Raw genomic sequence first — 54300 nt, 5'->3', positions numbered from 1 at the left:
CCATACGCTGCGAATCAAAATCTAGTACCTGCGTAAGAAGGTCACCCACGACGAAAGCGGAGTTGCCCGTAGGCTTTTCAGGTGCGACGAATCACTTAAGCTTCGGGCCCTTTCTTTGGTTACTTTCTTTGGGCCAACAAAGAAAGTGACCCGCGCGCAGCGCGGAAGCCTTTGTCCATGGCGCGAGTCGCAGCGAGGCCCACAAGAACGCGGGCCTGGATGACATGCCGCGCCTGCGGCATGCCCTTCGGGCCATCCGCTGCGCGGATGTTCGCTCCGGCATCCTGCCTGCGCAGTCCGGCCTTCGCCGGGATGACGGCTTAAGGGGCGAGAGCAAAAGCAACATGGGTCCCAGCGTTCGCTGGGATGACGGGTTTAAGGACAAGAGCAGTGGAGCGAGCTGCGCTCTACAGCGCGGAAGCGAAGGGGGAAGGGCCGTAGAAGCGCGTCAAGTGCGCGGCTACCTGCGGCATCGATTCGCGCAGCAACGCAGGCGCAGAAAAATGGTATTCGCTGGCGACGGCGAAGAATTCCTCCGGCGCCTCGGCGGCATAATCGTCGATCGCAGTTTCGCGTCCCGACAGGACCTGCGCGCACAACGCGTCGTAAGCGGCCTGGAAGTCGTGCGCCCATTGCCGCTGCCAATCGCGCGGCAACGGCGGCGTGCCGTCGAGCAGGCCGTCCAGCGCGTCGAGCTTGTGCGCGATCTCGTGCGCAGCGACGCAGAAGCCCGCGTCGGGCTTGGCCAGATCGGCCTGCACGTCCGCCCAGGACAGGATCACCGGCCCCGATTCCCAGGCTTCGCCGATCAGCTCGTCGTCCCATTCGTGCATCACGCCAGCGGCATCGACATGGGTGCGGTTGACGCGGAACGCATCCGGATACACCAACAGCTGCGACCAGCCGCGCAGGCCCTGGATGCCGAATTCGAGCAGAGGCAGGCAGCACAGCGCCGCGAGCAGCGCGCGCTGCGCCGGATCGAGCGCGAGCCCGGCCAGCGGCGTAATGGTTTTCTGGTGCAGGAAACGCGCGGTCAATGCGCGCAGGCGCGCGGCGCGGTCTTCATCCAGCGCGGCTATCCAAGGCGCGTCGAGGCGTACGGCCGCCCAAAGCGCAGGATCGAGTTCGGGCGGCGAAGGCCGCAGGCGTTGCAGGAGTTTGCGCATGCGGCGGCCGCGGGGCCGCCGGTCAGCGGAACATGCCCGGCAGGAAGCTGTGCCAGCGCGGACCCTGGCTGCGTACGGCGGCTTCGCCGCCACCGCCTTGGGTGGTGTTGGCAGCCGAGGCCGGCTTGCTGGCGGGCTTGGCGCCGCGTGCGGGGGTCGACGCCGGGGCCGTCTTGGGAGCGGCCGCCACCGAGGTTTCAGGCTCGGGGCAGGTACCGGTTTCGCCGTTGGGGGTCTGCATGCGGACATCGCGCGCGGAGACGGCTGCGCAAGCGCAGATCAGCAGCAGGGCGAGGCAGAGTCGGACCATGACGGCGGTTTCCAGAGGAGGCGCTGACCGGCCGCCGAAGCGGCCCGATCGCATCGCGGACTATACCTTGGATGCGACCGGACTGCAGAAGGTTGCATGTTGCGGCGCAGCATACGAGTTTGGCGCTTTCGGCCAGACTGCCGGACCGCGTCGAATCCGCCTTTTCGCATGTCCAAATCCCTAGATCTTCGCTGTGCGGCGGTTTGCCGCGGTCATCGACGATGCGCGATCGGCGCCGTGCACGGAGGCGGCGGATGAACGAGCGCGACTTGCTGGCGCACCTGATCGCCGGGCCGCTATCGGGCGATGCGCTCGCCGAAGCGTCGGGCCTCACCCGCGCGGCGATCTGGAAAAAGGTGCAGGCGCTGCGCGAAGCCGGCGTCGCGATAGACGCGCAGGCAGGGCGCGGCTATGCCCTGGCGCAACCGCTGCAGTTGCTCGATGCGACGGCGATCCTGGCAAGCATCGCGCCCGCGCAACGCGCGCGAATCGCCTCGCTGGACGTGGCCTGGAGCATCGACTCCAGCAATTCCGAACTGCTTCGCCGCGACACGCCCGCGCAAGGCAGCGCCGTGCTGCTGGCCGAACGCCAGACCGGCGGCCGCGGTCGTCGCGGCCGCGCCTGGGCGTCGCCGTTGGCCGCGAACCTGTACTTGTCGCTGTCGCGCCATTTCGGCGGCGGCTTGGCGCGCCTGGGCGGCCTGAGCCTGGTGGCGGGCGTGGCGGCCGCCGACGCGCTGCATGCGCTCGGTTACCGCGAAGCGCGCCTGAAATGGCCCAACGACCTCTTGATCGGAGCGCGCAAGCTCGGGGGCATTCTGGTCGAAGGCGGCGGCGAAAATGCCGGACCGGTGCGCGCCGTGATCGGATTGGGCTTGAATGTGCGCATGCCCGCAGCGGGCGCGGACAACATCGACCAGCCCTGGATCGACCTGGCGGCAATCGACGGCGACCAGATCCGCGCCTCGCGCAACGACCTGGCCGCCGCCTTGCTGACGCAACTGCTGCCTGCATTCGACCTTTTCGATGCGGAAGGCCTGGCGCCGTTCCTGCCACGCTACGCCGCCTACGATGCGTTGGCCGGAAACGAGGTGTCGGTGTCGATCGGCGACGCCTCGCATCGCGGCACCGCGCTCGGGATCGCGCAGGACGGCGCGCTGCGGGTAGGCTTGCGCGATGGCGAACGTCTCTTCCATTCCGGCGAGGTCAGCGTGAGGGCGCTCACGCCGGCGCGCGCCGGCGGGTCCGCGCCATGAACCGGCGCTGGCTGTTCGATCTGGGCAACACGCGGCTGAAATTCGCGCCCCTGCTCGATGGCGGCGTACTGGGCGACGTGGTCGCCGTGGCGCACGACAACGGCGACTTCGCCGTGGAAGTCGCGCAGGCCCTTCCGCGCGAAGGCGCGGTGGCGTACCTGGCCAGCGTCGCGTCGCCCGCCATGACCGCGGTGTTGCGCGACGCGTTGTCCGCCCGTTTCGGACACATCGTGGTCGCGCGCACGGCTTCGCAATTCGCCGGTCTGCGCATCGCCTATGCCGATCCGGACAAACTTGGCGTCGACCGCTTCCTGGCCTTGCTCGCGGCGCATGCGCGCGTCGCCGGCGCATCGCTGGTGGTCGGCGTCGGCACGGCGTTGACGATCGATTTGCTCGACGGCGCGGGGCTGCACCACGGCGGCCGCATCGCGCCGTCGCCGGCATTGATGCGCGCGGCCTTGCACCAGCGCGCTCGGCAGTTGCCGGAAAGCGGCGGCGCCTACGCCGAGTTCGCCGACGATACGCAGTCCGCGCTGGCCTCGGGTTGCGAAGGCGCGGCGATCGCCCTGATCGAACGCAGTCACGCGGCCGCGGCGCGGCAGTTGGGCGCACCGCCCGGCATGTTGCTGCATGGCGGCGGCGCGCCCGCTCTCGCCGCGCATCTGCCGCGGGCCGAGCTGGCGTCGCACCTGGTGCTGCGCGGTCTCGCGCACTGGGCGGCCCGTGCAGAGGCCGAATAAAATGCCGGCCTCTGCCGCTCCAGGACTGCCATGTTCGCGCGCGCCCTGATCGTCCTGTTGATCGCCATCAACGTCGGCGTCGCCATGTGGTGGCTGCTGCGCGGCGAACCGCCCGCGCCACCGGCTTTCGCGCAGCCTGCAGGCGTGCCGCGGTTGCAACTGCTCTCGGAAGCCAAGCCATTGGCCGCCGCACCGGCTCCGACAGCGCCAGTACCCGTCGTGGCTGCCCCAGCGCCGGTCGCTCCGAACCAATGCTTCAGCCTGGGTCCTTTCGCCACGTCCACCACGCTGCGCGAAGCCAGCGCGAAGCTGCGGCCCCAGGTCGTGCGCCTGAGCGCGCGCGAGACCACGCCCGCGAATGCGCGCGGCTACACCGTGCTGATGCCGTCGCTGGCCACGCGCGAGTTGGCCCAGGCCGCTGCGGAGAGAATCAAGGCGGCGGGTTTCGACGACTACCTGCTGATCAACGAGGGCGCCGACGCCAACGGCATTGCGCTCGGCCGCTACGGGTCGCAGGAATCCGCGCAGCGCCGGCAGGCGGCGCTGCAGGCGGCCGGGTTCGCCGCGGAAATAAGGCCGATCGGCGACGCCGGGCCGGCCTGGCTCGATATCGAAGCGCGCGCAGGCCTGGACCTGGCCAAACTGCGCACCGATGCGGGCGCCGCGCAGGCGCAGCCGCTGGATTGCGCCAGCTTGCGCTGACGCCACGCGCTAGAATGCGCCGGTCCGCCGCGACGCCGGCCCCTGGCCGGATTTCCAAGATGTGCCGGCATAGCTCAGTCGGTAGAGCAACCGCCTTGTAAGCGGTAGGTCCCCAGTTCGAATCCGGGTGCCGGCACCAATATGAAATTGCTGGCGGGGCCGCTGTCCCTGCAGCCCCCGTGCGATCGGATGACGGCCCCTGGGGAGTAGGCCGTAGCGCACGCTGCCAGCGGTCTTCAGAGTGTCCGCCTTCATGCCGCGCCGCAGTCGGCTATTCGCCTGGAACGAAGTAGGAAAATTCCTACGTTCGCAGCTGTTTTTTGCCGATGCCCGGCATGGCGCCTATGATGACGACGCTATTTTCCCAGGATCTCGCCGCAATGAGCCGCACCTATCCACCGGTATCCCTGATCGGCGCCCCGACCGACATCGGCGCCGGGCACCGCGGCGCGAGCATGGGCCCGGAAGCGATGCGCATCGCCGGCCTGGGCGAGGCGCTGATCGCGCGCGGCATCGACGTGGTCGACCGCGGCGACGTGACCGGACCGCGCAATCCCTGGCTGCCGCCGGTGGACGGGTATCGCCATCTCAACGAAGTGGTGGCCTGGAACCGCGCCGTGATGGAGGCGCTGAGCGCCGAATTCCGCGCCGGACGCATGCCGATCCTGCTGGGCGGCGACCATTGCCTGGCGATCGGATCGCTGAGCGCGGTGGCGCGCCATTGCCGCGAAACCGGGAAGAAATTGCGCGTGCTCTGGCTGGATGCGCATTCGGATTTCAATACGCACGAAGTTACGCCGTCCGGAAATATCCACGGCATGCCGGTGGCCTGCGCCTGCGGGCTCGGCCCGGACGCGCTGACCGGCCTGGGCGGACACGTGCCGGCGATGCGGCCCGACCAGATCCGCCAGATCGGCATCCGTTCGGTCGATCCGCCGGAGAAGAAACTGATCCAGCAGTACGGGTTGGATGTGTACGACATGCGCTACATCGACGAAGTCGGCATGAAGCGCACGATGGAAGCCGCGCTCGACGGCGTCGGTGCCGATACGCACTTGCACGTCAGCTTCGACGTCGACTTCCTCGATCCGAGCATCGCGCCGGGCGTAGGCACCACGGTGCCCGGCGGTCCGAATTACCGCGAGGCGCAGTTGGTCATGGAGATGATCGCCGACAGCGGACGCATGGGTTCGCTCGACATCATGGAACTCAATCCGGCGCTGGACAGCCATAACCGCACCGCCGAACTGGCGGTGGATCTGGTCGAGAGCCTGTTCGGAAAATCGACGCTGATGCGCGACTGACGGCGTTTGCCCGCGCCATTCATTCCGGGTTTCGCTCCGGCTCATCGGTGCCGGCCCAATGCACATGGGCTTCACACCGGAATGCGGTTCCATAGCCGGGCGGCGCGCCGGGGCAGGCGTGCCGGCCAACCATCACCACCGAGGAGATATCCATGAAGCGTTTGATTGCCCTGATGTTGCTGGCCATGTTCTCGCTCGGCACGCTGAGCGCCTGCAATACCGTCAAGGGCGCAGGCCAGGACGTGCAGAAGGCGGGCGAGAAAGTGGAAGAGGCCGCCGACAAGACCGGCGGCACCGAAAACCCGTAGCGTCGATATCGCAAAATTGCGATTGAGCGACAAAGAACGGGCCGGAGCGATCCGGCCCGTTCTTTTTTGTGCATTCAGATTCGATATCGCGCATCGCGACGCGCGATGAACGCTTCAGTCGTCGCAACCCCAATGCAACGCAATCTTGACCTTGTCTAAAGGCGCCGGGGCGCAAGCTTTGCACGCGGCAGGATATCCCTGCCGTCAGCAAAATAAGGAAGCGCCATGAACAAAGACATCATTGCCGGCAAGTGGACCCAGATCAAAGGCCAAGCCCAGGCCAAATGGGGCGATCTGACCGACGACGTGTTCGATGTCGCCAGCGGCGATAGCAAATATCTGGCCGGAAAACTGCAGGAGCAGTACGGCTGGGATCGCGATCGCGCCGAACGCGAAGTGCAGGATTTCGAGAAGACCCTCAATTCCTGATCGGCGGCAGTTCGTTCTCTCCCCCTTGATCTGATCGTGAGAAGGCCGGCTTGCGCCGGCTTTCTCTTGTGCGTTGCGCACCGCGTTCATCCGTTCGGCGGATCGGGCACGAACGCGCCCGGAAACGCGCGCGGTTCGTCGCGCCCCCAGTACCGGTACAGCTGCGGCAGGATGCCCATCGCGGCCAAGTTGTCGCGATCGTCGTAACGCAGTTGCACGACCTGCGCCGGCCGCGAACTGGCGCGCACGAAGTTCGTGCTGCTGACCGGCGCCCATTCGCGCGCACCGTGGCCGGTGCCGATCCGCTGCTGGGCGATTTCGCGCGCCGGCGCCGATGCGTCGGCGTGGCCGGAAGACCCGCGTTCGGCGGTGGCGGGCGCATTCGTGCTTTTGGCGCGCGCTTCGTCGCGGGCATAGGGCGGATACGGAGGCGGGTAGGGCGGCTCGTAATAGCGCGGCTGCGATTCGCGGAACACGGCGATGCCGATCACGCCGACGTTTTCCGGCCGGCCGGTGCGCGCGGCATAGCTGTCGGGCAGGTCGGTGAAATAGAACTGGGCGACGTCGTCCATCGACTTGCGCCAACCGGCAATCTCGGTGCTCTGCCAGGGCGCGAGCACATAACCGGCCTGCGACGGATGCGCGGTGCGGCCGTCGACGGCGTTGACGCCGTCCACCGACAGCACCACCAGTACGCGCTCGCCGCTGGTGTTGGTCAGGCGCACGGCGTAGCGGTGGCCGGGCTCGCCAGGCACGTAGATGCGGCCGCGATGCGGGTATTCGGGCAGCCATTGGCCGGTGTCGCGGTCGACCAGGTCGATGTCGACCAGCGAGCGCGCCGATGCCGGCTGGCAGGCGGTGGCGGCGGCCGCGAGCACGGCGGCGGCCAGCAATAGCGATTTGCGGATCATGTGTCGTCTCCGGGGTGGGCACGACTGCTAACGGGCCTGGGCCAGGATCGGGGTTGTTCTTTGTGGGAGCGGCTTCAGCCGCGAGCTCTTGATCTGTTTTTCGAGGGCCACCCAACCCATGGCATCAAAAGCTCGCGGCTGAAGCCGCTCCCACAAGAGCGAGCGTGGGCCAACGGTTAAACTGGCGGCCATGAACGATTCGAAACCCAGCTCCCCCGGCCGCAAAACCCGCGTCCTGACCGGCATCACCACCTCCGGCACGCCGCACCTGGGCAATTACGTGGGCGCCATCCGGCCCGCGATCGCTGCCAGCCATCAGTCCGACGTCGAGAGCTTCTATTTCCTGGCCGACCTGCACAGCCTGATCAAGCTGCAGCCGCCCGAGCGCGTCCAGCGTTCGACGCTGGAAATCGCGGCGGCGTGGCTAGCCGCGGGGCTGGATCCGTCGAAGGTCTGGTTCTACCGACAGTCCGACATCCCCGAAATCACCGAGTTGACCTGGTTGCTGACCTGCGTCGCCGGCAAGGGCATCCTCAACCGCGCCCATGCCTACAAGGCCGCGGTCGACAAGAACCGCGGCGAGGGCGAGGACGACGATGCCGCGATCAACGCGGGGTTGTTCATGTACCCGGTGCTGATGGCCGCCGACATCCTGCTGTTCAATGCCGAGCGGGTGCCGGTGGGCCGCGACCAGATCCAGCACATCGAGATGGCGCGCGATTTCGGCCAGCGCTTCAACCACATCTACGGCGATCACTTCGCGTTGCCGGAAGCGGCGATCGAGGAGCACGTGGCCACGTTGCCGGGTCTGGACGGACGCAAGATGTCCAAGAGCTACGACAACGTGATCCCGCTGTCGTCTTCGCGCGAGCAGCTGAAGAAATTGATCTTTTCGATCGTCACCGATTCCAGGGCGCCGGGCGAGGCCAAAGAGGCCGATGGCTCCAACGTCTTCCAGCTCTATCAGGCTTTCGCCACGGCCGACGAAACCGCGGCCATGCGCCAGGCCTTCGCCGATGGCATCGGCTGGGGCGACGCCAAGCAGAAGCTTTTCGAGCGAATCGATGCTGAGATCGCCCCGCTGCGCGAGCGCTACCAGGCATTGGTGGCCAACCCGCAGCGCATCGAAGAGCAACTGCGCGACGGTGCGCAGCGCGTGCGCGCGGCCTACGCCACGCCGCTGCTGGGGCGGTTGCGCGAAGCGGTCGGCCTGCGCGACCTGTCAAGCGTGCCGCAGTCGACGGGAAAGGCGCAAACCAAGAGCGCCGTGACGCCGCAATTCAAGCAATACCGCGAGAATGACGGCCGCTTCTACTTCAAGCTGGTGCAGGGCGAGCGCGTGCTGCTGCAGAGCATCGGCTTCGATTCGCCGAAAGAAGCGGGCGCGCGCATCGGCCACCTGAAGCGCGAAGGCGCAGCCGTGCTGCACCACGTCGCTGGCGAGGGCGTGCACCTGGGCAAGGAGCTGATCGGCAAACTGGCCGAAGATGCGGCCTTCGAGGAGATCATCGGCGCGGTGGCCGCGCTCGTCGAGGCCGATGCCTGATGAGTCCGCTGGTTTCGTTGAACCTGGCCCTGATCCTGTTCCTGCCGTGGCTGCTGATCCTGGGCGTGCTGTATTGGCTGTACCCGCGCCAGCCGCGCCATGGCCGGCGGCGGCTGTTCGACGCCGGAGCGCTGGCGGCATCGCTGGCGGCCTTCGTGCTGACCATGCAATGGGCTTACGGCTACGCCGACCCCCGCTGGGGCGGGATGTGGAAGCAGATCCTGGCCACCTCGGTGGCTTATGGCGCCTTTCTGCTGGTCCTGGGCCTGGCGTTCGCCTTCCGTCGGCGATGGATGGCCCGAAGCTGAATCGTTGGCGGCCGGCGGCGGCCGGAAATCGGGAAATCGCGCATTCCTCCACAGATTGCTGAAGCCACATCTGCGAGTTTGAAGCCGAACGACCCGGCAGGAGGCCGGTTTCAGGACGCATGAACTCGCTGGCCAGGCAATTCGCGGTGGATCTCGAGGTGGACGTTCGCGAAAGCGAGCGCCTGGCGATCCTCGACAGCTACGCCATTCTCGACAGCGAAGGCGAGCAGGCCTTCGACGACATCGTGCAATTGGCCTGCGCCATTTGCGAAACGCCGGTAGCCAGCATCACCCTGATCGATCACGACCGGCAGTGGTTCAAGGCCAGCGTCGGCTTCGGCGTGCGCGAGACGCCGCGCGAGGAAGCCGTATGCGACGTCGCGATCCGCACCCCGGAGCGATTGCTGGAAATTCCCGACCTGCAAGACGACGCGCGCACGCCGATGCGTCCTACGGACGCCGCCGGCATCGCGCTACGGTTCTATGCGGGCATGCCCTTGGTGAGCCCCGAAGGCCATGCGCTCGGTACGGTATGCGTGCTCGACCACGCGCCGCGTTCGCTGACGGAAGCGCAAAGGCGGGCGCTGGGCGCATTGGGACGCCAAGTGCAGCACCTGCTCGAGTTGCGCCGTTACGTGCTGCAGCAGGGCAGCATCCTGCAGCAGCGGCTGGCCGAAGCCGAGCGGCTGGAAAGCGCGCGCGCCGACCTGCAGCGCCGCCACGACGACATGAAGCGCGCGGCCACCTACGACGCGCTCACCGGCCTGCTCAACCGCACGGCCCTGGAGCAGCTGCGGCAGCGGCCCGATGCGATGCTCAGGCTGGAGGCGGCGACCTATTCGCTGGCGGTGGTGGACATCGACCACTTCAAGCAGGTCAACGACCGCTACGGACACCTGATCGGAGACGAGGTGTTGCGTGCGGTCGCGGAAGTGATCGCCGCGTCGATCCGCCAGGACGACATCGCGGTCCGCTACGGCGGCGAAGAATTCCTGCTGGTGCTGCTGGCCACGCCCCTGGCCAGCGCCTACGAAGTGGCCGAGCGCATCCGCCAGAGCGTGATGGAGGCGCCGCTGCCGTTCCCGGTGACCGTTTCGGTGGGCATCGCTGCCGCCACGCCACCGCGGGATACGCCGGAGAAAGTGTTCGAACTTGCGGACCAGGCGCTGTATCGGGCCAAGGCGGGCGGGCGCAATCGGGTGGTCGCGGACGATACGCAGCGGTTTTGAGCTCGGCCCGCACGGCTTTTTTGTGGGAGCGGCTTTAGCCGCGATCTTTTGACGCTTAATTCCAGGATAGGAAGAGCTCGCGGCTAAAGCCGCTCCCACAAAAAAGCCGCTCCGCAAAAAAAAGCGATGGCAGCTCAACCTTCCCATGTATTCAGATGCGGCCCGAACGGATCGCGCTGCTTGCGCACCACGCAAAAACGGTGGCCGCTGGGCGCTTCCAGCACCCACCAGGTGCGGATCTTCTCGATTTTGCGTGCGCCTAGCTTTTCGAGGCGCTCGGCTTCGGCATCCACGTCGTCGCTTTCGATGTCCAGGTGGACACGCGACGGATGGTCGACCTTCTGCAACAGCAGCATCGGCTCGTCCGCGTCGACCTTCAGTTCGGCGTACTTGCCGTCGCCGTCCGAGTCGGCATTGGCGACCGGCTTGCCGAGCGCCTTGCTCCAGAATTCGACGGATGCTTTCAGGTCGTCCACTTGGCAATCCAGCACGAAAGTGGACAAGCGGCTGTGGTGGGTCATGAAAACCTCCCGGTCCCGATCGATGTTTTCAACCGTCATCCCGAGGCGAGGACCTGTTTTTCTCATGCACAAATAAGCAGGTCCCTCACTTCGTTCGGGATGACATCCTCTGCTATTGCGACAATGCCAGATCGTCCAACATCGCCTTGAGGAAGCGAGCGGCTTCGCCGCCGGTGCAGGCGCGATGGTCGAAAGTCAGCGACAGCGGTATCACCTTGTGCGATTCGAAGCCGCCGATCACCGGCGTGATCTGGTGGCGGCCGCGGCCGGCGGCGACGATCGCCACGGTCGGCGGCACGATCACAGGCGTGGCGTAGCGGCCGGCGAACATGCCGAAATTGGACAGCGAGATCGTGTAGCCGCTGAGTTCCGAAGCGGGAATGCTGCGGTCCTCGACTTGCGTGCGCAGCCGGTTCACCGCCTGGCGCACGCCGCGCGCGTCGAGCACGTCCGCGTTGCGCAGCGCCGGCACGAACAGGCCGTCGTCGGTATCCACCGCGATGCCGATGTCGACGTGCGGATGCAGGGTGCGGGTCAACTTGTCGCCGTCGAACCATGCGTTGAGCGCCGGCACCGCCTTGCATGCGGCGACGATCGCGCGCACCAGGCGGCCGGTGACGTCGTTGCCCGGCGCCCAGGCGTGGATGTCGGCGTCGTCGCTGAGCGTGGTCGGCACGACCTTGGCGTGCGCGTCGGCCATCACCCGCGCCATGTTGCGGCGTACGCCCTTGAGTTGTTCCGGCTGGCCGCTGGCGCTGACCGACGGCGGTTGCGTGCGCATCGGCTTGCCGCTGACGGATAAGGCGGTGCGTTGGTCTTCCCTTCTCCCTGCGGGAGAAGGTGCCCGTAGGGCGGATGAGGGTTCGTTGTGTGGCTGACCTCCACGGTGCTCGGTACCCTCACCCTCAGCCCCTCTCCCGTTGGGAGAGGGGAGCGAACGCGCGCTGCCATCGGCTGCGGCACGCTTCACATCGTCCATCGTCACCACGCCGTCCGTGCCGCTGCCGCGCACGCGCGACAGGTCCACGCCCAGCTTGCGCGCCTGCGCGCGCACGGCCGGCATCGCTTTGACGCCGCCGACTGCGACCGCTTGCTCGCTGCGCACCGCGTCGGAACTCTGCATGGCGCCGACCACGGTGCCGCTGTCCTGACGTTTGCCTTCGGCCTGCGCTTTCGGCGCGGCCTTGTCGGTTTCGGCGATCTCGCCGCCTTCATCGGAGGCGACAACCTTGTCGCCGTCGCTCGGCGCCTGACTGCCGGCACCTTTGGCTGGACCGTGGTGATGGCCGGTGTCCTGGCCTTCGGCGCGCTGCGGCAGCTTGGGATCGATCTCGAATTCGGCCAGCACGCTGCCGGTCACGATCACGTCGCCTTCGCCGCCGGCGAGCTTGAGCACCTTGCCCGATACCGGCGACGGCACTTCGACGACGGCTTTCGCGGTCTCCATCGAGACCAACGGTTCGTCCAGCTTGATCGTGTCGCCGACCTTGACGAACCACTCGACGATGGTCGCGTCGGGCAGGCCTTCGCCGAGATCCGGCAGCAGGAAGGGTTTCTTGTCGGCCATGTTTTCCTCTTGGAGACTCTATTCGATGATTTCGACGGCGCGCGCGGGGATCCATCCGCTCGCGCCTTGTGCGTTCTCGGCCCACCACCAGTCGGCCAGTTCGTAATGCAAGGTCACGATCTCGCCGACGTCCGCGTTCAACTCGCGGGTGTCGTATTCCTTTTGCGCGGTCGCATTGCCGTGTTCGGCGTCGAACAACGCCGACGGGATCCAGCCGCCGAGTCCGCTGGCCAGCGTGGCCCAGACGAACTGCGGCCAATCGCTGTCGCGTTCGCCCAGCGTCACCGCATCGCCCGGCGCGACCTGGATCGCGGGACGATCCGGCGCGCGGTGCTCGGCGATGACGCGGGCGCGTCGCATCAGCCCGCCGCCAGCGCCCGCTTCGCAGCGGCCACGATCTTGTCCACGCTCGGCAGGTATTTCATTTCCAGGCGGAACAGCGGGATGTGCGTGTCGTAGCCGGTCACGCGCTGCACCGGCGCGACCAGGTCGAACATCGACTCTTCGGCCAGGCGCGCGGCGATCTCGGCGCCGAAGCCCGCCGTCTTGGCCGCTTCGTGCACGATCACGCAGCGGCCGGTCTTGGCGACCGACTCGGCGATGGTGGCGAAATCCAGCGGCTTGAGCGTGGCCACGTCGATCACTTCGGCGCTGATGCCTTCGCCGGCGAGCTTGTCGGCCGCTTCCAATGTTTCCTTGACCTGCGCGCCCCACGTCACCAGGGTGACGTCGCCGCCGTCGCGCAATACGTAGCACACGTCCAGCGGCAGCGCTTCGCCGTCGTCGGCGACGATTTCCTTGTACTGGCGGTAGATGCGCTTGGGTTCCATGAAGATCACCGGATCCGGATCGCGGATCGCGGCCAAGAGCAAACCGTAAGCGCGCGCCGGCGACGACGGCAGCACCACGCGCAAACCCGGCACGTTGGTGAAGATCGCTTCGTTGGCTTCGGAATGGTGTTCCGGCGCGCGGATGCCGCCGCCCCACGGCACGCGCAACACCATCGGGCAGCTCAGCCGGCCGCGGGTGCGGTAGCGCATGCGCGCGGCGTGGCAGACGATGAAGTCGACCATCGGGTACATGAAGCCGTCGAACTGCGCTTCGGCCACCGGCTTCATGCCTTGCGAGGCCATGCCGACGGTGAGGCCGGCGATGGTGGTTTCGTCCAGCGGCGTGTCGAGCACGCGCTCGGTGCCGAAAGTCTGCGACAGCCCGGCGGTGGCGCGGAACACGCCGCCGTTGACGCCGACGTCTTCGCCCAGCACCACCACGCTGTCGTCGTGGCGCATTTCGTAGGCCAGCGCCTGGGTGATTGCTTCGATCAGCGTGATCGCGGTCGTTGCCGCTTTCGCGGGAGCGGCTTCAGCCTCGACGGAGGGAGCCGACGAACCGGCCGAGTTTTTGATGGCGGTCTCGCTCATGCGCGCTTCTCCAAAGCGATCGCCGCGGCACGCTGCTCGAGCAGGTCCGGCGGCGGATCGGCGTACAGATAATCGAACATCGCTTCCACGGGCTGCACGGCGGTTTCGAGGTAGGCGTTGATCTCGATATCGACCAGGCGGCCGCATTCTTCGATCCAGGCCTTTTCCTGCGCTTCGTCCCACACTTTCTCCGCGGTCAGCCAAGTGCGCAGGCGGGCGATCGGCTCGCGCGTCCAGGCGGCCTTGACCTCGTCGTCGCTGCGGTAGCGGCGCGCGTCGTCGGCGGTGGTGTGGTCGTGCAGACGGTAGGTCATGAATTCGATCACGCTGCCGCCTTCGCCCTTGCGCGCGCGCTCGTATGCGCGGCGCATGGCTTCGAGCACGGCGATCAGATCGTTGCCGTCGACCTGCAGGCAGTGCAGTCCGCCGGCGATGCCTTTCTGCGCCAGCGTCTTGGCGCCCGTCTGGGCCGAACGAGGCACCGAAATCGCCCAGCCGTTGTTGATCACGCACAGCACCAGCGGCAGCTTGTAGGCGCCGGCCGAATTCAACGCGGCGTAGAAATCGGTCTTCGAGGAACCCCCGTCGCCGCAGCACGACACGGCGACGCGATCCTGCTTGCGCAACTTGAACGACAGCGCCGCGCCGGCGGCCATCAGGCATTGCGTGGCGATGGGCACGCACCAGGGATAATCGTTCTTGGGGCCCTCGAAATCGTTGCCGCGTTCGTCGCCGCCCCAGTACATCAGCACTTCGCGCGGCTTCACGCCGCGCATGAACTGGGCGCCGTACTCGCGGTAGCTGGGCGCGAATACGTCTTCCGGCCGCATCGACGCGCCGATGCCCACATGCGTGGCTTCGTGGCCCAGGCAGGCGGCATAGGTGCCGAGCTTGCCGGTGCGCTGCAGCGCGATCGACTTGCTGTCGAAGGTGCGCACGAACAGCATCTGCTTGAACAGCGGCAGCAGCGCCTTGGCGTCGGCGACGGCCGGCGGCAGCTTGCCGGTCAGCTTGCCGTCCGGGGAAAGGTATTGCAGGTATTCGATTTCGAATTGCGCGGCGAGGGTCATCGCGGACTCGTGAGGCGGTGAAACCCAGAATGATACCCGCAGCGGCGTTAAGGGCCGTTGCGCGGTGCGGGAGGGCGAGCCGGGCAGCTGGAGCGCTTGCTTTTTCCTCCCCCCGTGCGGGGGAGGATGCCCGAAGGGCAGGAGAGGGGGCGCGAGCGGAGCGAAGCGTGCTTTTTACTTTTTTGCTATGAGATGGCGCGAAAAGCCGACCCCTCTCCCTGGCCTTCGGCCTGTCCCTCTCCCGCAGAGGGGAGAGGGCAAAGCAAAAAAAGCGCGGCCTAAGCCGCGCTTTTCTATGCATCCGCGATCGTATGGTTTCAATTCACGGGAATGCTCTTGACGGCGATGTTGTCGGCCGGCGTGCGATCCGGCACCGCCGACGACGCTTCCGCTTCCACGTCCAGCGATGCCGGCGCATTGCGCGGCGTGACGATGGCGGTCAAGCGGAAGTTTTCGGTGCGCCCGACCGGCATCGCCGCCGTGCGCGTGCACTGCGCTTCGTAGGTGGCCGCGGCGTTGTCGCGCACGCATTGCCAGCCCGCGGGCGCCTGCAGCAGGCCGTTGCGCGGCGGGAGGTTGGCGCGTACGACCAATTTGGCTTGCGCGGCGGCCGCCAAGCCCTTGCTGACCACCGGGATCTGGAAGTTGACCGTGCCGCCCGGCCGCGTCGAGCTCGATGCGGTATTCAGCGCAACGCCCAGGTCGACCTGCGACAACACCGCGACGACCGCCGTCGCGCCGTTGTTGCCCGTGTCCGGATCCTCGGTTTGCGACGCGGCCTGCGCCGCCATTTGCACCGTACCGCCGACCCGATCCGCAGGAGCCACCGCAGTCAGTTGGAAGCTGGCGCTGTCGGAGGCAGCCAGCGTCTGCGCGCTGCAGGCCAGCGATGTCTGCGCCGTTTCGATCACCGGTGCATCGCAGCTCCAATCGTTCGGTGCGACCACGGCCAGATCCGGCAGCGCCGCATCGAACGCGAAGCCGATCGCCGGGAAGGCCGCCGCGCTGGGCCCGGCGTTGGCGATGCCGGCGTCGAAGGTCATGACCGCGCCGGCGTCGACATCGCCGGGGGTGGCCGAAGCGGTCGCCGACAGGTCGGCGAACGACACCGGCGGCGCCTTGAAGTAGGCGATCGCAGGGTCGTGGTCGGCCAACCGCGACGGCGAATCGGCATCGTTGCGGTTGATCTCCGGGAAGTCGGCGTTGATGCGCGCATGATCCAGCGCGTAGCCGTCGGTCGCCAGCAGCAGCGTCTGGTTGGCCAGCACATGATCGAGCGATTGCGCGTTGCCGCCGAAGACGAACGAGTAGCGCTGATCGGCCGGTTCCAGCGAGAACAGGTTGAGCAAGTCGGGATTCACCAGGTCGACGCCGTCGCCGGGCACCGCGGTCTGCTCGTCCGGCGTCGGCGTGCCGGTGACCACGTTCATCGAATCGCCCAGGCCGTCGTTGAAATCGAAGGCGTTGAAATCGCCGAGCACCACGATGCGGCGATCGGGATCGGCGGTCTGCATGTCCTGCACCACGCCGGCCAGGTATTCGGCCTGTTTCTGGCGCTTCTGCCGCACGCGGTCGCCCAGCGTGGTCGGGCCTGCGGGTTCTTCGCTGTCCGAATCGTTGAGCGAGCGCTGGTGCACGGCGATCACGCTGACCGGGAACTCGCGGCCGTCCCCGTAATGCACCACGGCGTCGAGCTGCAGCGGCGGGCGGTCGTTGAGCAGCGACGGCGCGCCGGTGCTCGGATCGATCCAGGTCGTGTCCTTGCCGTGCTGGGTCACGCCCAGCACTTCGACGCGCTCGGCATCCGGCGGAACGTTCGCATTCTTGGTGAGGAAGCCGACATCGATGCCGCCGACGTCGTTGCCTTCGAACAGATAGGCCTCGTAGGCAGGGTCGGGCTGGCCCGCGGCAACGGCGTCGGCGTTGATCTTGTCGGCCAATGCCTGCAGCGTGCCGTAGTTCTCGATTTCGACGATGGCGACGATGTCGGGCGTGTTCAGATAGTTGCGGATCGCCAGCGAGGCCTTGTTGAGCCGCTTGGCGAAGGCCGCCGCGGTCAGCACCGGTTCGCCGGTCGACGGGTCGTTGACCGTGTCGAAGAAACGCTCGAGGTTGTAGGCGGCGATGGTGAACTCGTCGTCGGTCGGCAAACGCGCTGCGCTCGGTGCGGCGGCGGCGACGGGCGCCGTCGCTTCCGGCAGCAGCGTGTAGCGGCGGAAACCGTAATCGAGCGGGCCGGTCAGGCCGGCGATCATGGTGCCGGTGCTCACGTCGAGCTTGGCGGCGCCGATCGCGTCGCTGTCGATCGCGATCAACTCCGGATTGGCGTCCCAACGCGGCAGCGGCGGAATGCTGCTGCCCGACGGCGCCGGATTCGGCGCTTCGATGCCCGGCTCACGGAACGGACGCGGCGTGCCGGTCACCACGCCGTGGAAGACGCCATTGCTGCTGCCGGTGGCGTTGGGCTCGTCGGTGAAGCCGCCCGTCGGTGCCGCCACGGTCAGGCTGGCCACGGTAACGCGCATGCCTTCGAGGCGTTCGAGTTGATCGATCGGACCCTCGGGCGAGGGCAGGGCCGGCGTCAATGCGACCGCTGCCGGCAACGCATGGCCGGCCGACAGTTGCGCGATGTTGGTGACGCTGCCGATCTCGGTCAGCGGCGGTTGTCCCGGATCGGCGGCCGGCACGAATTCGACCACCGTGCCGCTGACCCGCACGCGTGCGCCGATCGCGGCGGTGGCCGGCGGCGCGCTGCTGGTGAATACGAACACGCCTTCGGACGTGGCCGGGTTCGCATCCGTTTCGTCGTCCGCAGCCTGCAGGAAGAAGCCGTTGTTCTTGCGGCCGGTGACGATGCCGCTGGTGTTGACCTGCTGGCCGGCCAGCGGCGAGCTGGCGCCCGCGCCCTGGATGTCGTGGATCGCCACCAGCGAAATATCGTCGTTGACGATGGTGCCGATGCCCTGCGCATCGCCGCTGTTGGCGCCGACGATGTTGCCGACGTTCACGGCGAACGTTTCGTCCGGCTCGGTCGTCGTGTCGCCATTGACCGTGACCGTGAATGCGTAGCTCGTCGAACCCTCCGGAATGGCCTGCGCGGTGAGGCTCGCGCCGACGTAATCGTCGCCGGCCGTGGCGGTGCCGTCGGCGGTGGCGATGTCGAACGCGACGCCGCCCGCTGGCGCAGGCGCGCTCAGCGTGACGAAGAAGGTGAACTGCGTGGTGCCGGCGTCGCCTTCGGCCTGGCTGGCATCGCCGACGTTCAGCGTCGGCACGCCGCCGCCGCCTTCGCCGCGCGCGGTCAGCGAGAAATCGTCGACCGACAGGCCATCGTCGGCGCCGCTGGCGTCGCTGTCGTTCCAGCGCACCCAGAATGTGGCGCCGTTGGCGATCGACAGGCTGCCGATATTGGCCGCGAGCGCGGCCTGGTTGGCCGGATCGTTGCCGTCTTTCGCGCCGGTAGTCGCGGTGTTCGGCGTGGCGAAGTCGAGCGTGTCGACGTCGGTCCAGCTGCCGGTCGCCAGGTCGGTGGCGTCGAGGCTGTATTGGAAATCGATGCGGTCGCTGCGCGAAGCCGTGCCCAGGCGCCATTGCTCGCCGCGGTAGGCGACGTCGAGCGCTTCGATCGCCGCGCCGGTGTTGTTGGTGAAGCAGGCGCCGAAAGTCGGGATCAGCGTACCGCTGCGCAGCGTGCCGAGCGCGCGTTCGGCCGCGCCGGACGCGCCATAGCTGTAGGTATCGCCGGTGTTGCTGCCGCCGGTATCGGCGGCGTAAAGCTCGTTGTCGCGTCCGCCGCCGCCGGCTTCCAGCAATTGCCAGCCCGGCAGCGAGAGCGCGTTGCCGGTGCCGCTGCTGGCGAGCGCGTCGAAATTCTGGGTTTGCGCGGCATCGACGGCGTTGATATCGATGCATTGCGCGTGCGCGGCGCTCAGGCCGCAGGACAAGACCAGTGCCAGCGCCATCCGGCGCGAGAATCCGTTCATCGTTTATTCCCCGGGAACAGGTCGCGGCGGGGGCCGCGAGCCAGGCGATTGTGCCGCAAGTTTCGGGGGGCCGCATGACACGGCAGTGACGCAATCGGGTACCCTGAATGCCGCATTGCAGCAGTCCGCGAAAGTCCCGGCATGAGCATCGAAGACAACCAGCGTCCCCTGGAAGAAGGCATCCACACCGAGCTGTCCGGCCGGATGACGTACGGCGGCTACCTGCACCTGGACCGGCTCTTGTCGGCGCAGCAGCCGCTGACCGATCCGCCGCACCACGACGAACTGCTGTTCATCGTCCAGCACCAGGTCGCCGAGTTGTGGATCAAGCTGATGGTGCACGAGCTGCGCGCGGCGATCGCGCATCTGCGCGAAGACCGGTTGGACCGCTGCCAGAAGATCTTCGCGCGCTGCAAGCAGGTGCTGCGCCAGCTGACCGAGATGTGGGCGGTGCTGGAGACGCTGACGCCGTCCGAATACATGGAATTCCGCGAATTGCTCGGCCCTTCTTCCGGATTCCAGTCGGTGCAGTACCGCACCATGGAATTCCTGCTCGGCAACAAGAACGCGGCCATGCTGAAAGTATTCGCGCACGATCCGCAAGGCACGCAGGTGCTGCGCGAAGCGCTGGAATCGCCCAGCCTGTACGACGAAGCGCTGCGTTTCCTCGCCCGCCGCGGCCACGCGGTGCCGGCCGAGCTCCTGCAGCGCGACTGGTCCCGGCCGCACGTCTCCGATCCGCAGCTGCTGCCGGTATTCGAACGCATCTACGAAGACACCAAGTCCTATTGGGACGAGTACCACTTGTGCGAAGACTTGGTCGATCTGGAAACGCAATTCCAATTGTGGCGTTTCCGCCACATGCGCACGGTGATGCGGATCATCGGCTTCAAGCGCGGCACCGGCGGTTCTTCCGGCGTGGGTTTCCTGAAGCAGGCGCTGGAGCTGACCTTCTTTCCGGAACTGTTCGAAGTGCGCACCCGCATCGGCGATAGCGCGGGCGAACTGTCGCCGCGGTGAGCGCGGCCACGCATGAATGCGTCGGCGCATTGCTGGTGCGCGGCGAGGAATTGCTGCTCGGGCGCCGCACGGCGGATCGCGAATGGCTGCCCGGCGCCTGGGACGTGTTCGGCGGCCACATCGAATCGGGCGAGAGTGCGGACGCTGCGTTGCGGCGTGAACTCCGCGAAGAACTCGGCATCGTCCCGCTGCGGATGCATGCGTTGGGCGAACTTTCGGCCGTCAAGCCCGATTCGTGGCGTCTACGGCTGTATGCGATCACGGCCTGGTCGGGCGAGCCGCGCAACCTGCAGCCGGACGAGCACGACGCGTTGTGCTGGTGCTCGCTCGCCGATGCCGAAGAAAAGCTCGGCGCCGCGCATCCGGCGTTTTCGCGGTTGCTGCGTGCGGCGATCGCGAGCGGATAGGTCGGCAACCGCACACCTAGGCGATCTGGCTTGCCCTCACCCAACCTCTCCCGCAGGCGGGAGAGGGCTCGACCGCAGCGATCTGAAGCCCTCTCCCGCCTGCGGGAGAGGTTGGCTGAGGGCGCGCGACCTGTCCGATCGCGTCAAGCCCAAAAAAGCGGAGACACACGCCACTGCTGCACCGCAGCACGAACCATGCGCCGCCGCACAGGTTTGACGCAGGCCCCCCGCGACGGTTACACCTTGCCGCCGTCTGCAGTCATCCACAGGGGAAGTCCCGCATGAGCGCCACCGTACCGAACGCCGCCGAACCCGCGGGTCCGCCGATCCAGATGCCCGCCGGCGCCGGCGGCGAGCCGCCGGCGTTCGACCAGCGCCTGGGCCATCCCAAGCCGTTGTGGATGCTGTTCATGACGGAGTTCTGGGAGCGCTTCGCGTTCTACGGCATCCGTTGGGCGCTGGTGTTGTACATGGTGGCGCAGTTCCATGGCGGCGACGCCGTCGGCGAAGCGCCGTCCAACCGCATCTACGGCGCCTACCTCGCGCTGGTCTATGCGGCGGCGATCTTCGGCGGCTATGTCGCCGACCGGATATTGGGTTACCAGCGTTCGATCCTGCTCGGCGCGGTGATCATGGCGGCCGGCCTGTTCATGATCTCGATGCCGGACGAGCAGATCTTCAAGTTCGGCCTGGCCACGATCATCTGCGGCAACGGCCTGTTCAAGCCGAACATCTCGACCATGGTGGGCAAGCTTTACGGCGTCGGCGACAGCCGCCGCGACGCCGGCTTCACGATCTTCTACATGGGCATCAACCTGGGCGGCTTCCTGGCGCCGATCCTGACCGGCATCCTCGCCGAGCAGGTGTTCGGCACCCAGGCGATGCCGGCCTACAAATACGTGTTCATCGCTTCGGGCATCGGCATGGTGCTGAGCCTGATCTGGTTCTGGTTCGGCCGCCGGCAGCTGCAGGGCATCGGCCGGCCGCCGGAAGGCGACGGCGGCAAGCAGAAAGTGCTGTACGTGTTCGTCGGCGCGATGGCCGCGATTCCAGCGGTTTACTTCCTGCTGTCGATGGGCGCCGAACCGCTGAACTGGTACGTGCTGCTGCCGATGTTCATCATCCTGTGCATATTGCTGCTGGTCGAAGGCATCCGCGAAGGCAAGGTGCAGCGCGACAAGGCGATCGCGATGCTGATCATCTTCGTCTTCAACATCCTGTTCTGGATGTTCTTCGAACAGGCCGGCAGCTCGTTCACCTTCCTCGCGGACAAGATCGTCGACCGCGACCTGTTCGGGCCCGGCGGCTTCGTGTTCCCGAACGCGTGGTTCCAATCGGTCAATTCGCTGGCGATCATCGCGTTCGCGCCGGTGATCGCTGCGATCTGGATCTGGATGGGGCGGCGCAACGTCGAGCCCTCGATCTCGCGCAAGTTCAGCCTGGGCTTGATCTTCAACGGTCTGGCCTTCCTGCTGCTGATGATCGCGCTGTCGGGCATGGTGAATGCGGTCGGCAAGATCCCGTTTTGGACCTTGTTCATGGTGTACGTGATTCAATCGATCGGTGAGTTGTGCCTGTCCCCGATCGGTTTGTCGATGGTCACCAAGTTGGCGCCGTTGCGTCTGGTCGGTTTCGGCATGGGCGGATGGTTCCTTTCCACCGGTATCGGCAACAATTTCTCCGGTATTTTCGCTGCGGCGGTCAGCGGCGAGACCGGCATGACGGTTCAGTCGGCCCACACGGGTTATACCGTCGGTTTCTGGTCGCTGCTGGCGGCCGGCGCATTGTTGTTCCTGCTGGCCCCGTTAATCAGCAAGTTGATGCATGGCGTGAAGTGATATCGCAAGCGGAAAACGGAATGCGGCGCGAATCGCGCCGCATCGCGACGAGGTCGCTGTGTTGCGCAGCGCTGCTGGCGCTGTGCGTGGGATGCGGCCGCGGGCCGGCGCCATCGCCGGACGCGGCCGAGGGTCGCTCGGCTCCATCACAGCCCGCGTCCGCCGAGTCCCCCGCCGTCGCGCAATTGGCGGCCGAATTCGATCCGAAACGCGATCCGGCCAACGACCTGCAACTGGCCATCGCCGCGGCGCAGGGGCAAGGCAAGCGCATCATCCTGGACGTCGGCGGCGACTGGTGCGGCTGGTGCCGCCGGCTGGATGCGCTGGTCGACAAGGATGCCGCGATCCGCGCTTTCCGCGACAGCCACTTCGTCTGGGTGAAGGTCAACTACAGCGAAGAGAACGAGAACAAGCGTTTCCTGTCGCAATTCCCGCAGGCGAAAGGCTATCCGCATCTGTTCGTGCTCGACAGCGACGGCGACCTGCTGCATTCGCAATTCACCGGCGTGCTGGAGCAAGGCAAGGGCTACGACCGCGACAAGCTGATCGCATTTCTCAAAAAATGGGCGCCGTCGCGGTCCTAAGCGGGTTTTGTGGGAGCGGCTTCAGCCGCGAGCTCTTCATGGCGATCGCGATCTTGCAAAGCTCGCGGCTGAAGCCGCTCCCACAAAAGCTGTCCCTACGAAGCGCGAGTCGTCAGCCGGATGCTTCGGCCTCGGCCTTGAATTCCAGCTCGTCCAGACGGTCGAGCAGGCGGAACAGCAGCGCACGCTCGTCTTCAGGCAGATCGCCCAGCAGCTTGCGCTCGAATTCCAAAGCCAGCGGCGCGACTTCGTCGTAGATGCGGTAACCGGCCTCGGACAGGCGCAGCACCGAACGGCGGCGATCGTCGCCGTGCATTTCGCGCTGCAGGCGCCCAGCCTGGATCAGGCCCGAGACCGCGCGGCTGACCGCCACCTTGTCCATGGCGGTGCGCTGGGCGACTTCGTTGGCCGACAGGTCCGGATAGCGGCCCAGGACGGCCATCACCCGCCATTCGGTCACCCCCAGCGCGAAGCGCTCGGTGTAGATCCGCGCGATCATCCCGCTGACCCGGTTGGACAGCACCGACAGGCGATAGGGCAGGAAGCGCTCCAGCTCCAGCACGGCGTGCTCGGCGGGGGTTTCCTGCGGATCGGGGCGGGGCATTTCGCTAAGGGAGGCCGGCATGCTGCGCTGCGCCTTGCAAATGGTTTCAGTTGAAACTATAACGTTGGCACGAAATTAGCAAGCCGCGCCGCAACACGCCAGGAGCCCGCCATGAACGCGCAACCGCAGACCGCCGCACCGCCCAATCTCGGCATGCAGGTCACGACTTTCGAGAACCCGATGGGCATCGACGGCTTCGAGTTCGTCGAATTCGCCGCGCCGCAGGGCCAGGGCGAGTTGCTGCACGATTATTTCCGCAAGATGGGCTTCGCCGCGGTGATGCACCACAAGACGCGGCCGATCACCGTGTACCGCCAGGGCGGCGTCAATTTCCTGGTCAACGAGGATCCCGATTCTTTCGCCGCCGACTTCGCCGAAGCGCACGGCCCCTGCGCCTGCGGCTTCGCGATCCGCTTCAAGAAGCCCGGCCAGGAAGTGCTGAAGACCGTGCTCGGCAACGGCGGCGAGGCGATCGACCACAAGCAAGCGAGCAAGGCCGTCGACGCGCCCGTGGTCAAGGGCATCGGCGACTGCATGCTGTACCTGGTCGACCGCTACGGCGACAAGGGCAGCGTCTACGAAGACTTCCTGCCCGTGCAGGGCGCCGACCAGAATCCGCGCGGATTCGGCCTGACCTTCATCGACCACCTCACCCACAATCTCTACTTCGGCAACATGCAGAAGTGGTCGGACTACTACGAGCGCTTGTTCAACTTCCGCGAGATCCGCTACTTCGACATCAAGGGCGCCAAGACCGGCCTGGTGTCCAAGGCGATGACCGCGCCGGACGGCATCGTCCGCATACCGCTGAACGAATCCAGCGATCCCAAATCGCAGATCAACGAATACCTGGACGCGTACAAGGGCGAGGGTATCCAGCACATCGCCTGTTTCACCGACGACATCTACTCGACGGTGGAAGCGATGCGCGAAGCCGGCGTCGAATTCCTGGACACGCCCGACACCTATTTCGAAGTGATCGACCAGCGCGTGCCCGGCCACGGCGAGGACGTGCCGCGCCTGGCCCGCAACAAGATCCTGATCGACGCCGACCCGGAAACCCACAAGCGCAAGCTGCTGCAGATCTTCACCCAGAACGCGATCGGGCCGATCTTCTTCGAGATCATCCAGCGCAAGGGCAACGAAGGCTTCGGCGAGGGCAATTTCCAGGCGCTGTTCGAGAGCATCGAGCGTGATCAGATGAAGCGCGGCGTGCTGTAAAGCTTTAAAGCCCCTCTCCCTGCGGGAGAGGGGTTGGGGTGAGGGTACGACGAAGCCACGACGCTCCAGATCGCGGCATAACCTGATTGGTTCCGATCCGTCTTCCGACATTTAGGAGAACAGGTTTCCGGCAAGCTTTCTCGATGCCGAAAATAATTAAGCCGCCACTGCCGACCAGGTCGCTCACTAATTCGCGCCGTCTGCGCCGTGAGCAAACGGACGCTGAACGCGAGTTATGGCAACGGCTACGGGGCGCACAGATTGCCGCCAGGAAGTTTCGTCGTCAGCATCCGATTCCGCCCTACATCGCAGATTTCTGCTGCATAGAGACGAAGCTGATTATTGAGTTGGACGGCTCGCAGCACAGTGCCGAAAGCGATGCGGCGAGAACGCGATTCCTGGAAGCTGGAGGATGGAAGCTGATTCGATTTTGGGATAGCGACGTATTGTTGAATATCGACGGGGTCTTGGACGCGATCTGGAACGCTGTCGGACCCCGTACCCTCACCCCAACCCCTCTCCCGGAGGGAGAGGGGCTTAAGGAGCAAAAGCCATGAACACCGCCAGCAACGACAACGTCTTCCCGATCGCGCCGCGCGACGCGCACGAGCTGCAACCGGCCGGCTACATGAGCGGCTTCGGCAACGAATTCGCCACCGAGGCTTTGGCGGGCACGCTGCCGCAGGGCCAGAACTCGCCGCAGCGCGTGGCGCATGGTTTGTACGCGGAGCAGTTGTCGGGAACCGCATTCACCGCGCCGCGCGGCGAGAACCGGCGCAGCTGGCTGTACCGCATCCGTCCTGCGGCGATGCACGGCACGTTCGAGCCGTTCGAACAAAGCCATTTCCACAACCTGTTCGGCCACGAGCCGGTGACGCCGGACCAGCTGCGCTGGAATCCGCTGCCGCTGCCCGAAACGCCGGTCGATTTCGTCGACGGCCTGTTCACCATGGCCGGCAACGGTTACGCCGCCGCGCAGCACGGCGTCGGCATCCATCTGTATGCCGCGAACGAGTCGATGGAAGGCCGCTATGTCTACAACGCCGACGGCGAGATGCTGATCGTCCCGCAGCAGGGCGCGTTGCGAATCGCGACGGAATTGGGCGTGCTGGACGTGGCGCCGCAGGAAATCGCGGTGGTTCCGCGCGGTGTGCGTTTCCGCGTCGAGCTGCCGGAAGGCGCGGCGCGCGGTTACGTCTGCGAGAACTTCGGCGCGATGCTGCGCCTGCCCGACTTGGGCCCGATCGGCGCGAACGGCCTGGCCAACCCGCGCGACTTCCTCACTCCCAACGCCGCGTACGAAGACTTGGAAGGCGATTTCGAACTGATCGCCAAATTCCAGGGCCACCTGTGGCGCGCGCCGATCGGCCATTCGCCGCTGGACGTGGTCGGCTGGCACGGCAATTACGCGCCGTACAAATACGACTTGCGCCGCTTCAACGCGATCGGTTCGATCAGCTTCGACCATCCCGATCCGAGCATCTTCACCGTGCTGACTTCGCCCAGCGATACGCATGGCACCGCGAACATGGATTTCGTGATCTTCCCGCCGCGCTGGCTGGTGGCGCAGCACACGTTCCGGCCGCCGTGGTTCCATCGCAACGTGGCCAGCGAATTCATGGGCCTGGTGCACGGCGCCTACGACGCCAAGGCCGAAGGCTTCGCGCCCGGCGGCGCCAGCCTGCACAACTGCATGAGCGGGCACGGGCCGGACGCGGCCACGTTCGACAAGGCCTCCAATGCCGATCTGTCCAAGCCGGACGTGATCGGCGACACCATGGCCTTCATGTTCGAAACGCGCGCGGTGATCGCGCCGACACGGCAGGCGCTGGATGCCGGGCATCGGCAGCGCGATTACCAGCAGTGTTGGGCCGGCTTGCGCAAGAATTTCTCGCCGTCCTGAGCTTTGTAGGTGCGAATTCATTCGCACGCTCTTCGACAAAAGCAAAAGCGTGCGAATGAATTCGCACCTACGGAAGAGCTAAGCCGCGACGGTGCGGTCGCCGAAGAGCGCGTCGCGGAACACGTCGAGTTCGGCCAGGTATTGCTCGGGCATGATTTCGGCCAGGCGGTCGGCGACGCGTCGGCTCAGGCTGGGATTGGCGACGCTGTGGATGAAACGCAGCGCGCGCAGCATGTGCGCGGCAAGCTCGTCCTGGTCGCGGCAGCCGCGGATCGCGGCGGCGATCGCGGCCGCTTCGGGCCCGCGCTGCAGTTGCAGCATGTCGACGGCGTACATCTTGGCGGCCGCGATCGAACGCCGCGAAGACGCAGCCGCCGTCGCCGCGCGCGCGGGCAGCGCTTCCGGGGGCGCTGCGACCACGCTCGCCGGCGCAATGGATGCGATGAACGCCGCCGGGGCGGTCTGCGCAACGTCGCGGTCGGAAAGATAACCGTCGCGCAACAGCCGCGCGATCGCATCGCGCGCCTGCGCGCCGAGCAGGTCGGCGATCTCCGCATCTTCGCGCCGTCCGTCGCTCAGGATCAGGATGCGGCGCTCGAGCACGCTCACGTCCGCGGGACGGTCGCGCAAGGCGCTGTGCGCTTTTTCGGTCTTATGGGGATGCATGGCCCGGACTCGGCAGAGGCGGGGAACGTAAAGCCGGCCCATGAAAGTGTGATGACAGTGGCACGATTCGTGCTTCGCGTCGGCTTCACGGCATTGGCCTAGGCTGTCGCCGACCCAACACGGAGCCGCCGCATGAAGCGATCCCTTTCCGCCATCGCATTGCTGGCATTGGCGCTGTCGGCCTGCGATGCCGAACGCAAGCCGCAACAAGAGACCGCAGCGACGCCGCAACCGCCAACGCCGGCATTGGATCAGCCGGCCGAAGACGTGCCGCCTGCAACCGCACCGCCGGGAACCGCGGTACCGGCGCCCGTGCCGGGTACTTATGAAGGCTACGGCAAGACGCGTTTCGGCATGAGCGCCGATGCGGTCAGGCAGAACTGGGACGGCGAACTCGCGGGCGTGCCGGGCGCCGATACCGCCTGTTATTACCTGCGCCCGAAACAGGCCGACGGCGCCGGTTGGCCGGCGCTGATGTTCGAGAACGGCAAGTTCGTGCGCTACGACGTGGAGACGATCGCCGATGTGGCGCCCGGCGGCGGCCAGGTCGGCATGAGCGCGGACGATATCAAGACCGCCTATGCCGGCCGCGTCGAGGAACAGCCGCACAAATACGTGGAAGGCGGCAAGAATCTGCGAGTGAAATCGACCGATGGCGCCAGCGCGATCGTGTTCGAAGTCGATGCCGCGGGCAAGGTCACCGCCTGGCATGTCGGCGTGCCGCCGCAGGTGGATTACGTCGAAGGCTGTTCGTAACCCGCTGCCCGTTTTTCGCAGGAGCGGCATTTGTGGGAGCGGCTTTTGTGGGAGCGGCTTCAGCCGCGAGCTCTTGTTTGCGTTCGCGCGTGCGTGGGGAAAGCTCGCGGCTGAAGCCGCTCCCACAAAGAGACATAGGCTGCGGAACGGGCATAGAATCGGCCGAACCGACCTGGGGAGATGCGGCGATGCTGGAAGCCTTGGCCTTTTTCGTGATCGGCCTGATCCTGCTCGGACTCGGAGGCGATTCGATCGTCAAAGGCGCATCCGGGCTGGCGCAGCGCATCGGCGCTTCGCCCTTCGTCGCCGGGCTGTTGCTGGTGGCGTTCGGCACCTCGCTGCCGGAACTGGCGGTCAACGCGCGCGCGGTCTGGACCGGCAGCCAGGCGCTGGCCCTGGGCAACGCGGTCGGCAGCAACGTGGTCAATTTCGGCCTGACGCTCGGCGCTGCGGCGCTGGCGGCGCCGCTGGTGGTGCGTTGGCGCGCGTTGGCGCCGCTGCTGCTGTGTTTCATCGCCGGCAGCATCGCGACCATCGCTTTCGGCCTGGACGGCGTGCTGAGCCGGGCGGAAGGCGCCGTCCTGGTCGTCGCTTTCGTCGCGGTGCTTGCGTTCGCGCTGGTGCGCACGCGCCGCGAAGCGCCCGAGGTGCAGGACGCGATCGCCGCCTTCGTCAGGACCAGCGGCGACCTGTGGCTCAATCTGCTGCGCTTGGCCATCGCCGCCGCCCTGCTGTATTTCGGCGCGCGCCTGGTGGTGCAGCATGCGCCGCCGCTGGGTCTGGCGCTGGGCATGGAGCCGATGCTGACCGGCCTGCTGGTGGTGGCGGTCGGCACGGCCTTGCCCGAAATCGCCGCCGCGGTCGCCGCGGCGCGGCGCGGCCATGGCGAAATGGTCGTCGGCCACGTGATCGGCTCAAGTCTGTTCAACCTGCTGCTGATCGTCGGCGGCATGGCGACGTTCACCGGCGAACTGCCGCTGCCGGCATCGTTCGTGCGTTTCGAATTGCCGGCTGCGCTGGCATTCGGCATCGCGCTGTATCCGATGCTCAAGGGCGACCTGCGCGTCAGCAAGAAGGAGGGCGGCATCCTGTTGGTTGCCTTCGTCGCCTGGCTGCTGTTCGAGCTTTGGCTGAGCCGTTGAGGGAAGGCGCGATCGTACGACGGCTACAATGCCGGTCATGTCCGATGCCCGTCCGCCGAACCGCCGCAGCGTAAGCGCCTTGCCGGGCCGGGCCGTCCATGCGCTGAGCGAATTCTTCCGGTTGGAAGCGGCCGGCGGCATCCTGCTGATCGCGGCCGCGTTGCTGGCGCTGATCTTCGCCAACTCGCCGCTGCAGGCGTGGTATCTGGCTTTCCAGGAAATGCCGGTGCAGGTGCGGATCGGCGAATTCTCGATCGACAAGCCGCTGCTGCTGTGGATCAACGATGGCCTGATGGCGGTCTTCTTCCTGCTGGTGGCGCTGGAAATCAAGCGCGAAACCTTGAGCGGACAGCTCTCCAGCCGCGACCAGTTGATACTGCCGATGGTGTGCGCCGCGGCCGGCGTGGTGGTGCCGGCGCTGATCTTCTGGTGGATCAACCGGGACCAGGCCGAAGCGCTGCGCGGCTGGGCGATTCCCACCGCGACCGACATCGCGTTCGCGCTCGGGATCCTGGCGCTGCTCGGTTCGCGCGTGCCGCTGGGCATGAAGCTGCTGCTGTCGACGATCGCCGTGGTCGACGATCTGATCGCGATCCTGATCATCGCGCTCTTCTATTCGCACGGCATGTCGTTGGTCGCGTTGGGCCTTGCCGCGGTAGCGCTGTTCGCGATGTGGGCGCTCAACCGGCGCGGCGTGACGGCGTTGGCGCCGTATATCGTGCTGGGCGTGGTGCTGTGGGTCTGCGTACTGAAATCGGGCGTGCATGCCACGCTGGCGGGCGTGGCGACCGGCCTGATGATCCCGCACGTGGATCCGCACAACAAGATCGACGACGAAGTGGAGCATTCCCCGCTCGAACACCTGGAACACGCGCTGCATCCCTGGGTCGCGTTCGCCATACTGCCGGTGTTCGCCTTCGCCAACGCCGGCCTCGCGCTGGGCGGCCTCGAACTGGACGATCTGTTGTCGCCGCTGCCGCTGGGCATCGCGCTGGGCCTGGTGCTCGGCAAGCCGGTCGGCATCGTGCTCGCGGCGGTGCTGATGCGCAGCCTGCGCGTGGCGCGCTTCCCGGACGGCATGGGGCTGCGCGCGATGATCGGCCTGGGCCTGCTGTGCGGCATCGGCTTCACGATGAGCCTGTTCATCGGCTCGCTGGCGTTCTCCGCCGACGCGTTGCGCTACACCGAGAGCGTGATCGGCGTGCTGGTGGCCTCGCTGGTATCGGCGACGGTCGGCTTGCTGTGGCTGCGCGCCACTTTACGGCGCACGGATGCGTAGCGCGCTGGTTTTCGGCGCCAGCGGCCAGATCGGCATGCCGTTGCTGGACCTGCTGCACGACGATGGCTGGCGGGTGATCGCCGTGTCGCGCGACGTCCGTTCCGATGAGCCGGGCCTGCAATGGCTGCGCGGCGATCTGGACAACGTCCCCGGCCTGCCGCGGCAGGTGGAAACGGTGTTCAGTTGCGGTCCGCTGGATCTGTTCGCGCGGTGGTTCGCGCGCGCTTCGGTGGAAACCGGGCGCGTGGTCGCGTTCGGTTCGACCAGCATCGACATCAAGCGCGGTTCTTCCGATGCGGGCGAACGCGAAAACGCGGCGCGCCTGCGCGAAGGCGAGCGGTCGGTGTTCGACACCGCCGCTTCGCGCGGCATCGCCGCCACGCTGCTGCGGCCGACGCTCGTGTACGGCGCGGGGCGCGACCGAACGCTGACGCGCATCGCCCGGGTCGCGCAGCGGTTCGGCTATTTCGCGTTGCCGCGCGGCGCGAACGGTTTGCGGCAGCCGGCGCATGTCCGCGACCTGGCCGCCGCGGCGTTCGCCGCCGCGCCCGTCGCCGCCACGCATGGCCAGGCCTATGCGCTGCCCGGCGGCGAAACGCTGCCGTACCGCGACATGGTCGCGCGCCTGCTCGATACCTTGCAGCCGCCGCCGAAACTGCTGGAACTGCCGTCGCCGTTGTTCAACCTGATGCTGGCCGCCGCGCATGCGGCGGGCCATGCCCAGGGTTTCGGCGAAGCGGCCGTAGCGCGGATGCGCAGCGACCTGGTGTTCGACGCGACGCCCGCGCAACGCGATTTCGGCTACGCGCCGCGGGCTTTCCGGCCGACCGCGGACATGTTCGCGCAGCGCGAGTCCTAGACTTCCTTGGCCGCCGCCGGCGTCCGCGCCTTGGCGCGGGTGCGCAATGCGATCAGCAGCACGCCGCCCAATACCATCGCGCCGCCGATCAAAAGCTTGGGGCCGGGACGGTCGCCCCAGAACACGATGCCCAGCACCACCGCCAGCACCGGCGACAGCAGCAGGTACGGCGTGATCTGCGCGACCGGATGGCGCTGCACCAGCACGTAATACAGGCCGTAGCCGAGCAGCGAGGAAATCAGCGCCGCGTAAGCCACGCTGGCCCAGGCCAACGCGTCGGCCTCGACTACGGACGCCGCAGCGCCGGATTCGAACGCCAGGCTCGCGAACAGTAGCGGCAGCACGCCGATGGCGGCGGTCCAGCCTTGCGCGCTGATCGCGTCGAGCCCATGCAATCGCCGGGTGAGCACAGTGCCCAGGGCGAGCACGAAGCCCGAACCCAGCATCAACACCAGCGACAAGGGCCGGTCCAGCACGATGGGATCGAAGCCCAGCACCAGCACACCGGCGAAGCTGACCGCGATCGCCAGGCCGCTGCGCCAACCGAAACGCTCGCCCAGCAGCAGCCAGGCCAGCAGCGCCGACATCGGCACATAGCACTGCTGGATGATCGCCGGCGAAGACAGGTCGCCAGCCAGTTTGATCGACCACAGGCTCATCGCGAAATTGAGCGTGCCGTTGCACAGCCCCAGCGCCAGCAGTTGCGGCCACTGGCCCGGCGGCGGACGTTTGACGAAAGCGGCCAGCACCAGCGCCAGCAGGCCCAGGCGCAGCGCCGCGAACATCATCGGTGGAATCTGCTGCAAGCCGAAAGCGGAGGCGAGAAAGCTGCCGGCCCAGGCCAGGCAGATGATGGCCAGGTAGAAGAGATCGCGGGAGGGCATGCGGTCAGTGGTCGAAAATCGGAGGCGGGTGTTCTGCAGAGCTAAGCTTGCTCCGCTGCTCTCCGCTTTCGTAGGTGCGAATTCATTCGCACGCTTTCTGCGATCAAGAGCGTGCGAATGAATTCGCACCTACCGAGCAAAGCAGCGGGGCAAGCTCCGCTCTACAAAGAGCGGATGGGTCAGTATTTCCAGCCGAGCTTGTCGTAGAGCTTGGCCACCACCCACGCCGGTCCGATCAGCAGGAAGGTGATATCGGTCAGGAAGCTGGGCTTGCGCCCTTCGATCTTGTGCCCCACGAACTGGGCGATCCAGGCCACGACGAAGACCACGACCGCGGCGATCAGCAGCGCCTGCGTGCCGTAACTGTTGTGCAGCCAGCGCGTGAACCAGGCCATGGCGACGAACACCGCGAGCATGCCGAACCCCAGCGGACGCGAGGCGCGGTAATAGAACATCCAGGCGGCGAACATCACCAGCGCGGCCCAGAAGCCGGGCCGGAACCAGGTGCCCGGCGAGGGAATGCACCACAGCAAGGCGACGATGGTCCACAGGATCGCCGGCACGGCGAAGACGTGGATCGTTTGGTTGGTCGGATTGCGGTGGTCTTCGGCGTATTTGTCGAACCAGCGGTGGATCGGCGTGGCGTGGTGTTCGGCCTGGGCGTGCATGGCAGGGCTCCGGCTGGTCAGGTGCCAAGCATAACTCCAGCCGGGTTGGAGTGCTGTCGTAAGTCAGGGGCGCGCTGCGTCTTTGTGAGAGCGGCTTCAGCCGCGAGCTCTTTCCCTCCCGCCGCCGCGACCGTGGAGGAAGAGCTCGCGGCTGAAGCCGCTCCTACAAGAAAAGGGAGGCGTCAGTCGACGCTGATGCCGGCCAGCTTCTGCAGCGCCTCGGCGTACTTGGCGCGGGTGCGTGCGATCACCTCGGCCGGCAGCCGCGGCCCGGGCGCTTTCTTGTCCCAGTCCAGCGTTTCCAGGTAATCGCGCACGAACTGCTTGTCGTAGCTGGGCGGGCTGGTGCCGACTTCGTACTCGTCGGCGGGCCAGTAGCGCGAGGAGTCCGGCGTCAGCATCTCGTCCATCACGTACAGGCGGCCGTCGGCGTCGGTGCCGAATTCGAACTTGGTGTCCGCCAGCAGGATGCCGCGCTGCGCGGCGTACTCGGCGGCGAACTGGTACAGCCGCAGCGTGGCGTCGCGCACCTGTTCGGCCAGTTCGGCGCCGACGGCGCGCACCATCGTGTCGAAATCGATGTTCTCGTCGTGGTCGCCGACCGCCGCCTTGGTCGAAGGCGTGAAGATCGGTTGCGGCAACTGCTCGGCCTGGCGCAGACCGTCGGGCAGGGCGATGCCGCTGACCCGGCCGGTGCGCTGATAGTCCTTCCAGCCGCTGCCGATCAGATAGCCCCGCGCGATCGCCTCCACCGGCACCGGCTTGAGTTTCTTGGCGACCACCGAGCGCTGCGCGTACAGCGCCGGGTCGACGCCGTCGGGCAGCACGGATGCGACATCGATGCCGGTGAGGTGGTTGGGCAGCAGGTGCGCGGTCTGGGCGAACCAGAAATTGCTGATCTGGCACAGCATCTCGCCCTTGCCCGGGATCGGATCGGGCAGCACCACATCGAAAGCGCTCAGGCGATCGGTGGCGACCATGAGCAGGGTGTCGTTGCCCACGTCGAACACGTCGCGCACCTTGCCGCGGTGGCGCAGATTGAGGCCGGGGAGCTCGGCAGTGAGCAGAGTCGTCGCCATCGTCTGGGGTCTCGCTACGGGGGCGCCATTGTAGCGATGCCGGCAGGCTAGAATCCGCCTATGCGCTGGTACGGGAAATTACTGGGTTTCGTCGCCGGATGGCTGCTGATGCGGCACCCGGCCGGCGGCTTGATCGGCCTGCTGATCGGCCATGCCCTGGACGTCGATTGGTTCAAGAGCCCGCGCGACAACCCTTATGCCGTGCTCGGCCTGACCAGCGAAGCCAGCGATGCCGAGATCGACCAGGCTTACCGCCGGCTGATTTCGCAATACCACCCGGACCGTACCGGCGGCCTGGCCGAGGAGCTGCGCCGGCAGGCCGAAAAGAAGGCCCGCGACATCAACACGGCCTACGACCGCATCAAAGTCCTGCGCAAGCGGCGATGAGATAATGTGGCCTTCGGGCCGCACCGGCCCGCATTCGCGTCCAGGCCCGGCGACCATGCAACCCACCGTCATCGCACCTTCCATCCTCTCCGCCGATTTCGCCCGATTGGGCGAAGAGGTCGACAACGTGCTCGCCGCCGGCGCCGAGTGGGTGCATTTCGACGTGATGGACAACCATTACGTGCCCAACCTGACCATCGGCCCGCTGGTCTGCGAAGCGCTGCGCAAGCACGGCGTGACCGCGCCGATCGACGTGCACCTGATGGTGCAGCCGGTGGACCGCATCGTCCCCGATTTCGCCAAGGCCGGCGCCAGCGTGATCAGTTTCCATCCCGAAGCCAGCGCGCACGTGCACCGCACCATCCAGCTGATCAAGTCGCTGGGTTGCCAGGCCGGGCTGGTGCTGAATCCGGCGACGCCGGTGGACGTGCTCGATTACGTGCTCGAGGACCTCGACCTGGTGCTGCTGATGTCGGTGAACCCCGGTTTCGGCGGCCAATCCTTCATCCCTTCCGCGCTGGACAAGCTCAAACGCGTGCGCGGCATGATCGACCGCAGCGGCAAGTCCATCCGGTTGGAGATCGATGGCGGCGTGAAACCGGACAACATCGGCGAGATCGCGGCGGCCGGCGCCGATACCTTCGTCGCCGGCTCGGCCATCTTCGGCCAGCGCGACTACGCCGATGTGATCGACCGCATGAAGGGCGCGGTCGCCGCCGCGCGATAGGCGCAGAAAAAGGCCGCTGCTCGCGCAACGGCCTTCGGAAGATTTGGAGGCAATCCCGCCTCCCTCTTTCATCCCTGCTATGGTCTTCCATTCTCCGCGTCCCTCGTGACGGCCGCGTGACAATGCCGCGTTTCACGGCCTCTCGCGGCTGCGCTGCTAGCCTCGCGCTGTTTCCTTCACCCGCAGGCCGCATGTCCGCAATCCGCTGGAGACTGATCCTCAACGGCAAATCCGCCGGCGACGACGCGCTGCGCGATGCGGTGGCCGAAATCCGCGAACGCGGCATCGAAGTGGACGTCCGGGTCACCTGGGAAGGCGGCGATGCGGAGCGCTACGTCGAAGAAGCCATCGCCGACGGCATCGGGACATTGATCGCGGCCGGCGGCGACGGCACGCTGAGCGAAGTCGTCACCGCGCTGGCGCACCGCCACGAAACCGACGCCGCCTTGCCGGCGCTGGGCCTGGTGCCGCTGGGCACGGCCAACGATTTCGCGAGCGCGGCGCTGATTCCGGACGAACCCATGCCGGCGCTGGAGCTCGTGCTTGCGCAAGCGGCGCGGCCGATCGACCTGCTCGAGCTCGAAGCCGATGGCGACATCCACTGGGCCGCCAATCTCGCCAGCGGCGGCTTCGGCACCCAAGTCACGGTGGAGACCGCCGATGGCTTGAAGAAGCTGCTCGGCGGGCTGGCCTATCTGATCACCGGCCTGTCCAAACTCGGCAGGATCGAACCGATCCGCGCCAGCATGGAAGGCCCGCGCTTCGCTTGGCACGGCGAATTCATCGCGCTGGGCATCGGCAACGGACGCCAGGCCGGCGGCGGCCAAGCCTTGTGCCCGGATGCGCGCATCGACGACGGCCTGCTCGACCTCACCATCATCCCCGAGTTGTCGGGCGAGGTCGCCGCGACGCTGACCACTTTGCTCAAGGACGGCAAGCATGCCGCGCTGGACCAGGTGGCGGTGCGCACGCAACTGTCGTGGGTGGAGATCGGCTCGGAGCGGCCGTTCACCTTGAACCTGGATGGCGAACCGGTGGAGTCGACGCGCTTCCGCATCGCCTGCGTGCCGGGTCGGGTGAGGATGCATCTGCCCGCCGATTGCCCGCTGCTGGCACCCCGCTCTTCGCAGGAGCGGCTTTAGCCGCGAGCTTTCCCCCAGATCGCAGCGTCGTGAGGGAAAGAGCTCGCGGCTAAAGCCGCTCCTACGAAAAGCCGCTCGAACCGGCTAAAGTGGCGCCATGATCTTCAGGGCGACCCCGCATTCCGTTTCCGCCGACCTGGGTTGGCGATGGTGGCCTTTGGCTGTCGTCGCCCGCATCCCCTCGTCTTTCAAGGAAACACCGCGTGATCTCGCACGAGCGCTTCCAGCAATACGCCGCTGACGGCCATACCCGCATCCCGGTGGTGCGCGAGGTGCTGTCCGACCTCGATACGCCGCTGTCTGTCTACCTGAAACTGGCCGACGGGCCGCACACCTATCTTTTCGAATCGGTGGAAGGCGGCGAGCGCTTCGGCCGCTATTCGATCATCGGCCTGCCGGCCAGGCGCGTTTACGCCTTCGCCGGGCACACGCTCTACGTCACCGAATACGGCGAACTGGTCGAAGCGCGCGATGTCGCCGACCCGTTCGCCGAAGTCGAACGCCTGCGCGGCGAGCATTCGGTGCCGCGGCTGGAAGGCTTGCCGGGCTTCGCCGGCGGCCTGGTCGGCTGGTTCGGTTTCGAGTGCGTCCAGTACATCGAACCGCGCCTGGCCGGCGGCGACAAGGAAGACGAACTGGGCACGCCCGACATCCTGCTGATGCTGAGCGAGGAAGTCGCGGTGTTCGACAACCTCAAGGGCCGCCTGTACCTGATCGTGCACGCCGATCCGCGCGATCCGCAGGCCTGGGCGCGCGCCAACCGCCGCTTGGACGAGCTCAGCCACCGCCTGCGCCACGCCGGCGCCGGTTATCCGGAGACGCTGGTGCCGGCGGCGCTGGACGAAGCGGATTTCGTTTCCGGCTTCACCCGCGAAGGCTTCATCGCCGCGGTGGAGAAGTCGAAGGAATACATCCGCGCCGGCGACATCTTCCAAGTGGTGCTGTCGCAACGGCTCAGCGTGCCGTTCAATGCGCGGCCGGTGGACGTGTATCGCGCGTTGCGGGCCTTGAACCCGTCGCCGTACATGTATTTCCTCGACGTCGGCGGCACCCAGGTGGTGGGTTCGTCGCCGGAGATCCTGGTGCGGCAGCAGGGCGGCGAAATCACGGTGCGGCCGATCGCCGGCACCCGTCCACGCGGAAAAACGGCGGAAGAGGACAACGCACTCGAAGCCGAACTGCTGGCCGATCCGAAAGAACGCGCAGAACACCTGATGCTGATCGACCTGGGCCGCAACGACGTCGGCCGCGTCGCCGAGCCGGGCACGGTGCAGGTGGGCGAACAGTTCATGATCGAACGCTACAGCCACGTGATGCACATCGTCAGCGAAGTCACCGGCCGGTTGAAGGCAGGATTGAGCTACGCCGACGTGCTGCGCGCCACGTTCCCGGCCGGCACCGTCAGCGGTGCGCCCAAGATCCGCGCGCTGGAAGTGATCCGCGAGCTGGAACCGATCAAGCGCAACGTCTACTCAGGCGCCGTCGGCTACATCGGCTGGCACGGCGACGCCGATACCGCCATCGCCATCCGCACCGCCGTCATCCAGGACGGACGCCTGCACGTGCAGGCCGGCGCAGGCATCGTCTACGACTCCGATCCGCAGAAGGAGTGGGAGGAGACGATGAACAAGGGGCGGGCGTTGTTCCGGGCGGTGGCCGAAGCCGCGAAAGGACTCTGACGATGGGCGAGTTGCTGGGATTGCTGGCCGAAGCGGCGGTCAACCTGGTCGTCTGGGACGATCGCTTGCGTCACGAGTTGCGCGAGCGGCATCCGTGGATGTTCGCGATAGCAGGCGTAGCCCTATGGACCGCACTCGGGCTGCTGGCGGTATTCCTTTTCGTCGCGCTCAATGCCGGGGACTGATGCGATGCTGCTGATGATCGACAACTACGACAGCTTCACCTACAACCTAGTGCAGTACCTGCAGGCTTTGGGGGCGGAGGTGAAAGTGGTCCGCAACGACGAGCTGTCGGCGGCGCAGATCGGTGCGCTGTCGCCCGACAAGATCGTGATTTCGCCCGGACCCTGCACGCCGAACGAGGCCGGCGTTTCGTTGGACGTGATCCGCGAACTCGGCGCGCGCGTGCCCGTGCTGGGCGTGTGCCTGGGGCACCAGGCGCTGGGGCAGGCTTACGGCGGCCAGGTGGTCCGCGCCGGGCGGATCATGCACGGCAAGACGTCGCGCATCCGCCACGAAGGCAAAGGGGTGTTCGCCGGTCTGCCGGACGCTTACGAGGCCACCCGCTACCATTCGCTGGTGGTCGACAAGGATTCGCTCCCGGGGTGCCTTGAAGTGACCGCGTGGACCGAGAACGAGGACGGCACGATCGAAGAAGTGATGGGCTTGCGCCATCGCGAGCATCCGGTGGAAGGCGTGCAGTTCCATCCGGAGTCGATCCTGACCGAACATGGGCACGCGTTGTTGAAGAACTTTCTGGAGCGCTGAGCTATGGGCCGGATTCCGTTGTTGGTTTGCGCGATTCTGACGATCGCCTACGCTGCGCCGAGCATGGCCGAAACGGTGCCGTCCAGCGCCGCTTGCTCGGCCGATGCCATCAAACAGGCCAAGAAGCTCTTGGTATTCCATCTCGATGGCGAAGATAAGGACGTTTATGTCGGCGACGAGGCCAAGCCCCTGCCTTCGATCGTCAACCCGGCCAGCAGCAAGCAACGCTTCGATGTGCTGGAGGTGCGGGGTTCCTTCTACAAAGGCGAGTACCGCATGCGCTTCGAATATTTCCGCATGAAGGACGGCGAGTGCGTGCTGATGGGCCAGGAAATCCTGGAAATCGCGCGACTTTGACGTCTTCAGCCGGTAACGACATGCCCATCACTCCGCAACAAGCCCTGCAGCGCACCATCGAGCATCGCGAGATCTTCTTCGACGAGATGGTCGACCTGATGCGCCAGATCATGCGCGGCGAAGTGTCGCCGGCGATGACCGCGGCCATCCTGACCGGTTTGCGCGTCAAGAAGGAAACGGTCGACGAGATCGCCGGCGCGGCCACGGTGTTGCGCGAGTTCGCGTTGCCGGTCCCGGTGGCCGATCGCACGCGCCTGATCGATGTCGTGGGCACCGGCGGCGACGGCGCGCATACCTTCAACATCTCCACGGCATCGATCTTCGTCGTCGCCGCGGCGGGCGCGCGGGTGGCCAAGCACGGCAACCGCAGCGTTTCGTCCAAGTCCGGCAGCGCCGACGTGCTCGAGGCTTTGGGCGCGAGCATCGAACTGCAGCCCGAACAGGTCGCCCGATGCATCGACGCCTGCGGCATCGGTTTCATGTTCGCGCCGATCCACCACCCGGCGATGAAGGTGGTGGCGCCAGTGCGCAAGGAAATGGGCGTGCGCACGCTGTTCAACATCCTCGGTCCGCTGACCAATCCGGCCGGGGCGCCGAACATCCTGATGGGCGTCTTCCATCCAGACCTGGTCGGCATCCAGGTGCGCGTGTTGCAGGCGCTGGGTGCGCAACGCGCGGTGGTCGTGTGGGGCCGCGACGGCATGGACGAGATTTCGCTCGGCGCGGCCACCCTGGTAGGCGAACTGCGCGACGGGGTGGTGCGCGAGTACGAGGTGCATCCGGAGGATTTCGGCATCCGGATGGCCGCCAGCCGCAATCTGCGCGTGGCCGATGCGGAGGAATCCAAAAAAATGCTGCTCGGCGCGTTGGGCAACGAGCCGGGGTTGCCGCTGGAGATCGTGGCGCTCAACGCCGGAGCGGCGCTGTACGCCGCGGGGGTGGCCGATTCGATAGCCGATGGCATCGTGCGGGCGCGGGAGGCGATCGCTTCAGGTGCGGCGTTGGCGAAGTTGCGGGAGTTTGTCGGCGTGACGCGCATGCTGGCGGGCTAACCGGCGAGCGTGGCTTTGCCTTTGCTTTAAGCCGTCCTTCCCGCGAAGGCGGGAATCCAGCGGCTTTGGGCCTTCCGGCATACTCCGATCTGTTACAAAATCAACAGCGAAGTCACTGGATTCCCGCCTTCGCGGGAATGACGGCTTTAAAAAAAGCAGAAAGGCAGCATGACCGACGCATTCGCCAAACTCCCGCCGCCGCCGTATTACGCAGTGGTCTTCAGCTCGCAACGCCGCGACGGCGACAACGGTTACGGCGAGACCTCGGATCGCATGGTCGAGCTCGCGCGGCAGCAACCGGGATTCCTCGGCGTGGAGTCCACGCGCGGCGAGGACGGCTTCGGCATCACCGTGGCCTACTGGGAGAGCGAGGAAGCGATCAAAGCCTGGCGCCTGCACGCCGAGCACACCCTGGCGCGCGAGCGCGGCCGGGCGGAGTGGTACCGGCATTTCGAATTGCGCATCGCCAAGGTGGAGCGGGCCTACGGTTGGGACCTGGCGACGGGCTACCGCCGCGCAACGGGCCAAGGCGACTCGGAAGCCAAGGAAACGACGTGAACCTGGGATCGCGCCCCGACGTGCTGCAAAAAATCCTGCAGCGCAAAGCCGAAGAAGTCGCCGAGCGTTCGTCGCGCACGCCGCTGGCCGAACTGCGGGCGCTGGCGGCCGATGCGCCGCCGGTGCGCGGCTTCGCGGCGGCCGTCGAAACCAAGATCGCCGCAGGCCTGCCCGCGGTGATCGCCGAAGTGAAGAAGGCCAGCCCGTCCAAAGGCGTGATCCGCGCCGACTTCGACCCGACCGCGATCGCGCGCAGTTACGAAACAGGCGGCGCGGCCTGCCTGTCGGTGCTGACCGACGTCGATTTCTTCCAGGGCGCCGACGACTACCTGCGCCAGGCGCGCGCGGCCTGCGCGCTGCCGGTGCTGCGCAAGGACTTCACTATCGACCCCTGGCAGGTGTACGAATCGCGCGCGCTGGGCGCCGACTGCATCCTGCTGATCGTCGCCGCGCTGGACGACGCGCGCCTGGCCGAACTGTCCGAGCTCGCGCTGGGCCTGGATTTGGACGTGCTGGTGGAAGTGCACGACATGAACGAGCTCGAGCGCGCGTTGCAGGTGCCGGCGCCGCTGCTGGGCATCAACAACCGCAACCTGCGCACGTTCGACGTCAGCCTGGACACCACGCTGGCGCTGAAGCAAGCCGTGCCGCGCGACCGCCGCCTGGTCACCGAAAGCGGCATCGCGACCGGGGACGATGTGCGCAGGATGCGCGCGGCCGGCGTCGACGCCTTCCTGGTCGGCGAAACCTTCATGCGCGAGCGCGATCCGGGCGAGGCGCTGCAGCGGTTATTCTTCCGCGCATGAGCGCTTTCGCCGAGACCGCGGTCCCGTACCGGCCGCTGGTGGTATTCGATTTCGACCACACGCTGTACGACGGGGATTCCGGCAGCCACATGGTCGCCTGGCTGATCCGCCGCCATCCGCTGCGCAAGCTGGCGGCGCTGCTGGCCGCGCCGCTGCTGCTGCCGATGGTGGCTTGGCTGCCGACGCGCCGGCGCGGCGTCTCCGGGTTCCTGTGGATCGGCACGTTCGGCCTGCACCGGCGGCGCGATTTCGATGCCTTGATCGACGATTACGTGCAGGCCAACGCGAAGAAGATACGGGCCCGCCTGCTGCCGGTCGCGCTGGAAGTGCTGCACCACCACCGCGTCGACGGCGACCGCGTGGTCATCGCGACCGGCGCGCCGCCGGAGCTGGCGCGCGCCATCCTCGACTTCGTGGCGCACGAGGATCTGCCGGTGATCGGCAGCCTGGGCAAGCCTTTTCTCGGCGGCCTGATCACGGCGCAACACTGCCACGCGCAGAACAAGGTGCGGATGATCTGGGACGCCGGCTACGACCAGGTCGCGGTCGCCTACAGCGACAGCAGCGCCGACCTGCCGCTATTGCGGATCGCCAAGCATCCGGTGGTGGTCAATCCCAAGCCCGGCAGGGTCGACCTGTTCCGGCGCGTGCTGCCGCCGGGTACGCCTATCCTCAACTGGGGCTGCCGCGAGCGCGCGGGCGAGCCGGTGGTGGCAGCGAAAGCCTGACTTCGTGGGAGCGGCTTCAGCCGCGAGCTTTTCCTTGTCCCGACAGCACGGCGAGTGACCCGTCAGTGTGCTGGCCCACTGCAAGCAGATCCCTCGCTTCGCTCGGGATGGCAGCGTGGCTGGGCCAAGGCCGCCCGGCGCAAGTATCAGGCCGCGCCGAGGCGCTTGATGAAGCGCAGCGTGCCGTCGCTGTAGCCGTTGTCCTTGTAGAACTTGTGCGCGTCGGTGCGCTGCGAGCCGCTGGTGAGTTCCAGCCGGGCGGCGCCGCCGACACGGGCGCGGCGTTCGGCCTCGCGCAGCAGTTGCCGGCCGAGGCCCTGGCCCTGCGCCGAGGAAGTCACCACCAATGCGGTGATGCGGCAGGTGGTGGTGTCCAGCGGCAGGTAGTACATGAAATCCAGCGCGACCAGCCCGCAGACCACGCCGCCGCAACGTGCGACCACCAGCGCCTGGCGGTCGTTCTCGGTGATCGCGGCGATGCGCTGGGCGGCATCGGCCGCATCGCAGGGATAGCCCAGTTCGGAAAGCAGGGCGGCCACGTCGTCGGCATCCATCAACGACGCGCTGCGGAGGTCGGCCTCCGGCAGGCGCCCGCGCGGAGCGAAATGCTCCGCCATGGGCCTATCGCGTCCCGTAGAGCACGACGGTCTTGCCGCGGGCGTGCAGCTTGCCGTCGATCTGCAGCTTCTTCAGCACGCGGCCGGCCATTTCGCGCGAGCAGCCGACCAGCCGCGCCAGCTCCTGCCGCGACACGCGCAGCTGGGTGCCTTGCGGATGGCTCATGGCCTCGGGCTCTTTGGCCAGGTCGTGCAGGGTGCGGATGATGCGGTCGCTGACGTCCAGGAAGGCCAGGCGCCCAGCCTTGCGGCTGGTGTCCAGCAGGCGCCGCGACAGCTGCTTGCCGATCGCGAACATCAGCTTGGCCGCATCCTGAGCCAGCGGCCCCACGATCAGCTGATAGAGGCGCTCGTAGCTGATCTCGGCCAGCTCGCACTGGGTGCGGGTGCGCAGCATCACCTCGCGCTGGTCGGTTTCGATGAACAGGCCCATTTCGCCGACGAACTCGCCGGTGCCGAAATAGCCCAGCACCAGCTCGCGGTCGTCGTCCTCGGTGATGATGCTCACCGAGCCGTTGACCACGTAATACATGGTGCCGGCGGGATCGCCCGGGCGGAACACCTCCGTGCGCGACGGATAGCGGCGCAGGTGGCAGTGGGCGAGGAAGCGCTCAAGGGAGGCGGCATCCAGCTGCAAGGGGCTGGCGGCTTGCCGCAGCGTGGGGAACGACAGTGCGGGGGACTGGTTCATGGCTCGGACAGGTCGGTGAAGCCCGAAGCTTAGGGCCTGAACCAGCGCGCCGCAAACTTTGTGCCACGGACGATATCGCCGACACGCGGTTTGCCGCATAATCGCGCCCTTCTTCGCCAGCCCTGATCGGGGGACGACCGCCGTGGTCAAGCCACTGCCGCGCCTGAAGCTGCAAGGCTTCAACAACCTCACCAAAGCGCTCTCGTTCAACATTTACGACGTGTGCTACGCCGTGTCCGAGGAGGAGCGCCAGCGCTACATCGAGTACATCGACGAGGAATACAACGCCGACCGGCTCACCCAGATCCTGACGGACGTGGCCGACATCATCGGCGCCAACATCCTCAACATCGCGCGCCAGGATTACGACCCGCAGGGCGCCTCGGTGACGATCCTGATCAGCGAGCAGCCGGTGATCGAGAAATCGGCCGCCAAGGGCGTGATCTCCGACGCGGTGGTCGCGCACCTGGACAAGAGCCACATCACGGTCCACACCTATCCGGAAACACATCCGCAGCACGGCATCGCCACCTTCCGCGCCGACATCGATGTGGCCACCTGCGGCGTGATCTCGCCGCTGAAGGCCCTGAACTACCTGATCGAGAGCCTGGAATCGGACATCGTGGTGATGGACTACCGGGTGCGCGGCTTCACCCGCGACATCAAGGGCAAGAAGCACTACATCGACCACAAGATCAATTCGATCCAGGATTTCCTGGCCAAGAACGTCAAGTCGCGCTACGAGATGCTGGACGTGAACGTCTACCAGGAAAACATCTTCCACACCAAGATGCACCTGAAGGACTTCGACCTGGACCAGTACCTGTTCGAGGAAAAGGCCAAGAACCTCTCGTTCAAGGACCGGATGAAGATCGAGACGCTGCTCAAGCGCGAGATCGAAGAGCTGTTCCACGGCCGCAATCTGGTCGAGTAGGCCACTGTTGCTGTTTCCCCCTTTGAAAAAGGGGGATTAAAGGGGGATTTGCTTTTTTGCCTTTCTAAGAGGAAAAGGCAAGATCAAGAGCAAATCCCCCATCGGCCTGCGGCCGATCCGCCCCCTTTTTCAAAGGGGGCAACATCAAGATCACAAGCGGTACGCCACCGCTTTCATCAGCTTCGATGCCGCCGCCATGATCGCCGGCACCGGCTGCGGCAGGATGCGCGCGCCGGCCTGTTCGGCGTGGTCGGCATGGCGGGCCTCGTCGGCCTTCATCGTGCGCAGGATGTCGCGGCTGCGCAGATCGGCCGGCGGCAGGGTCCGCAGATGCTCGTCCAGATGGGCTTCCACTTGGCGCTCTGTCTCGACCACGAAACCCAGGTTCCAGCCGTCGCCGCGCAGGCCGGCCAGGGCGCCGATGGCGTAGCTGCCGGCGTACCAGAGCGGATTGAACAGGCTGGGGCGGCTATCCAGCTCGCGCAGCCGGTCCGCGCACCAGGCGAGATGGTCGGTTTCCTCCTGCGCCGCCTCGAGCAGGTGTTCGCGCGTCGCAGGGTCGCGTGCGACTGCGGCCTGGCCACTGTAGAGGGCCTGGGCGCAGATTTCGCCGACATGGTTGATCCGCATCAGGCCGGCGGCGTGGCGGCGTTCGGACTCGTCCAGTTCGACATCCGCCGTGTCCGCGGCCGGATTGCGGCGAGCGGCGGGCGGATCGCCGAAAACGGTTTCCAGGGCGCGCTGGGACTCGCTGAGGAAGAGGTCTAGGGGGGTCTGCAGGCGGTTCACGGGGATATGTTCCCGCTAATAGCCGTCCAACGGTAGCCCGGGTAAGGCCAAAGGCCGCACCCGGGACCCGACGCCGCCCCGGGTGCGGCCTTTGGCCTTACCCGGGCTACGGTTTGGTTGCGGCGGACAGGCCAGGCCGGTATCATTTCCGCTCTTGCGTTCCCGCAATTCACAACGCGAGGCAAAATTCCGCCAGATCCCTGACGGAATCAGCCCGACCAAACACCGAGAACAGAGTTCGTCATGAAGACATTCACCGCCAAGTCCGAGACCGTCCAGCGCGACTGGTACCTCGTCGACGCTACCGGCAAGACCCTGGGCCGCTTGAGTTCCGAGCTCGCCCGCCGCCTGCGCGGCAAGCACAAGCCCGTTTACACCCCGCACGTCGACACCGGCGATTACATCGTCGTGATCAACGCGGAAAAGATCCATGTCACCGGCAACAAGCTGGCCGACAAGCTGTATCACCGGTTCACCGGTTATATCGGCAACCTGAAGACCGAGACGCTGGCCCAGGCGCTGGATCGCCATCCCGAGCGCGTCATCGAGATCGCCGTGAAAGGCATGCTGCCGAAGAATCCGCTCGGCCGCGCCATGTATCGCAAGCTCAAGGTCTACAAAGGCTCCGAGCACCCGCACACCGCCCAGCAGCCGCAAGTCTTGGATATCTGATCATGGCAATCACCCAAAATTACGGCACTGGCCGCCGCAAGTCCTCCACCGCCCGCGTGTTCCTGCGCAAGGGCAGCGGCAACATCACCGTCAACGACCGTCCGCTGGACGAGTTCTTCGGCCGCGAAACCGCGCGCATGATCGTGCGCCAGCCGCTCGAACTCACCCAGATGACCGACAAGTTCGACATCGTCGTCACCGCCATCGGCGGCGGCACGACCGGACAAGCCGGCGCGATCCGCCTGGGCATCGCCCGTGCGCTGGTCGAGTACGACGAGTCGCTGAAGTCGCAGCTGCGCAAGGCCGGGTTCATGACCCGCGACGCGCGCGAAGTGGAGCGCAAGAAGGTCGGCCTGCACAAAGCCCGCCGCGCCACCCAGTTCTCCAAGCGTTAATGGTTCTGCGCCGGAACTTCGGTTCCGGCGTTACAATCGCTGCATAGCCCCGTCGCCAAGCGGTAAGGCACCTGACTCTGACTCAGGCATTCGGTGGTTCGAATCCATCCGGGGCTGCCACTCGCAGCCGGTGCATCGGCAAGAAGGAAAGCCCGCCTCGCGCGGGCTTTCTTTTTTCTGCGCAACGCGTCGCGGTCGCTTGCGCGAGGGTGTGTTAGGTTTTTCTCCGCCGCGCATGCAGTGCGGCCACTGCCAGGCGGGGTCGCCTCGCCATCCGATGATTACGCATGGACCAAGCTTCGGCGTCGGGTCCGGCAAGCATCCGCCGGCAGCGCCATCGATGGGACCTTCGAAAACGATCGTCCCCGCCTTTGATTCGGAGGGAATCGGAATGAAAACCAACTTTTGTTTGAGCGCAAGCATCGTCGTCGCAGCCGTGGTGATGACGTTCGGGATCGCCGGCAACGCGTCCGCAGGCGCGGGAACGACGTTCTGCGGCTATCAGGAAAATGGCGGCTCGCAGACCTGGGAAAGGCGTTACGTCGGCAATAGGCAATGCCCGGGCAGCGACGTCAACAACGGCGTGGAAGGCAGCCTGGTCTATCGGGAATACATCGCCTAAATCGCTGAGGTCTTGTGGGAGCGGCTTCAGCCGCGAGCTCTTGCATCTGCATACGGCATTGTGGAAAGAGCTCGCGGCTGAAGCCGCTCCCACAGAAGACGGCATGAAGCGTGGCGAATGGCCTCGAGAGCGTATCCTTCGCTTTCGCCTGTTTACGATAGGGTTTGCCCGCGTCGCGTCATCTCCGTACGATGCCGCGCATCCGCCGCCGCGTACATCGGCGGCGTCGCCTTCGGAGTTGAACCTCGCCGCCCATGGTCGCCGTCTTTTCCGCTCCCTACACGCCCATCGAAGCCGTGTTGCCGGCCTTGCGCGAGCACGGCTATGCCGTGTTGACGCCCGATAGCGTCGCCAAGTTGTGCGGCGAACCCGTTGCGGGGTTGGACGCGTTGAAACCGAGCTGGAACGATCTGGCTCCCGACAACTATCTGCGCGACGGCGGCAGTTATCGCCGCCGTCGACATTCCTGTTTTGTCGTCAATGCCGTCGGCGTGGAGCAGGTGCCGCATCGCGCGCATTGGCAATCGGAGGAATACAACGCGCTGCACGGCGGCATGCGCCGCTGGTTCGAGCCGATCTCCGCGGAAGTCGTCGCGCAACCGACGTGGACGCGCTTGCTGCGCGCGCTGGGCGAGACGTTTTCGGCGATGCGCGACGTGCCGCGATGGTATGTCGAGGCGCACCAATTCCGCATCGACACCAGCGACGGCATCGGCCGCCCCACGCCCGAAGGCGCGCATCGCGACGGCGTGGATTTCGTCGCCGTATTCCTGATCGGGCGCCACGGCATCAAGGGCGGCGAGACGCGCGTGTTCGAAGCGGCCGGCCCCAACGGCCAGCGCTTCACGCTGGCCGAGCCGTGGTCGCTGCTGCTGCTCGACGACGCGCGCGTGATCCACGAATCCACGCCGATCCAGCCGCTGCAGGACGAAGGCCATCGCGACACGCTGGTGCTGACCTACCGCGCCGGCGCTTTCCAGGGCGAAGACTGAGCCGCATGGCGCCGCCGCGGCGCGTCGGCTAGGATTCGGTCGGGACAGAGGCCAGGCCGGGCGGCGATGAGCGACGACTTCACCCAGTTGCTGCACGATTGGCGCGGCGGCGACAACGCTTCGCGCGACCGCCTGCTCGAGCAGGTCTACGACACCTTGCGCGGCATGGCTTCGGCGCGCATGCGCCGCGGCCGCGCCGGCGAGACGCTGCAGCCCACGGCGGTGGTGCACGAAGCGATGCTGCGCCTGTTCGGCAACGAGATCGATTGGCAGGACCGCGCCCATTTCTTCGCGCTGGCGTCGATGAAGATGCGCGCGGTGCTGGTGGACCATGCCCGTGCCCGCGCATCGGCCAAGCGCGGCAGCGATGCGGTGGTATTGACGCTGTCGCATGCCGACCGCGTGGGCGCGGACTCGTCGGAAGTGGAAGTGCTGGCGCTGCACCAGGCGCTGGAACGCCTGGCCGAACGCGACGAACGCGCCGCACGCGGGCTGGAGATGGCATATTTCGGCGGCATGGAGCATGCGGAGATCGCCTGCGCGCTGGGCATCTCGATCCCTACCGTCGAGCGCGACCTGCGCTTCGCGCGCGCCTGGTTGAGCCAGCAGCTGGCCTGAAAGCAGCGCATGAAAAAACGCCGCGCGGCAGGAGCACCGCGCGGCGTGCCGGGGACGCCCCGGGGTGGTGGCGCGTCCGCAACGCTGGAAAGGCGCGATTACCAGCCCACGCCCATGCCCATGCCGACGGTGTCCTCGCCGTTGCCGCTGAAAGCCCCGCCCAGGGTGAAGGTGGCGTGGTCGTTGACCGCGCGCTGGTAGCCCACCGCCAACGCGGCGTGGCCGGCCTGGACGCCGGTGCCCACGGCCAGGCGGTTGCGCTGGCGGATGCCGGCGGCGCTGGCGGTCATCTGGGCCATGGCGGTGCCCATCGCGCCGATCCGGCTGATGCGTTTGTCCTGGTTGGCGAAGCGCTGGTTGACGTCGTTGCGGAAGGCGCCGATCTCGCCGGCGAAGCCGGTGACCTGGGCGATCTGCTGATCGGTGTAGGCGTTGGCTGAGGACAGGGCCTGGGCGTCGCCGGCATCCATCTGGCCTTTGTTGACCGCATCGGTGGCGGCCGCGCCGGCGGCGAGATTGCCGATCACGGTGCCGCCCGCGCCTTCCAGTTGGATGCCGGTTTTGGCTGCATCCTGATAGGCCACGCTCAAGGGATTGCCGCCCTGGCCTTCCGGCCCCTGCGGTCCGGCCGGACCTTGCGGGCCTGCAGGTCCCTGCGGTCCAGCCGGGCCTTGCGGCCCAGGAATGCCGCCTTGTCCCGACAGATCAGTGAGCTTGCTGTCCACCGCCGCAAACGCCGCGCCGACGCTGTCGTAGTTATTGCCCTGGATGGAATAACTCGGCGCGGTGAACACGCCGCCGGCGAAACTCGCGCCACCGCCCAGCGCGGCCGCGAACGGGTGCAATTGCGAGACGTTGACCGCGTCGGTCTCGTCGATGCCGTCCGCCAGATGCACCAGCCGGCGTTGATAGCCCTGGTTGCCGATCGAGACGGTATGGTCTTCGTCGGCGACCGAGGACGCGCCCAGCGCTATCGCATTCATCCCCGTGCTTTGGCTGTCTTCGCCGATGGCGATGCCGTGGAACTGGCTTGCGCTGCTCGACATGCCGATGGCGATGCTGCCGTCGCCGCTGGCCGTGCTCGACGCGCCGATGGCGACGCTGTCGTGGGTGATCGCCTGGCTCTGAAAACCCAGCGCGACGGTGTTGTTTTCCGCAGCGAGGCTGTCCATGCCCAGCGCGACCGCGCCCAGGGAATTCGCGGCGCTGCCGTAGCCGAACGCGGCACTGTTCTCGGCGATGGCCTGGCTGCCGGAGCCGACCGCGGTGCTGCGTTCTGCGGTCGCGTCGCTGCCCTGGCCGATGGCGGTGCTGGCCAAGGCGCTGGCGGTGCTGGCCGCGCCGACGGCCGTGCTGCTGGTGGCCGTCGCTTTGCTCTGGGTACCGAGGGTGGTGCTTAAAGCCCCGCTGGCGATGCTGCCGGCGCCGATCGCAGTAGCGATCTGCCCGGTCGCCTCGCTTTGGAAACCGATTGCGGTGGCGTAGTCGACGCTGGCCACGGCCTGCGCGCCGAAGGCCGCGCTGTTCTGCCCGCTCGCGCTGCTGAAAAAGCCGGTCGCAGTGCTGGACGCGCCCGAGGCCGAACTCAACGCGCCCACCGCGGTCGCGGCGGCGGCGGCGGTGCTGCTGGCGCCGTATGCGCTGGAGAAAGAAGCGTTGGCCGCGCTTGCGTAACCACTGGCCGTGCTGTCGTTCGACAGTGCGCGGGCGCCGGTGCCGAAAGCGCTGGCGCGATCGCCCGTGGCCTGGGTCAGCTCTCCGGGGTCGGACGAACCGTCGCCGTTGGCGTCGTGCCAGCCTCCCAGCGCCGTACTGCCCGCACCGCTGGCCACGCTGTAGCTGCCGGCCGCCGTACTGCCGTCGCCGCTGGCGGTGGCGTGCGCACCGAAAGCCGATGCGTGTTCGCCGGAAGCTTCGCTGATCGCGCCGACCGAAGTGCTTTCGCTACCGGAAGCCTGGCTCGAAATGCCTACGGCGACGGAACGTACGCCGAGGGCCTCCGCGAACCCGCCGACCGCCACGGAGAAATTGCCGAAAGCGTTGCTCTCCGAGCCGAGGGCGACGCTTCGGGTGCCGGCGGCTTGACTGCCGGCGCCGCAGGCCAACGCATTGCTCAGGCCGCTCGCAGTGGCGCCGCCGCCGGCTTCGCCGGCCGTTTCTAAATCGCAAACGTCGCCGGCCCAAGCTGCGGTGGAAGCGGCCAAGGACCCGGCGATGGCCGCGGTCAGCGCGCATCGGCGTCGCCATGCGCGGGAATGGAACGAAATCATGATCGGTCTCCAAGTCGGTGAGTGGGCGCGCAGGCCACGGACGAATCCGTTGGCCGACCGCGCTGAATCACCAACCGGAGAAAGCGAACCGGACCCATCATCCGTCGCGCACGAAGCTTTCCGTCGCGAAAAAAACGGGCGCGGCGATGCGAATCGCCGCGCCCGCCGCCGGTCCGCCCTAGGGCCTCGACCGGACTTGGAGCCATAAGCGCTATCTGCGCCAACCCAAGCAACCGGCAAAAGAAGGCCGCAGCCATCACGCCTTTCGGGACGGGCAGGGCACCGGCGGTCGGACCGCGCAGCCGCGATTCAGCATTCCGCAACGCAGACCGGCGCAAGCTTCGACCGATACGACTCAGCCACCATCGGAGGTGAGCCATGAAACGCGGCATCCGTTTGCCGGCACTGCTGTGCATCGCCGTGGTCGCCGCCGCGTGCGCCGGCACGCCCAAGCTCAGCGACAGCGAGAAGTACGCGCTGTACCGCGACCACGCCGGCGAGCCGGTCAAGAGCTTCCGCTATTTCGGCAACATCAACGGCTGGACGCCGCTGGATGAGCGTTCGCTGGTCGTCTGGACCAAGCCCAGCCAGGCCTATTTGCTCGAATTGACCTCCGCTTGCCGCGATCTGGACTACGCCCCGGCGATCACGCTGACCAACATGATGGGCGAGGTGTCCGCGCGCTTCGACAAGGTGCTGGTACGCGGTGGCGGATCGGTGCCGTCGGTGCCGTGCTGGATCGAGGAGATCCGGCCGGTGGACGTGAAAGCGGTGCGGCAGGCGCAACAGGAGCTGCGCCAGGCCGGAACCGAGCCGCGCACCGCGGGCGGCGAAACGGTCGGCATGCCCAATCCCGCCTCGGCCCATTGCGCCAAGCTCGGCGGTGTGTCGATCGCCAAGACCGCCGCCGACGGCGGCCAGTCGGCCGATTGCAAACTGCCCGACGGCGAGCAGTGCGACGAGTGGACGCTGTTCCGCGAAGGCCGCTGCCCGGCGCCGGCTGCGAAATAGCCGTCCCCGCCGCGCGCCGCGCCCGAAATAGCGCGGTCGAATACAATTCGGCCCTCGCATCCAACGGTTGGGCTTCATGAAACTCGGTTCGCTGAAAGAGGGTGGCCGCGACGGCACGCTGATCGTCGTGTCCCGCGATCTGGCTCGCGCGGTCCGCGCCGCCGGCATCGCGCCGACCCTGCAGCGGGCGCTTGAGGATTGGTCGAACGCGGCGCCGCGCCTGGCCGCATTGTCGGAATCCTTGAACGACGGCAGCGCCGACGGCGTGTTCGACCTGGATATGGCGCAATTGGCCGCGCCGCTGCCGCGCGCCTACGAATTCGTCGACGGCAGCGCTTATCTGCCGCATGTCGAGCGCGTGCGCCGCGCGCGCGGCGCCGAAGTGCCGGAAAGCTTCTACACCGATCCGCTGATGTACCAAGCCACCAGCGCAGGGTTCTACGGGCCGCGCGATCCGGTGAAAGTCGTCGACGAGGCCTATGGCATCGATCTGGAGGCCGAGATCGTGGTCGTCACCGACGACGTGCCGATGGCGGTGACGCCCGAACAGGCCGCCTCGCACATCCAGCTGATCGGCTTGGTCAACGACGTCTCGCTGCGCAACCTGATCCCGCCGGAGTTGGCCAAGGGCTTCGGCTTCCTGCAATCCAAGCCGCGCTCGGCCCTGTCGCCGGTATTCGTCACCCCCGACGAACTGGGCGATGCCTGGCGCGGCAACAAACTGCACCTGCCGCTGCTCACCCACATCAACGGCGAATGGTTCGGCGCGCCGGAAGCGGGCGTGGACATGCAGTTCGATTTCGCGCAATTGGTCGCGCATGCGGCCAAGACGCGGCCGCTGTCGGCCGGCGCGATCGTCGGCTCGGGCACCATCGCCAACCAGGACACCGCCAAGGGCGCATCCTGCTTCGCCGAGAAGCGCACGGTGGAAACATTGGAAACCGGCAAGCCGGTGACGCCGTTCATGAGCTTCGGCGATACGGTCCGCATCGAAATGCTGGACCGTGACGGCCGTTCCATTTTCGGAGCGATCGAACAACGTATCGAGCGCCAGGCGCCGCCCTGAACGCCGGACGCCGGCTGCGGTGCGACCGGCGGTCTTTGCGGCGAAGGTAGGCCCGGCTATGGTGCACGGGCCGTTGCGGTTACGGCGACCGTCAGGGGAACGGCCGATGGGCGAACAATTGCTGCTGTATTCGTATTGGCGTTCGAGCGCGGCGTACCGCGTGCGGATCGGGCTCAACCTGAAAGGGCTGTCCTACGAGATCGTACCGGTACACCTGTTGCGCGACGGCGGCGAGCAGCACACCGAGCGATACCGGCAAGCCAATCCGCAGGGGCTGGTACCGGTGCTGCAGCATGGGCAGCGCATGTTCCGGCAGTCGCTGGCCATCCTCGAATACGTCGACGAGATCTGGCCCGAGCCCGCGCTGATGCCGGCCACCGCGCGCGGCCGGCAACGCGTGCGCGCGCTGTCGCAACTGGTCGCTTGCGATATTCACCCGCTCAACAACCTGCGCGTCATGCGCTATTTCGAGAACACCTGGCACGTGCCGCAGCCCGAGCGCGACGAATGGACGCGGCACTGGATCGTAGAAGGCTTCAGTGCGTTCGAGGCGATGCTGGTCGATCACCCGTCGACCGGCCCGTTCTGCGAAGGCACGACGCCGACGATGGCCGATTGCTGCCTGATCCCGCAGGTCTATAACGCGCGACGCTTCGGCGTGGATCTGGATGCCTTCCCCAGCATCGTGCGGATCGAGCAGGCCTGCCTGGCCTTGCCCGCGTTCGACGACGCGCGGCCCGAGCGGCAGCCGGATGCGCCTACGACGTAGCCCGGGTAAGCGCAGCGCACCCGGGAATCACGTCGCGGCTTGGCCCCGGGTGCGCTGCGCTTACCCGGGCTGCGTCAATGTTCGTAGCCGCCTTGCGAAGAAGCGTTGAACACTTCGGCATAAGGATCGTGCGCGTCCTTGCTGCCTTCGGACAGGCGGAATTTGAGCATCAGGCCGTCGCGCGAGTCGGCCGCGCGCAGCGCTTCCTCCATCTCGATCTTGCCTTCCTTGTACAGCCGGTACAGGCACTGGTCGAAGGTTTCCATGCCTTCCTCCAGCGATTCCTCCATCGCCTGCTTGATCTCGTGCACCTGGCCGCGCCGCATCAGGTCGCGGATCATCGGCGTATTGATCAGGATCTCGGCCGCCGGCAGGCGCAGCCCGTCGACGCCGACCACCAGGCGCTGCGACACCACCGCCTTCAGGTTCAGCGCCAGGTTCATCAGGATGTTCTTGTGCGCGCTTTCCGGGAAGAAGTTGAGGATGCGCTCCAGGGTCTGGTCGGCGTTGTTGGAGTGCAACGTGGCCAGGCAGATGTGGCCGGTCTCGGCGAACGCGATCGCCGCTTCCATCGTGGTCGCGTCCAGGATCTCGCCGATCAGGATCACGTCCGGCGCTTCGCGCATCGCGTTCTTCAGCGCGCTATGGAAGTTGTGCGTATCCAGGCCGACTTCGCGCTGGTTGACGATCGACTTCTTGTGCCGGTGCAGGTATTCGATCGGATCCTCGATGGTGAGGATGTGGCCCGAGGTGCTGCTGTTGCGGTGGTCGATCATCGACGCCAGCGTCGTCGACTTGCCCGAACCGGTCGAGCCGACGATCAGCACCAGCCCGCGCGGGGCCATGATGATGTCCTTCAGCACCTGCGGCAGCTGCAGCTCCTCGATGCTGGGGATCACGCTGCGGATCGAGCGGATCACCATGCCGATCTCGCCGCGCTGCTTGAACACGTTGACGCGGAAGCGGCCG

General features: G+C 66.6%; 58 protein-coding genes, 2 tRNA genes and 1 pseudogene (1 of these 61 running past the window's edge). 42 read left to right on the top strand and 19 right to left on the bottom strand.

Going from position 1 to position 54300, the window contains the following annotated elements:
- Positions 1–407: 407 nt before the first annotated feature.
- Both M2650_RS08670 and M2650_RS08665 read right to left on the bottom strand, forming a co-directional pair.
- Positions 408–1166, bottom strand: coding sequence for a M90 family metallopeptidase (locus M2650_RS08670; RefSeq protein ID WP_249473284.1), 759 nt, complete (start codon positions 1164–1166; stop codon positions 408–410).
- 22 nt (positions 1167–1188) lie between these two features.
- Entirely contained in the window at positions 1189–1476 is a 288-nt protein-coding gene (locus M2650_RS08665) for a hypothetical protein (protein ID WP_249473283.1), read from the bottom strand.
- Between the two features lie 254 nt (positions 1477–1730).
- Here M2650_RS08665 and birA point away from each other — a divergent pair, with 254 nt between their 5' ends.
- The 7 genes from birA to M2650_RS08630 all read left to right on the top strand — a co-directional run bounded on the left by birA (position 1731) and on the right by M2650_RS08630 (position 6215).
- The gene (birA, locus tag M2650_RS08660) at positions 1731–2732 is read left to right on the top strand and encodes a bifunctional biotin--[acetyl-CoA-carboxylase] ligase/biotin operon repressor BirA (RefSeq protein WP_249473282.1); all 1002 of its coding nucleotides are present in this window, start codon (positions 1731–1733) and stop codon (positions 2730–2732) included.
- Positions 2729–3472 (top strand): type III pantothenate kinase, encoded by a 744-nt coding sequence (locus tag M2650_RS08655; RefSeq protein WP_249473281.1) that lies wholly within the window; start codon positions 2729–2731, stop codon positions 3470–3472. Before birA ends, M2650_RS08655 begins: the two co-directional genes overlap by 4 nt.
- Positions 3473–3502: 30 nt before the next feature.
- Complete coding sequence (locus M2650_RS08650; RefSeq protein ID WP_249473280.1) at positions 3503–4174, top strand: SPOR domain-containing protein; 672 nt, start codon at positions 3503–3505, stop codon at positions 4172–4174.
- 63 nt (positions 4175–4237) lie between these two features.
- Positions 4238–4313: transfer RNA gene (locus M2650_RS08645), tRNA-Thr, on the top strand.
- A gap of 241 nt (positions 4314–4554) precedes the next feature.
- Positions 4555–5478, top strand: coding sequence for an arginase (gene rocF, locus M2650_RS08640; RefSeq protein ID WP_249473279.1), 924 nt, complete (start codon positions 4555–4557; stop codon positions 5476–5478).
- A 152-nt stretch (positions 5479–5630) separates the two neighbouring features.
- Positions 5631–5786, top strand: a complete 156-nt coding sequence (locus M2650_RS08635; protein ID WP_249473278.1) for an entericidin A/B family lipoprotein — start codon at positions 5631–5633, stop codon at positions 5784–5786.
- A 225-nt stretch (positions 5787–6011) separates the two neighbouring features.
- Positions 6012–6215 carry a CsbD family protein gene (locus M2650_RS08630; RefSeq protein ID WP_249473277.1) on the top strand — a complete coding sequence of 68 codons (204 nt, stop codon included), beginning with the start codon at positions 6012–6014 and terminating at the stop codon, positions 6213–6215.
- An 86-nt stretch (positions 6216–6301) separates the two neighbouring features.
- Here M2650_RS08630 and M2650_RS08625 read toward each other — a convergent pair whose 3' ends face one another.
- Entirely contained in the window at positions 6302–7126 is an 825-nt protein-coding gene (locus M2650_RS08625) for a hypothetical protein (protein ID WP_249473276.1), read from the bottom strand.
- A gap of 190 nt (positions 7127–7316) precedes the next feature.
- Here M2650_RS08625 and M2650_RS08620 point away from each other — a divergent pair.
- The 3 genes and pseudogenes from M2650_RS08620 to M2650_RS08610 form a co-directional block, all read left to right on the top strand.
- A pseudogene (locus tag M2650_RS08620) lies at positions 7317–8534 on the top strand (tryptophan--tRNA ligase); the annotation flags it as partial.
- A gap of 137 nt (positions 8535–8671) precedes the next feature.
- On the top strand, positions 8672–8980 hold the full coding sequence (locus tag M2650_RS08615; RefSeq protein WP_249473274.1) for a hypothetical protein: 309 nt from the start codon (positions 8672–8674) through the stop codon (positions 8978–8980).
- A 119-nt stretch (positions 8981–9099) separates the two neighbouring features.
- The gene (locus tag M2650_RS08610) at positions 9100–10209 is read left to right on the top strand and encodes a GGDEF domain-containing protein (RefSeq protein WP_249473273.1); all 1110 of its coding nucleotides are present in this window, start codon (positions 9100–9102) and stop codon (positions 10207–10209) included.
- A 134-nt stretch (positions 10210–10343) separates the two neighbouring features.
- On the opposite strand, the gene M2650_RS08605 is transcribed toward M2650_RS08610, so the two are convergent.
- The 6 genes from M2650_RS08605 to M2650_RS08580 form a co-directional block, all read right to left on the bottom strand.
- Positions 10344–10730 (bottom strand): VOC family protein, encoded by a 387-nt coding sequence (locus M2650_RS08605; RefSeq protein ID WP_249473272.1) that lies wholly within the window; start codon positions 10728–10730, stop codon positions 10344–10346.
- A 112-nt stretch (positions 10731–10842) separates the two neighbouring features.
- Positions 10843–12297: a dihydrolipoamide acetyltransferase family protein gene (locus tag M2650_RS08600; RefSeq protein ID WP_249473271.1), complete on the bottom strand. Its 1455-nt coding sequence runs from the start codon at positions 12295–12297 to the stop codon at positions 10843–10845.
- A gap of 18 nt (positions 12298–12315) precedes the next feature.
- The gene (locus tag M2650_RS08595; protein ID WP_249473270.1) at positions 12316–12657 is read right to left on the bottom strand and encodes an SH3 domain-containing protein; all 342 of its coding nucleotides are present in this window, start codon (positions 12655–12657) and stop codon (positions 12316–12318) included.
- On the bottom strand, positions 12657–13718 hold the full coding sequence (locus M2650_RS08590; RefSeq protein ID WP_283254634.1) for an alpha-ketoacid dehydrogenase subunit beta: 1062 nt from the start codon (positions 13716–13718) through the stop codon (positions 12657–12659). The genes M2650_RS08595 and M2650_RS08590 overlap by 1 nt, the downstream gene beginning before the upstream one ends.
- A complete protein-coding gene (pdhA, locus tag M2650_RS08585; protein ID WP_249473269.1) occupies positions 13715–14788 on the bottom strand; it encodes a pyruvate dehydrogenase (acetyl-transferring) E1 component subunit alpha in 1074 nt (357 codons plus the stop codon). Before pdhA ends, M2650_RS08590 begins: the two co-directional genes overlap by 4 nt.
- Positions 14789–15105: 317 nt before the next feature.
- The gene (locus tag M2650_RS08580; RefSeq protein ID WP_249473268.1) at positions 15106–18771 is read right to left on the bottom strand and encodes a Calx-beta domain-containing protein; all 3666 of its coding nucleotides are present in this window, start codon (positions 18769–18771) and stop codon (positions 15106–15108) included.
- A gap of 141 nt (positions 18772–18912) precedes the next feature.
- Between M2650_RS08580 and M2650_RS08575 the strand changes: the two genes are divergently transcribed.
- The 4 genes from M2650_RS08575 to M2650_RS08560 all read left to right on the top strand — a co-directional run bounded on the left by M2650_RS08575 (position 18913) and on the right by M2650_RS08560 (position 22620).
- Positions 18913–19791, top strand: a complete 879-nt coding sequence (locus tag M2650_RS08575; protein WP_249473267.1) for a tryptophan 2,3-dioxygenase — start codon at positions 18913–18915, stop codon at positions 19789–19791.
- On the top strand, positions 19788–20198 hold the full coding sequence (locus M2650_RS08570) for an NUDIX hydrolase (RefSeq protein WP_249473266.1): 411 nt from the start codon (positions 19788–19790) through the stop codon (positions 20196–20198). The genes M2650_RS08575 and M2650_RS08570 overlap by 4 nt, the downstream gene beginning before the upstream one ends.
- 281 nt (positions 20199–20479) lie before the next feature.
- Positions 20480–22036: a peptide MFS transporter gene (locus tag M2650_RS08565; RefSeq protein ID WP_425602515.1), complete on the top strand. Its 1557-nt coding sequence runs from the start codon at positions 20480–20482 to the stop codon at positions 22034–22036.
- Positions 22037–22056: 20 nt separating this feature from the next.
- Positions 22057–22620 (top strand): thioredoxin family protein, encoded by a 564-nt coding sequence (locus M2650_RS08560; protein WP_249473265.1) that lies wholly within the window; start codon positions 22057–22059, stop codon positions 22618–22620.
- A 112-nt stretch (positions 22621–22732) separates the two neighbouring features.
- On the opposite strand, the gene M2650_RS08555 is transcribed toward M2650_RS08560, so the two are convergent.
- Positions 22733–23245, bottom strand: a complete 513-nt coding sequence (locus tag M2650_RS08555; protein ID WP_425602514.1) for a MarR family winged helix-turn-helix transcriptional regulator — start codon at positions 23243–23245, stop codon at positions 22733–22735.
- A gap of 90 nt (positions 23246–23335) precedes the next feature.
- Between M2650_RS08555 and hppD the strand changes: the two genes are divergently transcribed.
- The 3 genes from hppD (at position 23336) to hmgA (ending at position 26348) form a co-directional block, all read left to right on the top strand.
- The gene (hppD, locus tag M2650_RS08550; protein WP_249473264.1) at positions 23336–24445 is read left to right on the top strand and encodes a 4-hydroxyphenylpyruvate dioxygenase; all 1110 of its coding nucleotides are present in this window, start codon (positions 23336–23338) and stop codon (positions 24443–24445) included.
- A gap of 143 nt (positions 24446–24588) precedes the next feature.
- On the top strand, positions 24589–25002 hold the full coding sequence (locus M2650_RS08545; protein ID WP_249473263.1) for an endonuclease domain-containing protein: 414 nt from the start codon (positions 24589–24591) through the stop codon (positions 25000–25002).
- A gap of 71 nt (positions 25003–25073) precedes the next feature.
- Positions 25074–26348: a homogentisate 1,2-dioxygenase gene (gene hmgA / locus M2650_RS08540; protein ID WP_249474321.1), complete on the top strand. Its 1275-nt coding sequence runs from the start codon at positions 25074–25076 to the stop codon at positions 26346–26348.
- Between the two features lie 78 nt (positions 26349–26426).
- On the opposite strand, the gene M2650_RS08535 is transcribed toward hmgA, so the two are convergent.
- Positions 26427–27014 carry a hypothetical protein gene (locus tag M2650_RS08535; protein ID WP_249473262.1) on the bottom strand — a complete coding sequence of 196 codons (588 nt, stop codon included), beginning with the start codon at positions 27012–27014 and terminating at the stop codon, positions 26427–26429.
- A 132-nt stretch (positions 27015–27146) separates the two neighbouring features.
- Between M2650_RS08535 and M2650_RS08530 the strand changes: the two genes are divergently transcribed.
- The 4 genes from M2650_RS08530 to M2650_RS08515 all read left to right on the top strand — a co-directional run bounded on the left by M2650_RS08530 (position 27147) and on the right by M2650_RS08515 (position 31050).
- Complete coding sequence (locus M2650_RS08530; RefSeq protein WP_249473261.1) at positions 27147–27770, top strand: lectin; 624 nt, start codon at positions 27147–27149, stop codon at positions 27768–27770.
- 188 nt (positions 27771–27958) lie between these two features.
- Positions 27959–28912, top strand: coding sequence for a sodium:calcium antiporter (locus tag M2650_RS08525; protein WP_249473260.1), 954 nt, complete (start codon positions 27959–27961; stop codon positions 28910–28912).
- A 37-nt stretch (positions 28913–28949) separates the two neighbouring features.
- Entirely contained in the window at positions 28950–30191 is a 1242-nt protein-coding gene (gene nhaA, locus M2650_RS08520; protein WP_249473259.1) for a Na+/H+ antiporter NhaA, read from the top strand.
- Positions 30184–31050 carry an SDR family oxidoreductase gene (locus tag M2650_RS08515; RefSeq protein WP_249473258.1) on the top strand — a complete coding sequence of 289 codons (867 nt, stop codon included), beginning with the start codon at positions 30184–30186 and terminating at the stop codon, positions 31048–31050. The genes nhaA and M2650_RS08515 overlap by 8 nt, the downstream gene beginning before the upstream one ends.
- On the opposite strand, the gene M2650_RS08510 is transcribed toward M2650_RS08515, so the two are convergent.
- From M2650_RS08510 to M2650_RS08500, 3 genes are all read right to left on the bottom strand, one after another.
- Positions 31047–31934 carry a DMT family transporter gene (locus M2650_RS08510; RefSeq protein WP_249473257.1) on the bottom strand — a complete coding sequence of 296 codons (888 nt, stop codon included), beginning with the start codon at positions 31932–31934 and terminating at the stop codon, positions 31047–31049. The two genes, M2650_RS08515 and M2650_RS08510, sit on opposite strands and share 4 nt — an antisense overlap.
- A gap of 179 nt (positions 31935–32113) precedes the next feature.
- A complete protein-coding gene (locus tag M2650_RS08505; RefSeq protein WP_249473256.1) occupies positions 32114–32602 on the bottom strand; it encodes an Mpo1 family 2-hydroxy fatty acid dioxygenase in 489 nt (162 codons plus the stop codon).
- Between the two features lie 182 nt (positions 32603–32784).
- Complete coding sequence (locus M2650_RS08500; RefSeq protein ID WP_249473255.1) at positions 32785–33681, bottom strand: phosphoribosylaminoimidazolesuccinocarboxamide synthase; 897 nt, start codon at positions 33679–33681, stop codon at positions 32785–32787.
- Positions 33682–33741: 60 nt separating this feature from the next.
- Between M2650_RS08500 and M2650_RS08495 the strand changes: the two genes are divergently transcribed.
- From M2650_RS08495 to M2650_RS08445, 11 genes are all read left to right on the top strand, one after another.
- On the top strand, positions 33742–34068 hold the full coding sequence (locus M2650_RS08495) for a J domain-containing protein (protein ID WP_249473254.1): 327 nt from the start codon (positions 33742–33744) through the stop codon (positions 34066–34068).
- Positions 34069–34123: 55 nt separating this feature from the next.
- Positions 34124–34795, top strand: coding sequence for a ribulose-phosphate 3-epimerase (rpe, locus tag M2650_RS08490; RefSeq protein WP_249473253.1), 672 nt, complete (start codon positions 34124–34126; stop codon positions 34793–34795).
- 191 nt (positions 34796–34986) lie between these two features.
- Positions 34987–35937, top strand: a complete 951-nt coding sequence (gene yegS, locus M2650_RS08485; RefSeq protein WP_249473252.1) for a lipid kinase YegS — start codon at positions 34987–34989, stop codon at positions 35935–35937.
- 203 nt (positions 35938–36140) lie between these two features.
- On the top strand, positions 36141–37616 hold the full coding sequence (gene trpE / locus M2650_RS08480; protein WP_249473251.1) for an anthranilate synthase component I: 1476 nt from the start codon (positions 36141–36143) through the stop codon (positions 37614–37616).
- A gap of 2 nt (positions 37617–37618) precedes the next feature.
- A complete protein-coding gene (locus tag M2650_RS08475; protein WP_249473250.1) occupies positions 37619–37801 on the top strand; it encodes a hypothetical protein in 183 nt (60 codons plus the stop codon).
- 4 nt (positions 37802–37805) lie between these two features.
- Entirely contained in the window at positions 37806–38384 is a 579-nt protein-coding gene (locus tag M2650_RS08470; RefSeq protein WP_249473249.1) for an anthranilate synthase component II, read from the top strand.
- A gap of 3 nt (positions 38385–38387) precedes the next feature.
- Positions 38388–38741 (top strand): hypothetical protein, encoded by a 354-nt coding sequence (locus tag M2650_RS08465; protein WP_249473248.1) that lies wholly within the window; start codon positions 38388–38390, stop codon positions 38739–38741.
- Between the two features lie 20 nt (positions 38742–38761).
- Positions 38762–39793 (top strand): anthranilate phosphoribosyltransferase, encoded by a 1032-nt coding sequence (trpD, locus tag M2650_RS08460; RefSeq protein WP_249473247.1) that lies wholly within the window; start codon positions 38762–38764, stop codon positions 39791–39793.
- A gap of 168 nt (positions 39794–39961) precedes the next feature.
- Positions 39962–40351: an antibiotic biosynthesis monooxygenase family protein gene (locus tag M2650_RS08455; protein WP_249473246.1), complete on the top strand. Its 390-nt coding sequence runs from the start codon at positions 39962–39964 to the stop codon at positions 40349–40351.
- A gap of 2 nt (positions 40352–40353) precedes the next feature.
- Entirely contained in the window at positions 40354–41157 is an 804-nt protein-coding gene (gene trpC / locus M2650_RS08450; RefSeq protein WP_249474319.1) for an indole-3-glycerol phosphate synthase TrpC, read from the top strand.
- Positions 41154–41885, top strand: coding sequence for a haloacid dehalogenase-like hydrolase (locus tag M2650_RS08445; RefSeq protein WP_249473245.1), 732 nt, complete (start codon positions 41154–41156; stop codon positions 41883–41885). Before trpC ends, M2650_RS08445 begins: the two co-directional genes overlap by 4 nt.
- 146 nt (positions 41886–42031) lie before the next feature.
- Here M2650_RS08445 and M2650_RS08440 read toward each other — a convergent pair whose 3' ends face one another.
- Together M2650_RS08440 and crp are read right to left on the bottom strand one after the other, a co-directional pair.
- Positions 42032–42502, bottom strand: coding sequence for a GNAT family N-acetyltransferase (locus tag M2650_RS08440; protein ID WP_249473244.1), 471 nt, complete (start codon positions 42500–42502; stop codon positions 42032–42034).
- 4 nt (positions 42503–42506) lie between these two features.
- A complete protein-coding gene (gene crp / locus M2650_RS08435; RefSeq protein WP_249473243.1) occupies positions 42507–43193 on the bottom strand; it encodes a cAMP-activated global transcriptional regulator CRP in 687 nt (228 codons plus the stop codon).
- A 142-nt stretch (positions 43194–43335) separates the two neighbouring features.
- Here crp and speD point away from each other — a divergent pair, with 142 nt between their 5' ends.
- Positions 43336–44127, top strand: coding sequence for an adenosylmethionine decarboxylase (speD, locus tag M2650_RS08430; protein ID WP_249473242.1), 792 nt, complete (start codon positions 43336–43338; stop codon positions 44125–44127).
- A 150-nt stretch (positions 44128–44277) separates the two neighbouring features.
- Here speD and coq7 read toward each other — a convergent pair whose 3' ends face one another.
- Positions 44278–44922 (bottom strand): 2-polyprenyl-3-methyl-6-methoxy-1,4-benzoquinone monooxygenase, encoded by a 645-nt coding sequence (gene coq7 / locus M2650_RS08425; protein WP_249474317.1) that lies wholly within the window; start codon positions 44920–44922, stop codon positions 44278–44280.
- 237 nt (positions 44923–45159) lie between these two features.
- Between coq7 and rplM the strand changes: the two genes are divergently transcribed.
- From rplM to M2650_RS08395, 6 genes are all read left to right on the top strand, one after another.
- Positions 45160–45588 carry a 50S ribosomal protein L13 gene (gene rplM, locus M2650_RS08420; protein ID WP_249473241.1) on the top strand — a complete coding sequence of 143 codons (429 nt, stop codon included), beginning with the start codon at positions 45160–45162 and terminating at the stop codon, positions 45586–45588.
- 2 nt (positions 45589–45590) lie between these two features.
- On the top strand, positions 45591–45983 hold the full coding sequence (gene rpsI, locus M2650_RS08415; protein ID WP_249473240.1) for a 30S ribosomal protein S9: 393 nt from the start codon (positions 45591–45593) through the stop codon (positions 45981–45983).
- 45 nt (positions 45984–46028) lie between these two features.
- Positions 46029–46103, top strand: a tRNA-Gln gene (locus tag M2650_RS08410).
- 271 nt (positions 46104–46374) lie between these two features.
- On the top strand, positions 46375–46605 hold the full coding sequence (locus M2650_RS08405) for a hypothetical protein (protein WP_249473239.1): 231 nt from the start codon (positions 46375–46377) through the stop codon (positions 46603–46605).
- Positions 46606–46859: 254 nt separating this feature from the next.
- Positions 46860–47597 carry a 2OG-Fe dioxygenase family protein gene (locus M2650_RS08400; protein ID WP_249473238.1) on the top strand — a complete coding sequence of 246 codons (738 nt, stop codon included), beginning with the start codon at positions 46860–46862 and terminating at the stop codon, positions 47595–47597.
- Positions 47598–47663: 66 nt separating this feature from the next.
- Positions 47664–48215: an ECF-type sigma factor gene (locus M2650_RS08395; protein WP_249473237.1), complete on the top strand. Its 552-nt coding sequence runs from the start codon at positions 47664–47666 to the stop codon at positions 48213–48215.
- A 98-nt stretch (positions 48216–48313) separates the two neighbouring features.
- Here M2650_RS08395 and M2650_RS08390 read toward each other — a convergent pair whose 3' ends face one another.
- A complete protein-coding gene (locus tag M2650_RS08390; protein WP_249473236.1) occupies positions 48314–50485 on the bottom strand; it encodes a YadA-like family protein in 2172 nt (723 codons plus the stop codon).
- A 378-nt stretch (positions 50486–50863) separates the two neighbouring features.
- On the opposite strand from M2650_RS08390, the gene M2650_RS08385 reads away from it, so the two are divergent.
- The 3 genes from M2650_RS08385 to maiA all read left to right on the top strand — a co-directional run bounded on the left by M2650_RS08385 (position 50864) and on the right by maiA (position 53331).
- Positions 50864–51496, top strand: a complete 633-nt coding sequence (locus tag M2650_RS08385; protein ID WP_425602513.1) for a DUF6491 family protein — start codon at positions 50864–50866, stop codon at positions 51494–51496.
- Between the two features lie 76 nt (positions 51497–51572).
- A complete protein-coding gene (locus M2650_RS08375) occupies positions 51573–52562 on the top strand; it encodes a fumarylacetoacetate hydrolase family protein (RefSeq protein WP_249473235.1) in 990 nt (329 codons plus the stop codon).
- A gap of 106 nt (positions 52563–52668) precedes the next feature.
- Positions 52669–53331, top strand: coding sequence for a maleylacetoacetate isomerase (maiA, locus tag M2650_RS08370; protein WP_249473234.1), 663 nt, complete (start codon positions 52669–52671; stop codon positions 53329–53331).
- 74 nt (positions 53332–53405) lie between these two features.
- Here maiA and M2650_RS08365 read toward each other — a convergent pair whose 3' ends face one another.
- A protein-coding gene (locus M2650_RS08365) for a PilT/PilU family type 4a pilus ATPase (protein WP_249473233.1) crosses the window boundary here: on the bottom strand, positions 53406–54300 show its 3' portion. It continues 233 nt past the right edge of the window; the window shows 895 of its 1128 coding nt (coding positions 234–1128); its start codon lies off the right edge, out of view; it ends in the stop codon at positions 53406–53408.

It is taken from the genome of Luteimonas galliterrae (assembly GCF_023374055.1).
In the GTDB taxonomy this organism is placed as follows: Bacteria; Pseudomonadota; Gammaproteobacteria; order Xanthomonadales; family Xanthomonadaceae; genus Luteimonas_C; species Luteimonas_C galliterrae.
The sequence above is the reverse complement of the archived record's forward strand: the minus strand, read 5'-3'. Positions and strand labels throughout refer to the sequence as shown.

Bases quoted from the DNA above. Each gene is read 5' to 3' on its own strand.
- M2650_RS08670 (WP_249473284.1), bottom strand. From the start codon at position 1,166: ATGCGCAAACTCCTGCAACGCCTGCGGCCTTCGCCGCCCGAACTCGAT.
- M2650_RS08665 (WP_249473283.1), bottom strand. From the start codon at position 1,476: ATGGTCCGACTCTGCCTCGCCCTGCTGCTGATCTGCGCTTGCGCAGCC.
- birA (WP_249473282.1), top strand. From the start codon at position 1,731: ATGAACGAGCGCGACTTGCTGGCGCACCTGATCGCCGGGCCGCTATCG.
- M2650_RS08655 (WP_249473281.1), top strand. From the start codon at position 2,729: ATGAACCGGCGCTGGCTGTTCGATCTGGGCAACACGCGGCTGAAATTC.
- M2650_RS08650 (WP_249473280.1), top strand. From the start codon at position 3,503: ATGTTCGCGCGCGCCCTGATCGTCCTGTTGATCGCCATCAACGTCGGC.
- rocF (WP_249473279.1), top strand. From the start codon at position 4,555: ATGAGCCGCACCTATCCACCGGTATCCCTGATCGGCGCCCCGACCGAC.
- M2650_RS08635 (WP_249473278.1), top strand. From the start codon at position 5,631: ATGAAGCGTTTGATTGCCCTGATGTTGCTGGCCATGTTCTCGCTCGGC.
- M2650_RS08630 (WP_249473277.1), top strand. From the start codon at position 6,012: ATGAACAAAGACATCATTGCCGGCAAGTGGACCCAGATCAAAGGCCAA.
- M2650_RS08625 (WP_249473276.1), bottom strand. From the start codon at position 7,126: ATGATCCGCAAATCGCTATTGCTGGCCGCCGCCGTGCTCGCGGCCGCC.
- M2650_RS08615 (WP_249473274.1), top strand. From the start codon at position 8,672: ATGAGTCCGCTGGTTTCGTTGAACCTGGCCCTGATCCTGTTCCTGCCG.
- M2650_RS08610 (WP_249473273.1), top strand. From the start codon at position 9,100: ATGAACTCGCTGGCCAGGCAATTCGCGGTGGATCTCGAGGTGGACGTT.
- M2650_RS08605 (WP_249473272.1), bottom strand. From the start codon at position 10,730: ATGACCCACCACAGCCGCTTGTCCACTTTCGTGCTGGATTGCCAAGTG.
- M2650_RS08600 (WP_249473271.1), bottom strand. From the start codon at position 12,297: ATGGCCGACAAGAAACCCTTCCTGCTGCCGGATCTCGGCGAAGGCCTG.
- M2650_RS08595 (WP_249473270.1), bottom strand. From the start codon at position 12,657: ATGCGACGCGCCCGCGTCATCGCCGAGCACCGCGCGCCGGATCGTCCC.
- M2650_RS08590 (WP_283254634.1), bottom strand. From the start codon at position 13,718: ATGAGCGAGACCGCCATCAAAAACTCGGCCGGTTCGTCGGCTCCCTCC.
- pdhA (WP_249473269.1), bottom strand. From the start codon at position 14,788: ATGACCCTCGCCGCGCAATTCGAAATCGAATACCTGCAATACCTTTCC.
- M2650_RS08580 (WP_249473268.1), bottom strand. From the start codon at position 18,771: ATGAACGGATTCTCGCGCCGGATGGCGCTGGCACTGGTCTTGTCCTGC.
- M2650_RS08575 (WP_249473267.1), top strand. From the start codon at position 18,913: ATGAGCATCGAAGACAACCAGCGTCCCCTGGAAGAAGGCATCCACACC.
- M2650_RS08565 (WP_425602515.1), top strand. From the start codon at position 20,480: ATGAGCGCCACCGTACCGAACGCCGCCGAACCCGCGGGTCCGCCGATC.
- M2650_RS08560 (WP_249473265.1), top strand. From the start codon at position 22,057: ATGCGGCGCGAATCGCGCCGCATCGCGACGAGGTCGCTGTGTTGCGCA.
- M2650_RS08555 (WP_425602514.1), bottom strand. From the start codon at position 23,245: ATGCCGGCCTCCCTTAGCGAAATGCCCCGCCCCGATCCGCAGGAAACC.
- hppD (WP_249473264.1), top strand. From the start codon at position 23,336: ATGAACGCGCAACCGCAGACCGCCGCACCGCCCAATCTCGGCATGCAG.
- M2650_RS08545 (WP_249473263.1), top strand. From the start codon at position 24,589: ATGCCGAAAATAATTAAGCCGCCACTGCCGACCAGGTCGCTCACTAAT.
- hmgA (WP_249474321.1), top strand. From the start codon at position 25,074: ATGAGCGGCTTCGGCAACGAATTCGCCACCGAGGCTTTGGCGGGCACG.
- M2650_RS08535 (WP_249473262.1), bottom strand. From the start codon at position 27,014: ATGCATCCCCATAAGACCGAAAAAGCGCACAGCGCCTTGCGCGACCGT.
- M2650_RS08530 (WP_249473261.1), top strand. From the start codon at position 27,147: ATGAAGCGATCCCTTTCCGCCATCGCATTGCTGGCATTGGCGCTGTCG.
- M2650_RS08525 (WP_249473260.1), top strand. From the start codon at position 27,959: ATGCTGGAAGCCTTGGCCTTTTTCGTGATCGGCCTGATCCTGCTCGGA.
- nhaA (WP_249473259.1), top strand. From the start codon at position 28,950: ATGTCCGATGCCCGTCCGCCGAACCGCCGCAGCGTAAGCGCCTTGCCG.
- M2650_RS08515 (WP_249473258.1), top strand. From the start codon at position 30,184: ATGCGTAGCGCGCTGGTTTTCGGCGCCAGCGGCCAGATCGGCATGCCG.
- M2650_RS08510 (WP_249473257.1), bottom strand. From the start codon at position 31,934: ATGCCCTCCCGCGATCTCTTCTACCTGGCCATCATCTGCCTGGCCTGG.
- M2650_RS08505 (WP_249473256.1), bottom strand. From the start codon at position 32,602: ATGCACGCCCAGGCCGAACACCACGCCACGCCGATCCACCGCTGGTTC.
- M2650_RS08500 (WP_249473255.1), bottom strand. From the start codon at position 33,681: ATGGCGACGACTCTGCTCACTGCCGAGCTCCCCGGCCTCAATCTGCGC.
- M2650_RS08495 (WP_249473254.1), top strand. From the start codon at position 33,742: ATGCGCTGGTACGGGAAATTACTGGGTTTCGTCGCCGGATGGCTGCTG.
- rpe (WP_249473253.1), top strand. From the start codon at position 34,124: ATGCAACCCACCGTCATCGCACCTTCCATCCTCTCCGCCGATTTCGCC.
- yegS (WP_249473252.1), top strand. From the start codon at position 34,987: ATGTCCGCAATCCGCTGGAGACTGATCCTCAACGGCAAATCCGCCGGC.
- M2650_RS08475 (WP_249473250.1), top strand. From the start codon at position 37,619: ATGGGCGAGTTGCTGGGATTGCTGGCCGAAGCGGCGGTCAACCTGGTC.
- M2650_RS08470 (WP_249473249.1), top strand. From the start codon at position 37,806: ATGCTGCTGATGATCGACAACTACGACAGCTTCACCTACAACCTAGTG.
- M2650_RS08465 (WP_249473248.1), top strand. From the start codon at position 38,388: ATGGGCCGGATTCCGTTGTTGGTTTGCGCGATTCTGACGATCGCCTAC.
- trpD (WP_249473247.1), top strand. From the start codon at position 38,762: ATGCCCATCACTCCGCAACAAGCCCTGCAGCGCACCATCGAGCATCGC.
- M2650_RS08455 (WP_249473246.1), top strand. From the start codon at position 39,962: ATGACCGACGCATTCGCCAAACTCCCGCCGCCGCCGTATTACGCAGTG.
- M2650_RS08445 (WP_249473245.1), top strand. From the start codon at position 41,154: ATGAGCGCTTTCGCCGAGACCGCGGTCCCGTACCGGCCGCTGGTGGTA.
- M2650_RS08440 (WP_249473244.1), bottom strand. From the start codon at position 42,502: ATGGCGGAGCATTTCGCTCCGCGCGGGCGCCTGCCGGAGGCCGACCTC.
- crp (WP_249473243.1), bottom strand. From the start codon at position 43,193: ATGAACCAGTCCCCCGCACTGTCGTTCCCCACGCTGCGGCAAGCCGCC.
- rplM (WP_249473241.1), top strand. From the start codon at position 45,160: ATGAAGACATTCACCGCCAAGTCCGAGACCGTCCAGCGCGACTGGTAC.
- rpsI (WP_249473240.1), top strand. From the start codon at position 45,591: ATGGCAATCACCCAAAATTACGGCACTGGCCGCCGCAAGTCCTCCACC.
- M2650_RS08405 (WP_249473239.1), top strand. From the start codon at position 46,375: ATGAAAACCAACTTTTGTTTGAGCGCAAGCATCGTCGTCGCAGCCGTG.
- M2650_RS08400 (WP_249473238.1), top strand. From the start codon at position 46,860: ATGGTCGCCGTCTTTTCCGCTCCCTACACGCCCATCGAAGCCGTGTTG.
- M2650_RS08395 (WP_249473237.1), top strand. From the start codon at position 47,664: ATGAGCGACGACTTCACCCAGTTGCTGCACGATTGGCGCGGCGGCGAC.
- M2650_RS08390 (WP_249473236.1), bottom strand. From the start codon at position 50,485: ATGATTTCGTTCCATTCCCGCGCATGGCGACGCCGATGCGCGCTGACC.
- M2650_RS08385 (WP_425602513.1), top strand. From the start codon at position 50,864: ATGAAACGCGGCATCCGTTTGCCGGCACTGCTGTGCATCGCCGTGGTC.
- M2650_RS08375 (WP_249473235.1), top strand. From the start codon at position 51,573: ATGAAACTCGGTTCGCTGAAAGAGGGTGGCCGCGACGGCACGCTGATC.
- maiA (WP_249473234.1), top strand. From the start codon at position 52,669: ATGGGCGAACAATTGCTGCTGTATTCGTATTGGCGTTCGAGCGCGGCG.